At 69.0% G+C, this 57,671-nt stretch carries 45 protein-coding genes, 5 tRNA genes and 1 pseudogene (2 of these 51 running past the window's edge); 7 read left to right on the top strand and 44 right to left on the bottom strand.

The genetic code is table 11. The annotated features are described in order from the left end of the window. The 9 genes from KGD87_RS04675 to KGD87_RS04635 all read right to left on the bottom strand — a co-directional run. Positions 1-148, bottom strand: partial view of a TadA family conjugal transfer-associated ATPase gene (locus KGD87_RS04675; protein WP_176410659.1) — the beginning only. 1,634 nt of this gene lie to the left of the window's left edge; 148 of the gene's 1,782 nt are visible here — the first part of the coding sequence; its start codon is at positions 146-148; its stop codon lies off the left edge, out of view. A gap of 164 nt (positions 149-312) precedes the next feature. Beyond that, positions 313-1,761, bottom strand: coding sequence for a type II and III secretion system protein family protein (locus KGD87_RS04670; protein WP_163785805.1), 1,449 nt, complete (start codon positions 1,759-1,761; stop codon positions 313-315). 35 nt (positions 1,762-1,796) lie between these two features. Further along, the gene (locus tag KGD87_RS04665) at positions 1,797-2,333 is read right to left on the bottom strand and encodes an A24 family peptidase (RefSeq protein WP_284666327.1); all 537 of its coding nucleotides are present in this window, start codon (positions 2,331-2,333) and stop codon (positions 1,797-1,799) included. A 109-nt stretch (positions 2,334-2,442) separates the two neighbouring features. After that, positions 2,443-3,312, bottom strand: coding sequence for an FHA domain-containing protein (locus tag KGD87_RS04660; RefSeq protein ID WP_284666326.1), 870 nt, complete (start codon positions 3,310-3,312; stop codon positions 2,443-2,445). A 63-nt stretch (positions 3,313-3,375) separates the two neighbouring features. Then, on the bottom strand, positions 3,376-5,445 hold the full coding sequence (locus KGD87_RS04655; protein ID WP_284666325.1) for a hypothetical protein: 2,070 nt from the start codon (positions 5,443-5,445) through the stop codon (positions 3,376-3,378). Then, a complete protein-coding gene (locus KGD87_RS04650) occupies positions 5,442-6,920 on the bottom strand; it encodes a YncE family protein (RefSeq protein ID WP_284666324.1) in 1,479 nt (492 codons plus the stop codon). Before KGD87_RS04650 ends, KGD87_RS04655 begins: the two co-directional genes overlap by 4 nt. A gap of 137 nt (positions 6,921-7,057) precedes the next feature. Beyond that, complete coding sequence (gene glyS, locus KGD87_RS04645) at positions 7,058-9,169, bottom strand: glycine--tRNA ligase subunit beta (RefSeq protein WP_284666323.1); 2,112 nt, start codon at positions 9,167-9,169, stop codon at positions 7,058-7,060. Next, complete coding sequence (gene glyQ, locus KGD87_RS04640) at positions 9,159-10,151, bottom strand: glycine--tRNA ligase subunit alpha (protein ID WP_284666322.1); 993 nt, start codon at positions 10,149-10,151, stop codon at positions 9,159-9,161. Before glyQ ends, glyS begins: the two co-directional genes overlap by 11 nt. A gap of 47 nt (positions 10,152-10,198) precedes the next feature. Beyond that, positions 10,199-12,487 carry a serine/threonine-protein kinase gene (locus tag KGD87_RS04635; RefSeq protein WP_284668581.1) on the bottom strand — a complete coding sequence of 763 codons (2,289 nt, stop codon included), beginning with the start codon at positions 12,485-12,487 and terminating at the stop codon, positions 10,199-10,201. A 160-nt stretch (positions 12,488-12,647) separates the two neighbouring features. Here KGD87_RS04635 and KGD87_RS04630 point away from each other — a divergent pair, with 160 nt between their 5' ends. Next, positions 12,648-13,820, top strand: a complete 1,173-nt coding sequence (locus KGD87_RS04630; protein ID WP_284666321.1) for a PAS domain-containing sensor histidine kinase — start codon at positions 12,648-12,650, stop codon at positions 13,818-13,820. Positions 13,821-13,837: 17 nt separating this feature from the next. Here the strand turns inward: KGD87_RS04630 and KGD87_RS04625 are convergent, their stop codons facing one another. Further along, a complete protein-coding gene (locus KGD87_RS04625) occupies positions 13,838-15,037 on the bottom strand; it encodes a cyclic nucleotide-binding domain-containing protein (RefSeq protein WP_284666320.1) in 1,200 nt (399 codons plus the stop codon). Positions 15,038-15,711: 674 nt separating this feature from the next. Between KGD87_RS04625 and KGD87_RS04620 the strand changes: the two genes are divergently transcribed. Then, on the top strand, positions 15,712-17,061 hold the full coding sequence (locus KGD87_RS04620; protein ID WP_176410666.1) for an FHA and sigma-54 interaction domain-containing protein: 1,350 nt from the start codon (positions 15,712-15,714) through the stop codon (positions 17,059-17,061). A 3-nt stretch (positions 17,062-17,064) separates the two neighbouring features. Here the strand turns inward: KGD87_RS04620 and KGD87_RS04615 are convergent, their stop codons facing one another. The 33 genes and pseudogenes from KGD87_RS04615 to KGD87_RS04450 all read right to left on the bottom strand — a co-directional run bounded on the left by KGD87_RS04615 (position 17,065) and on the right by KGD87_RS04450 (position 51,181). After that, positions 17,065-18,438: a serine/threonine-protein kinase gene (locus KGD87_RS04615; RefSeq protein ID WP_284666319.1), complete on the bottom strand. Its 1,374-nt coding sequence runs from the start codon at positions 18,436-18,438 to the stop codon at positions 17,065-17,067. A gap of 12 nt (positions 18,439-18,450) precedes the next feature. After that, complete coding sequence (locus KGD87_RS04610) at positions 18,451-19,989, bottom strand: hypothetical protein (RefSeq protein WP_284666318.1); 1,539 nt, start codon at positions 19,987-19,989, stop codon at positions 18,451-18,453. A 161-nt stretch (positions 19,990-20,150) separates the two neighbouring features. Continuing rightward, on the bottom strand, positions 20,151-23,975 hold the full coding sequence (locus KGD87_RS04605; protein ID WP_284666317.1) for a serine/threonine-protein kinase: 3,825 nt from the start codon (positions 23,973-23,975) through the stop codon (positions 20,151-20,153). Positions 23,976-23,990: 15 nt separating this feature from the next. Beyond that, positions 23,991-25,847, bottom strand: coding sequence for an OPT family oligopeptide transporter (locus KGD87_RS04600; RefSeq protein WP_284666316.1), 1,857 nt, complete (start codon positions 25,845-25,847; stop codon positions 23,991-23,993). Between the two features lie 55 nt (positions 25,848-25,902). Beyond that, positions 25,903-26,901 carry a carbohydrate kinase family protein gene (locus KGD87_RS04595; protein WP_284666315.1) on the bottom strand — a complete coding sequence of 333 codons (999 nt, stop codon included), beginning with the start codon at positions 26,899-26,901 and terminating at the stop codon, positions 25,903-25,905. A gap of 23 nt (positions 26,902-26,924) precedes the next feature. Next, positions 26,925-27,658 (bottom strand): annotated as a pseudogene (gene recO / locus KGD87_RS04585) (DNA repair protein RecO). A gap of 9 nt (positions 27,659-27,667) precedes the next feature. Then, positions 27,668-28,054 (bottom strand): helix-turn-helix domain-containing protein, encoded by a 387-nt coding sequence (locus KGD87_RS04580; RefSeq protein ID WP_011553135.1) that lies wholly within the window; start codon positions 28,052-28,054, stop codon positions 27,668-27,670. Positions 28,055-28,076: 22 nt separating this feature from the next. Then, the gene (gene tgl / locus KGD87_RS04575; RefSeq protein ID WP_284666313.1) at positions 28,077-28,838 is read right to left on the bottom strand and encodes a social motility TPR repeat lipoprotein Tgl; all 762 of its coding nucleotides are present in this window, start codon (positions 28,836-28,838) and stop codon (positions 28,077-28,079) included. A gap of 38 nt (positions 28,839-28,876) precedes the next feature. Beyond that, the gene (locus KGD87_RS04570; protein WP_284666312.1) at positions 28,877-29,344 is read right to left on the bottom strand and encodes a social motility and stimulation tgl protein; all 468 of its coding nucleotides are present in this window, start codon (positions 29,342-29,344) and stop codon (positions 28,877-28,879) included. A gap of 32 nt (positions 29,345-29,376) precedes the next feature. Then, entirely contained in the window at positions 29,377-30,066 is a 690-nt protein-coding gene (locus KGD87_RS04565; RefSeq protein WP_284666311.1) for a hypothetical protein, read from the bottom strand. 131 nt (positions 30,067-30,197) lie between these two features. Further along, positions 30,198-30,938: a lytic transglycosylase domain-containing protein gene (locus tag KGD87_RS04560; protein ID WP_163783658.1), complete on the bottom strand. Its 741-nt coding sequence runs from the start codon at positions 30,936-30,938 to the stop codon at positions 30,198-30,200. Beyond that, positions 30,935-31,285, bottom strand: coding sequence for a phasin family protein (locus KGD87_RS04555; protein WP_163783659.1), 351 nt, complete (start codon positions 31,283-31,285; stop codon positions 30,935-30,937). The genes KGD87_RS04560 and KGD87_RS04555 overlap by 4 nt, the downstream gene beginning before the upstream one ends. A gap of 172 nt (positions 31,286-31,457) precedes the next feature. Continuing rightward, complete coding sequence (locus tag KGD87_RS04550; RefSeq protein WP_284666310.1) at positions 31,458-31,985, bottom strand: GumC domain-containing protein; 528 nt, start codon at positions 31,983-31,985, stop codon at positions 31,458-31,460. Between the two features lie 210 nt (positions 31,986-32,195). After that, the gene (gene rpoC / locus KGD87_RS04545; RefSeq protein ID WP_284666309.1) at positions 32,196-36,407 is read right to left on the bottom strand and encodes a DNA-directed RNA polymerase subunit beta'; all 4,212 of its coding nucleotides are present in this window, start codon (positions 36,405-36,407) and stop codon (positions 32,196-32,198) included. A 134-nt stretch (positions 36,408-36,541) separates the two neighbouring features. After that, the gene (rpoB, locus tag KGD87_RS04540) at positions 36,542-40,768 is read right to left on the bottom strand and encodes a DNA-directed RNA polymerase subunit beta (RefSeq protein ID WP_284666308.1); all 4,227 of its coding nucleotides are present in this window, start codon (positions 40,766-40,768) and stop codon (positions 36,542-36,544) included. 177 nt (positions 40,769-40,945) lie between these two features. Next, positions 40,946-41,314, bottom strand: a complete 369-nt coding sequence (gene rplL, locus KGD87_RS04535) for a 50S ribosomal protein L7/L12 (protein ID WP_284666307.1) — start codon at positions 41,312-41,314, stop codon at positions 40,946-40,948. A gap of 100 nt (positions 41,315-41,414) precedes the next feature. Beyond that, positions 41,415-41,936, bottom strand: a complete 522-nt coding sequence (gene rplJ, locus KGD87_RS04530; RefSeq protein WP_163783664.1) for a 50S ribosomal protein L10 — start codon at positions 41,934-41,936, stop codon at positions 41,415-41,417. A gap of 397 nt (positions 41,937-42,333) precedes the next feature. After that, positions 42,334-43,047 (bottom strand): 50S ribosomal protein L1, encoded by a 714-nt coding sequence (gene rplA, locus KGD87_RS04525; RefSeq protein ID WP_284666306.1) that lies wholly within the window; start codon positions 43,045-43,047, stop codon positions 42,334-42,336. Between the two features lie 36 nt (positions 43,048-43,083). After that, positions 43,084-43,530 (bottom strand): 50S ribosomal protein L11, encoded by a 447-nt coding sequence (gene rplK, locus KGD87_RS04520; RefSeq protein WP_163783666.1) that lies wholly within the window; start codon positions 43,528-43,530, stop codon positions 43,084-43,086. Positions 43,531-43,676: 146 nt separating this feature from the next. After that, entirely contained in the window at positions 43,677-44,219 is a 543-nt protein-coding gene (gene nusG, locus KGD87_RS04515; protein WP_090494984.1) for a transcription termination/antitermination protein NusG, read from the bottom strand. Further along, positions 44,219-44,662 (bottom strand): preprotein translocase subunit SecE, encoded by a 444-nt coding sequence (gene secE / locus KGD87_RS04510; RefSeq protein ID WP_284666305.1) that lies wholly within the window; start codon positions 44,660-44,662, stop codon positions 44,219-44,221. Before secE ends, nusG begins: the two co-directional genes overlap by 1 nt. Positions 44,663-44,762: 100 nt before the next feature. After that, positions 44,763-44,838, bottom strand: a tRNA-Trp gene (locus KGD87_RS04505). A 23-nt stretch (positions 44,839-44,861) separates the two neighbouring features. Beyond that, positions 44,862-45,026: a 50S ribosomal protein L33 gene (rpmG, locus tag KGD87_RS04500; protein ID WP_011553120.1), complete on the bottom strand. Its 165-nt coding sequence runs from the start codon at positions 45,024-45,026 to the stop codon at positions 44,862-44,864. A 99-nt stretch (positions 45,027-45,125) separates the two neighbouring features. Further along, complete coding sequence (tuf, locus tag KGD87_RS04495) at positions 45,126-46,316, bottom strand: elongation factor Tu (RefSeq protein ID WP_284666304.1); 1,191 nt, start codon at positions 46,314-46,316, stop codon at positions 45,126-45,128. Between the two features lie 19 nt (positions 46,317-46,335). Continuing rightward, positions 46,336-46,411 (bottom strand) — tRNA-Thr (locus KGD87_RS04490). 25 nt (positions 46,412-46,436) lie between these two features. Further along, positions 46,437-46,512, bottom strand: a tRNA-Gly gene (locus KGD87_RS04485). 10 nt (positions 46,513-46,522) lie between these two features. Then, positions 46,523-46,606: transfer RNA gene (locus tag KGD87_RS04480), tRNA-Tyr, on the bottom strand. 59 nt (positions 46,607-46,665) lie between these two features. Further along, a tRNA-Thr gene (locus KGD87_RS04475) sits at positions 46,666-46,738 on the bottom strand. Positions 46,739-46,870: 132 nt separating this feature from the next. After that, positions 46,871-47,716 carry a 23S rRNA (guanosine(2251)-2'-O)-methyltransferase RlmB gene (rlmB, locus tag KGD87_RS04470; RefSeq protein ID WP_284666303.1) on the bottom strand — a complete coding sequence of 282 codons (846 nt, stop codon included), beginning with the start codon at positions 47,714-47,716 and terminating at the stop codon, positions 46,871-46,873. Positions 47,717-47,722: 6 nt separating this feature from the next. Further along, positions 47,723-48,172 carry a hypothetical protein gene (locus tag KGD87_RS04465; RefSeq protein ID WP_284666302.1) on the bottom strand — a complete coding sequence of 150 codons (450 nt, stop codon included), beginning with the start codon at positions 48,170-48,172 and terminating at the stop codon, positions 47,723-47,725. Positions 48,173-48,234: 62 nt separating this feature from the next. Continuing rightward, entirely contained in the window at positions 48,235-49,236 is a 1,002-nt protein-coding gene (locus tag KGD87_RS04460) for an ATP-grasp domain-containing protein (protein WP_284666301.1), read from the bottom strand. Positions 49,237-49,317: 81 nt separating this feature from the next. Next, positions 49,318-50,568, bottom strand: a complete 1,251-nt coding sequence (gene cglB / locus KGD87_RS04455) for an adventurous gliding motility lipoprotein CglB (protein ID WP_284666300.1) — start codon at positions 50,566-50,568, stop codon at positions 49,318-49,320. A 220-nt stretch (positions 50,569-50,788) separates the two neighbouring features. After that, the gene (locus KGD87_RS04450; protein ID WP_284666299.1) at positions 50,789-51,181 is read right to left on the bottom strand and encodes a hypothetical protein; all 393 of its coding nucleotides are present in this window, start codon (positions 51,179-51,181) and stop codon (positions 50,789-50,791) included. 89 nt (positions 51,182-51,270) lie between these two features. On the opposite strand from KGD87_RS04450, the gene KGD87_RS04445 reads away from it, so the two are divergent. From KGD87_RS04445 to hrpB, 4 genes are all read left to right on the top strand, one after another. Next, positions 51,271-51,924 (top strand): HEAT repeat domain-containing protein, encoded by a 654-nt coding sequence (locus tag KGD87_RS04445; protein ID WP_284666298.1) that lies wholly within the window; start codon positions 51,271-51,273, stop codon positions 51,922-51,924. Positions 51,925-51,977: 53 nt separating this feature from the next. Continuing rightward, the gene (locus KGD87_RS04440) at positions 51,978-52,682 is read left to right on the top strand and encodes an HAD family hydrolase (RefSeq protein WP_284666297.1); all 705 of its coding nucleotides are present in this window, start codon (positions 51,978-51,980) and stop codon (positions 52,680-52,682) included. Between the two features lie 72 nt (positions 52,683-52,754). After that, positions 52,755-54,128, top strand: coding sequence for a hypothetical protein (locus KGD87_RS04435; protein ID WP_284666296.1), 1,374 nt, complete (start codon positions 52,755-52,757; stop codon positions 54,126-54,128). A gap of 13 nt (positions 54,129-54,141) precedes the next feature. Further along, positions 54,142-56,706 carry an ATP-dependent helicase HrpB gene (hrpB, locus tag KGD87_RS04430; RefSeq protein WP_284666295.1) on the top strand — a complete coding sequence of 855 codons (2,565 nt, stop codon included), beginning with the start codon at positions 54,142-54,144 and terminating at the stop codon, positions 56,704-56,706. Positions 56,707-56,713: 7 nt separating this feature from the next. Here the strand turns inward: hrpB and KGD87_RS04425 are convergent, their stop codons facing one another. Beyond that, on the bottom strand, positions 56,714-57,190 hold the full coding sequence (locus KGD87_RS04425; RefSeq protein WP_284666294.1) for a GNAT family N-acetyltransferase: 477 nt from the start codon (positions 57,188-57,190) through the stop codon (positions 56,714-56,716). Between the two features lie 147 nt (positions 57,191-57,337). Here KGD87_RS04425 and KGD87_RS04420 point away from each other — a divergent pair, with 147 nt between their 5' ends. Then, on the top strand, positions 57,338-57,671 hold the 5' portion of the coding sequence (locus tag KGD87_RS04420; RefSeq protein WP_284666293.1) for a hypothetical protein. It continues 716 nt past the right edge of the window; 334 of the gene's 1,050 nt are visible here — the first part of the coding sequence; its start codon is at positions 57,338-57,340; the stop codon falls past the right edge of the window.

Raw genomic sequence — 57,671 nt, 5'->3', positions numbered from 1 at the left:
TGGCAACGATTCGCGAGTGGTACTTGGAGACGTTGCCCTTCGCGAGGATGATGTCATTGCCCGGCAGACGGCCGATGGTGACTTCATTCTTGTGATACTCGCGCTGCTCGGTCCCGCCGCCCTTTTCCGCGAGGGTGATGAGAAACATGGGGACGGATGCTAGCAAGCCCCCCCCTCGTCCTCAAAGCGTGAGAACCGGGTTGCATGCTTGCCCGCAAGGCGACGGGCCGGCGACCGCCCCCGGAAGGGAAGTAGCCGGCCCGTGCCGTGGGCCTCCAAGGCCCGTCTCAGGCGGCGCCCGGGGCGCCCACCTCAGTCGAAGATGTTGAAGTTCACCTCGGACCGGGCCTGCTTGTAGCGGCTCTTCACGTCCTCGATGATGGTCCGGACCTTGTCGGAGTCCGGGTTGACGATGCGCGGGGTGACGAAGATGACCAGCTCGCGCTTGGTGGAGTCGAAGCCGCGGCTCTTGAAGAGCTCACCGATAATCGGGATGTGACCCAGGCCGGGGAGCTTCGACACGGACTTCTGCTCGTCGTGGCTGAACACGCCGGACAGGACGATGGTCTCCCCGTGGCGCACGGTGACGTTCGTCTTCACCTTGCGCGTCCGGAAGCCGGGGATGGAGGCCGAACCACCGAAGGACACCGCCACGGAGGTGTCGATTTCGGAGGCCTCCGCTTCAATCTCCGTCTGGATGTTGCCGTTGCGGTCCGCGGTGGGGCGCAGGTTCAGGATGACGCCGTACTTCTTGAACTCCACCGTGAACTGGTTGTTCGTGATGAGCGGGATGGGGACCTCGCCGCCGGCGAGGAACTCCGCCTTCTCACCGCTGGCGCACACCAGCTTGGGCTGCGCGAGCAGGCGGCCGTAACCGTCGTTGCCCTGGAAGCCGAAGGAGAAGTCCGCGCCCGCGTTGAGCGCGAGCGTCGAAACGCCCGAGCCGAAGGTGCCCGGGAAGAGCTCCTGGGAGATGTTGGCGATGGCCGTCGCCGTACCGGTGATGTCGGTCGGGTAGCGGATGCCGTACCGGTCGCGGCTGTTGCGGCGGATCTCGACGAACTGGACCTCGGAGAGGATCATCCGCTTGATGCCGACGACGAGGAGGTTCTCCACCTTCTCACCAATGGCCTTGGTGATGAGCTCCGCCTTCTGGAGGTCCTGCTGGCTCTCCACGGAGCCCTCCAGGAAGATGGTGGCGCCCACCACGTTGGCCTGGACGTTCTTCAGGCCCGCCTTCTGGAAGGCCGCGTTGAGGTTCTGGGCCACCAGCTTCTTGGCGTTGGGGGCGATCTTCACGAACGACTTCACGTTCGGGTAGAGGCCCACCACCTGCTCGATGCGGTCGGCGTCCTGCGTGGTGTAGGCCTGACCGTCCAGGTAGATGCGATCACCCACCATGCGGACGGAGACGCCTTCAATCTCCCCCAGCAGGCGCCGGATCTCGGAGATGACCTCGTTGGGGTCCTGCTTGCGCACCGCCACCAGGTAGCTCACGCGCTGGCCCGAGGACTTCCAGACGAGCAGCGTCGTCTTGCCTTCCGCCTGACCGGTGATGAGCAGCTGGCCGGAGCCGAGCGTCTTCACCTCGGCGACGCTCGGATCACCGAGCGCCACGCGGCTGAGGCCCGGAATGGTGATCACCTTCTGGGAACCCACGCCGAGGCTGACGGTGGTGCCATCCTGCGCCAGGGCGCTGCCGCCCGCCACCAGTGCGATGAGGGCGCCTAGCGCCGCGGCATGCGTGATGCGTGTGAACATCGTCCGTGTCCCCTCTTCTCTTCCAGAAGTCCGAGCTAACCCAACGTTCCGTGCTGCCACCACAGCGCCCAAACGGTGCCGAGCGCGATGGCTACTCCATAGGGGATGTGGCGCTGGGGCGCCGGCTGCGCGTCCGCGCTGGCCAAACGCACCCGCACCGCCCACCGGCGCACCACTGCCGCCAGCGTGTCCCAAACCGCGCCTTGCCAGAGCAGTGTCACCACCGCCTGAAGCGCTCCCACCAGTGAGATGAAGGCCGCGGCCGCGAGCACCGCCGGGAAGCCCAGCACGGCTCCGACCCCTCCCATCAACTTCACGTCGCCCCACCCCATCCGCCCACGAAGCGCCGCTGGCAGCAGCATCAACGCGAGCCCTACCCCCGATACCACACCACTGAGGAGCCCATGCTCCAGGTCCCCCACCCCTTCGGTGGCCAGGCGCACGCCCAGGCCCACCGCCATCAGCGGGTAGGTGACCGCGTCGAGGATCTCGCGGCGAAGCACATCCGTCACCACGGAGATCACGAGGGCCACTCCAAGAACCGTCCACAACACGATTTGAACAGGCGTCATCAGCGCCTGTCCTCTTCGCGGCAGGCGTCCGGTATCAAACCAGGGACGCCTGGAGCCCGTCAATTGGCGAACAACCAGAAGCCCCGCGGGACGGGGCCTGGGTCACCAATTATCGGACCAGGAGACGGATTTTCTCGCTGCAGATGAAATACTCGTCCCCGTCTTCAACCTTGCGGCGCTTGATGCGCTGCTTGTTGAACCAGGTGCCGTTGGACGAGCCCAGGTCTTCGATGATCCAGTCGTCCCCCTCGTGGGAGATGACGGCGTGCTCACGGGAGACCTTGCCGGAGTTGATGACGAAGTCGCAGTGCTTGCCGCGGCCGATGACGAAGCGCTCCTTGACGATCTGCTCCTGATCACCGGACTCGGTCACCAGGTACAGCGCGCCGGCCTCCTCCTCCTCGGCGAGGTCGTCAGCGGGCTCTTCGTCGGCCTCCTCGGGAAGCGGCTCCTCGTCCAGGAGGCCTGGATCCTCGGCCTCGGGGAGCGGCTCCTCGTCCTCCTCCACCAGGTCGTCGGCGGGCGGAGGCGGCTCGCTGTTCTTGCCCTTGATGAGGCGCTCCAGCTCCGCGGCGGTCTCCAGGACGCGCTCGGCCACCTCGCGGCGCACCGGGTCATTGTCCAGGCCGTTGGCGGAGGCCCGCTCTTCCGGCGTGGCGCGCACGGGGGGCCGCGCGGGCGCGGGCGTGGACTCCGGACGGGGCGCGGGCGCCAGCACCGGCGGCGCGGACGGACGCGGAGGCGCGGAGGCAGCGGCCTGAACGGGCTTCACCGGCGCAGCGGCGGCCGCGGGTGCCACGGCGGCCTCGGAGCGGGACTGCACCTCGAGGAAGCCGTTCAGGCGCGCGAACATGAAGAGCGCCTGGTTGATCAGGGCATCGCGATCCGAGCCCATCTGCTGGGCCATGTCTTCGAACGTCTCCCACAGGTGGTCGGCGATGCCAACCTTGCGGGCAGGACGGGAGTTCTGATCGATCATCGGTCTTGACTCGCGTGAACCAGGAAGCCCCGGACGATAGCAGAGGCCTCCCCGTCCGCCCAGTTACTCGAAGGGGACCAGCGCCAATGACTGCGCCCGGTTGTCGGTTAGGGCCTGAAAGCCAACCTGGAGGATGCCGTCCGCCGACGGGTAGGCGATGTAGGCCATGTTCGTGTTGCGGTTCTGGGCAGCGACCACCGGCCCAGGCAGCGTGTAGAAAGCCAGGCCCGTCCCCGCCGTGACATCCGGAGTGAAGATGTAGTTACGGATGCCGGAAATCACCGTCACCGTGTACCGGTCGCCGCGACGCACCTCCCGGCCCACGGCCGCCACCCGGATGCGCACCGGCGGCGGCGGCTGGGGGAACCTGGACAGGTTCGGCACCGGGGGAGTCTGGGGGTTGGAGTCGTCGTCGAAGTAGAAGCCCTCCGGGTGGAAGAAGTATTCCGTGGGGATGCTGTAGCTCGAGGCCCCCGTCACATCGCGAGACAGGAAGGTCCCCGCCTCGTTGAAGAGGACGAAGGGCTGGTCTCCACCCGCACGTACGGTGAACCGCGTCAGGCTGGCGCAGTCCGTCGGAATCTCCTGCGAGTCCGAGATGGCGAAGCGCACCCGGGACGTCCCCGCCACGGGCTCCACCGACGTGATGAGCAGGTCGACGGCGCACAGGACATCCGTGCCCTCCAGGACGATGAGGTCCCCTGCCCGCGCCGAAGCGGCCACGGCGGCCTCGGCCTCGAAGGTCCGTGGGGCCTCGAGGTCCCGAGGCAGGCTGCTCAGCCCTGGCAATCCCCCCTGGTAGATGATCCGGTAGAAGCCGTTCGGAACGGAGCCCTCGTAGAGCACCGTCGACTGGAGCGTCGGGTCCTGGGTCACCGTCACCAGGTCCGCCGTCTCGATGACGATGGGCAGCTCGTTGCTGTCCAGCAGCGCCACCGTAGCGCGCGCGACCGCCCCCGACAGGTCGAACTGGCGCAAATCGCCGGCCGAGAAGAGCGTGATGTAGCCGTTGGATGACGGCATCACCCCCAGCAGCGGCACCCGGACGTCGTTGAGCACCGAGCCGTCGTCCAGGACGATGCGAAGCGGCGCGTCCGGAACCAGGGCCAGGCCGGTCGGCAAGCCGCCCGCGGGGAAGATGGGGAGCATCGGCGCCCCGCTGAGGTCCCGCGCCGTCTGCCCGGGGGGGGACGACTCGGTGTCCACAGCGAGCACTCCAGAGCACTCGCGCGCGGCGGAGCACGCGGCTTCGTCCCGGACGCCGAAGATGTAGCGGCCCGCGTTGATGGGCTCGACGTCGGGGATGGCGATGCGGGGGTGGCTCACCAGGAGCCGCACCGGCACGTTGCCGAAGCCCTCGGACAGATCCACCGTGGGCGCGGAAGGCTGGAGGCAGTCCGCGACCGGGCCCGAATCGGTGACGAGCAGCGTGCGGCCCGACCGGCCCGACGCCTGCCGCGTGGCCACCGCGAACTGGCCCTCGCCGGCCAGCATCGTCATGGCCAGGATGGACTCACCGGGCTGGAGACAGAACACCGTCACCGGTTCGGGAATCGCCGCGGGCTCCGCGGCCTGCAGTGCATCGGGCCCCGGGAGCTCCTGCCGCATCACCCGGGCTCCGCCGGTGTCCGCGCCGAAGAGGCCGTCGGGGTCCTGAATGGCGTAGTACAGCGTGCTGGGGCCGCCGCTGCCCTCGGCGGGCGAGCGCGCCGCGAAGGCCGTGACGATGCTCGCCGCCTGGAGCCGGACGACCTGCCGGAGCTGGTCGCGCGCCGACGCCACCACCGAGACCTCCGACGAGCCCGAGCTGCGCGCGTAGATATACGGCCCCGGGACGTCGTTGCCTTCCGCGTTGTAGGCCACGTCGCGCGTGAGCGCGTCCGGCCGGTCCAGCACGGGGATGGACAGCGCCTCCAGCGGGTTGGGCGCCGGGACGAAGGTGCGGGGGTTCGAGTCCAGGTCGAGCACGCGCAGCTCGTCCCGGTCCGACGACGTCACGAAGACGAGGTCGTTGGCCAGCGTCACGTCGAAGGTGCCGGACAGGCCGGCGAAGCCCGTCGTCACGTTGGTTGATGAGCAACTGCCGGACAGGCCGGCGCTCGCGAGGAGCAGAGCAAGGGTACCGCGCTTCACGGGGAGGTCTCCTGGCACAGGCTGGTGCCCTGGCGCGGGTCTCTTCCCTGCCGGGCGCCGAGCCGCGCCACCAACCGGGCGTTCTGCGGCCGGTCGAGATCGGGAATGTCGATGATGGCCACGCGGCCGTCACCAAAGGTGCTGGTGAAGATGCGAGCGCTGTTGCCGCGCACGTCCGCGGCCAGGCCAAAGGGCTGGCTGGGCTGGTTCGGGTCGTTGTTGCCCACCTGCACCTGGGCGACGAGCTGCCCCACTTCTTCGTCGAAGATGGCCACGGCTTCGTCGCCGCTGCCCGTCACCGCCACCAGGTTGCCGCGGCCAGGGCCGCGCGGAATGACTTCCAATTCGCTGGCGCCCGCGGGCACCGGCAGCGCCGACACGATGCGCACGCTGGGGGCCGTCCCCGCGTCGGGCGCCGTGCCCGCCGCGTTCAGGACGTCCAGGATGAGCAACGTGTCCGGACCGCGCGCCAGCAGGTAGACGCGCTCGTCCACGATGGTGAGCTCGGGTGACGCCGGGTCGGGCACGCGCGTGGCAGCCGGGACGACCGCCACGCCGCGCGCCTCACGCACCGAATACGACAGCTCCAGGTCGGTCTCCAACACGCGGCCCGCGACGGTCCGGTCCACCAGCCGCAGGATGAAGCGCGCCGGCAGCGCCCCCAACTGCGTGGAGGAAGAGTTGCGCCCCGAGGCGTACACATACCGGCTGCCAATCGCCGTCGCGTGGGCGACGCCGGAGAGCCGGTCATTGGTCCCCAGCGTCACGAACTCGCTGGTGCTCAGCGCGTCGCGCGTGGGGTTCGCCGCGGGGAGGTGCAGCACGTAGCCCGCCAGGTCCGCTTCGGCGAAGGTCGTCGGCGGCCCGGCCAGCTCCGTGTGCGTCACCCAGACGCGAGCGTCCTCGCCGTTGCCGGCCACGCTGACACCCAGCGGCCCCGGCGCCGAAGGCAACCCGTTGGAGGCCCCTGGGACATCCAGCAGCGACAGCGCGTTGACGCGGCAGTCGCGCTCGCCGCCCTGCACGCAGCTCAGGCTGAGGCCGTCATCGCCCACGTCAATGGCGTGAAGCAGACTGCCCTCCGCCCGCGCCGGGACGAACAGCCGCGGCGGACGGCCCGGGGGGCTCCACATGGCCATCTCCCCGGCGAAGCTTTGAATCTGCACGTAGGACTGGGCGCCAACCCCCAGCGACGTGACGTCGTTGGGCAGCGACTCCTCGGGGCTGAAGTCCGTCCCGAAGGGCCGCACCCCCACGGCGTCCAAATCCAGCGCGATGACCGAGCCGGAGTCGTAGCACTTGTCGAAGTTGGCGCTCGCCACGTAGAGGTATCCGTTGGTGGACGGACCCGCTTCGGGGCGCCAGAAGGCAAGACCGCTCGGGTACACGAGCCGAGTGGACGGGGGGGGCTTGCTCTCGGTGCCGACGGCGCAGGACACGAGGAGCAGCGCGGAGGTAAGAAGGTAGGCGCGCATCAGAGGGGGGCGGAGTGTAGGAAGGGGCCTCCCCCCGGGCAACCGGAAACGCGGCGCGCCATTCCCATGCGCCTTGCGCCCGACGCCGCCGTGCCCCCCGGGGTGCTTCTTCCCCCGGAGGGCAGGCAGGCCACGCCTCAGGCCGCGGCGGCCGTTTCGGCCTGGATCTTCGAGAAGTCGGCCACCTGGTTGAACAGGGCGCCAATCTCCACGAGCAGGCGGATGCGGTTTTCCCGCAGGGCCTTGTCCTCGGCCATGACCATCACCTTGTCGAAGAAGGTGTCCACGGCGGGCTTCAGGCCCGTGATTTCCCGGAGAGCACCGGAGAAGTCATCCGCGCGCACCAACCCCGACACCGTGCTCCGAGCCTGGGTGAAGGCGGTGTGGAGGTCCCGCTCCGGCTCGTCCACCAGCTTCTGGGGGTTGGTCTCCCCCCCCTGCACGTCGCGGCCCTGCTTCTCCACGATGTTGACCACGCGCTTGAAGGCCGCGGCCAGGGGTTGGAAGTCCGCCCGGCCCACGAGGTGGCTCAGGGCCTCCAGGCGCTTCTGCGCGGCCACCAGGTCGTCGAAGCCGGCGGACAGCACCGCCTCCACGACGTCGGTGCGGTGCTGCTCGCCCCACAGCGCCTTGAGGCGGCCGCGGAAGAACTCCAGCACCTGCTCACGCGGCGCGGGCTCGCCGGCCTTGCGCTTGGCGTTGGCGATCTTCGGGGCCAGCAACCGGAGCGACTCGTCCACCGCGGCCGACAGGCTGAAGCGGTAGCCCCGCCCCAGCACCAGCCGGATGATGGCGATGCACGCGCGGCGCAGGGCGAACGGGTCCGCCGCGCCCGTGGGCGCCTTGCCGATGGCGAAGATGCCGCACAGCGAGTCCAGCCGGTCCGCGATGCCGATGAGCGCGCCCGCGTCCTGCGTGGGCAGCGCGTCCTCGGCGCCGCGCGGCAGGTAGTGCTCCGCGATGGCCAGGGCCACCGCGTCCGTCTCCCCCCCCGCGCGGGCGTACTCGCGGCCCATGACGCCCTGGAGTTCGGGGAACTCGCCCACCATGCCGGTGACGAGGTCCGCCTTGGCCAGGGTGGCGGCGCGCTCGATGGTGGCCGCCTCCTCTGTCCGCCCCGTCTGCTGGCCCAGCCACACCGCCAGCGTGCGGAAGCGCTCCACCTTCTCCAGGTAGCTCCCCAGCTGCCCCTGCCACACCACGCGGCCCAGCTTCTCCACGCGGTCGATGAGCGGCGTCTTCCGGTCCTCGTCGAAGAAGAACCGGCCGTCCGCCAGTCGCGCGCGCAGCACGCGCTGGTAGCCGCGCAGGCTGAGCTGCTCGTCGCGCACCGGCGTGTTGGACACGGCGATGAACTTCGGCTGCAGCTTGCCCGCGCCGTCCACCAGCGAGAAGTAGCGCTGGTGGCTCTTCATCTCCTGCACCAGCACCTCCGGAGGCAGGTCCAGGTGGCGCTCCTCGAAGGTGCCCACCACCGGGCTGGGCAGCTCGACCAGGTTCGTCACCTGGTCCACCAGCCCCTCGTCCTCCAACAACTGGGCGCCGGCCTTGCTCGCGGCGGCCTTCACCTTCTCCACCAGCTGCGCGCGGCGCTTCGTGATGTCCGCCACCACGTGCGCCTTCTCCAGCGCCGCCTCGTAGTCCGCCGGAGCCTTCAGCTCGATGGCGCCTGGCGACAGGAAGCGGTGGCCCCGCGTGGTCCGGCCGCTCGTCACGTCACCGAACACCACGGGCAGCACGTCGCCGCCCAGCAGCGCCACCAGCCACTGCACCGGGCGCGCGAAGGACGTGTCCACGTCTCCCCAGCGCATGGACTTGCGGAAGTTGATGCCTCGCACCGCCGCGTGCAGCGTGTCCTTCAGGATGTCCGCCGCCGGGCGGCCCTTCTCCTCCACGCGCGCGGACAGGTACTCGCCCTTGGCGGTGGTGGCGCGGCCCAGCTGGTCCACCGTGAGCTTGAGGCCCTCGGCGAACTTCTCCGCCGCCTTGGTGGGCTTGCCCTGCGCGTCGAAGGCCGCCTTGGCGCTGGGGCCCAGGACCTCCTTGGTGATGTCCTCGCCCGCGTCCGCGACGTCCCTCACCCACACCGCGAGCCGCCGCGGCGTGCCGAAGGTCCGCACCTCGCCGTGCTTCAGGCGGGCGTCGGCCATGCGCTCGGTGATGACGCGCTTCAGGTCGTCCAGCGCGGGGCCGATGAATGACGCCGGAATCTCTTCCGCGCCCACTTCCAGGAGCAGATCACGCGCCATGGGGCACCTCCGCCTTCGGCTTCTTCTCCACGGGCTTGTTGAGGACCACCGTCTTCCAGTAGTCGCTGGCCGGCTTGCCCTCCAGCACCGGGGGCTGCTCACCCACCGTCCACGGCGACTTGAGCAGCGGGTAGCCCAGCCGCTCACGCATCTGGAGGTAGCCCTCCGCGCACAGCCGGGCGTTGTCGCGCACGCGCTTGATGAAGTTGGCGCGCTCCGTGACGGAGATGGCGCCGCGCGCGTCCAGCAGGTTGAACGCGTGCGAGCACTTCAGCGCGAAGTCGTACGCGGGCAGCGGCAACTGGCGCTCGATGAGGCGCTTGCACTCCTTCTCGTACGCGTCGAAGAGCGCGAAGAGCATCTGCGCGTCCGACTCCTGGAGCGCGTACTTGCTCATCTCCACCTCGTTGGGGTGGAACACCTCGCGGTACTTCACGCCCTTGACCCATTCGATGTCGAAGACGTTCTCCACGTTCTGCAGGTACATGCAGATGCGCTCCAACCCGTAGGTGAGCTCCGCTGACACGGGCTTGCAGTCGAAGCCACCGCACTGCTGGAAGTAGGTGAACTGCGTCACCTCCATTCCGTCACACCACACTTCCCAGCCCAGGCCCCAGGCCCCCAGCGTGGGCGACTCCCAGTCGTCCTCGACGAACCGGATGTCGTGCGCCAACGGGTCGATGCCAATCTTCCGCAGCGACTCCAGGTACAGCTCCTGGACGTTCTTCGGCGCCGGCTTGAGGATGACCTGGAACTGGTGGTGCTGGAACAGGCGGTTGGGATTCTCTCCGAACCGGCCGTCCGCGGGGCGCCGCGAGGGCTGCACGTACGCCACGTTCCAGGGCTCCGGGCCCAGGGCACGCAGGAAGGTGTACGGGGCCATCGTGCCCGCGCCGACCTCGACATCATAGGGCTGCGTGTTGATGCACCCCTGGTCGGCCCAGTGCTTCTGGAGCGTGAAGATAAGGTCCTGAAAATACATAGCGCGCGGACCCTAGTGACGGGGGTCAGGAGCGTCAAGGACGGTGCTCACTCCTTGTACGGTGGGAGATCCGCCAGCCGGATTTGAAGCTTCGTCTCCTCGCCCGGCTTGATGGGGGCCGACAGGAGCCGGCTCTCCGCAGCCACCTCCGTCGGGTCCACCACGCGCAGGCGGTAGACGCCCACGGGCAGTGGGAATCGCTTCAGGGGCGTGGTTCCCAACTGGGTGGTGCCGTCGAACACGGCCGCGCGCGGCACCGTGTAGAGCGTAATCCACCCCAGTCCCGCCTTCGCGGCCCCCTGCGCCGTGCGGGTATCCAGGACCTCCGCCATTCCCTCGGGGTCCTGCGTCACCGTGGTGACGGGCTCAGTCGCCGGAGGGGCCTCCGCCACGCGAGGCGCTGGCTCGCGAGGAGGCGGGCTGGCCCGCGCGACCTTGGGACTGGCCGGTTCGGGCTCGGCCTTGGGAGCGGCCGCCCACCGCGCCGGCGAAGAGGCGCCTTCCTTTGCCTTCCGCACGGGAGGGTCCTTCGCCAGAGCCTTGGCTCCGGGTGCGTCCTCCACCGCCTCTTCGTCCAAGGCGGCCTGCTCGGCCTGGGAGGGCTCGGGACGTGCTGGTGCCGGCTCGGCCCGACGGAAGCCCGGCGGCGGGCCCGCCTGCCGCGGTGGCCAGGGCTGGTTCGCGGGGTCTTCCGGCGGTGGCGAATTCAGCTCCGCGCTCACCCACGCCTTGGCGGCTTCGAAGCCCGGCTGGAGCTGCGCACGCACGGCGGGCAGCGTCGCCACCCAGCCGAGGCCTCCCAGCAGGAGGAGCAGGAACAGCCAACGGGCCCAGCGCCGCGGCGGACGGGCGGCGGGCGTCTCCACCGGCGTGTCCGAGGCCCGGGACGAACCAGGGCGCGCCGGCCGTCCGGAGGCCCGAGCACCGTCCGCGCCGGGCCGCTGGGGTCTGGAACGGAAACGCTGCGTCTGGAGCTCACTCGGCTCGTCGAAGGACTCGGCCGGGGCCTCCGGCAGGGCAGTGGAACGCGGCCGTGGCGTCCGCGCGGCCGGCGCGCTGTCCTGGCCTCCGCGCGGCGTGCGCGAAGCCGAAGGGGCCGCCTCACTGGCGCGCCGCTGAGGGACGGGCTTGGGCGCGCTCCCGTTGCCGGCGCCCGACGGTCCACGCGAGGCCACGCCGCCCTCCGCCGGACGGCGCTGGGGCACGGGCCTGGGTGCGCTCGCGGGCCGGGCCGGGGGCGAACCGGGCCGGGCGCGTGGGGCGGGCATCTGCGACGTGGGGGCGGCGTCCGAGCCGTCCTCCTGCTGGAGGGCACCCGCCGCCTCGCTGACGCGGGCATCCTCCGCGCGGCTGGCCAGCTCCAACAGCGTGCGCGTCTTCTGGCGCTTGTCGGCGAAGAGGTCGCCCATGACGGCGGTCATGCCGTCCTCGTCGAAAAGCTCCGAGCCGAGCGCCGCTTCAATGGCGCGCGCCATCTCCCGGCAGTTGGTGAAGCGCTGGGACACGTCCCGTGCGAGCGCTCGCGTCACCACGGCTTCCAAGGCTTCGGGGAGGTCCGGGTTGATGCCGCGCAGCGGAGGCACGTCAGCCTCGGCGATCTGCATCATCACCGCCGCTTCGTGTGGCCCGCTGAACAACCGCTGGCCGCTCAGCAGTTCGTGCAGCATGACGCCCACGGAGAACAAGTCACTGCGGCCGTCCAGGGTGGCCGCGCCCCGCACCTGCTCCGGGGACATGTAGCCGCTGGTCCCCTTCACCGTCCCCACCTGCGTGCGGCCCAGGCGTCCGCGCGCCTTGGCGATGCCGAAGTCAATCACCTTCACGACGCCGTCGTAGGTGAGCATCACGTTCTTCGGCGACACGTCGCGGTGCACCACCACCGCGGGCCGGCCCGACGGGGCCGTGAAGTGGTGCGCGTAGTGCAGGCCCAGGCAGGTATCGCGAATCGCCCGCCCGACGAAGCCAAGCGGCAGCGGGTAGCCCTGGCGCGCGGAGGCCTTCACCACCTGCTCCAGGTTCTGCCCGGGCAGGAACTCCATGGCGAGGTACAGCTCCCCGCCTTCCTCGCCCAGGTCGAACACCTGACCGATGTTCGCGTGTGAGAAGGCCGCGGTGATGCGCGCCTCGTCCAGGAACATCTGGACGAATTGCTCGTCCTTCTTGATGTCCGGGAGAATCTGCTTCACCGCGACGAACTTGCGAAATCCCCCGGGCCCGGAGGTGTAGGCCAGGAACAGCTCCGCCATTCCTCCTATCGAGAGGCGCGTGAGGATTTCGTATTTCCCGATGCGCCGCCCCCGATCGGGATCGTCACCGGAGCCACCCTGCATGGACATTCGGCGCGGCATGTTATCGCCCGCCTGGGTGCGCGTCGACCTTCGTGACGACCCCTTGCTCGACAGGTCGGAGTGTCTGCTGGCCGATGGCCACGTCACGCGATTCCCCGTGACGAAAGGGGGCGTGTTCTCATACCAGCAAGTCAGGAGCAGGAGGCCCATGGAAGACACCAACGGCTGCCCCGGAAGTACCAAGCGCGTCGCATACTCCGGGCAAGGCGAAGCCAAGCAGGACACCGCGGACCAGCTCCGGCTGTTGATTGAGAGCGTCACCGACCACGCCATCCTGACGCTCGACCTGGACGGGTACGTCGCGAGCTGGAACCCGGGCGCCGAGCGAATCAAGGGCTACCGGGCGGACGAAATCCTGGGGCAGCACTTCAGCCGCTTCTATCCACCCGAAGCCGTGGCGCGGGACCGGCCGCGGTACGGGCTCGACGTGGCGACGCGTGAAGGCCGCTTCGAGGAGGACGGCTGGCGCGTCCGCAAGGACGGCCGCCGCTTCTGGGCCAACGTCGTCATCACCGCGCTGTACGACGAGTCGGGGCAGCTGCGTGGCTTCGGCAAGGTGACGCGCGACTTCACCGCCCGCTACCAGGCCCAGGAGCAACGGGAGATGGAACGCCTGCGGGAGGCGCTTCGCATCCGTGACGACTTCCTGTCCGTGGCGTCCCACGAGCTGCGCACCCCGCTCACCCCGCTTCAACTGAAGCTGACGGCCATGCGCCGAGCCGTCGACAACGCCTCGGGAGGCATGCTGCCGAACGCGCGTGTGGAACGCGACCTCGACGTCGCCGTCCGCCAGGTGCGCAAGCTGGTGGATTTGGTGGACGACCTGCTCGATGTGTCACGCATCAGCGTGGGCCAGCTGACCCTGGAGCGCGTACCCGCGGACCTCACCGCGCTGCTCCGGGAGGTCATCGCCCGCTACCTGCCACAAGCCACCCAGCTCGGAAGCACCGTGAAGCTGGACGCGGCAGGGCCCGTGCAGGGCGAATGGGACACGCGCCGGGTGGAGCAGGTGATGACCAACCTCCTCTCCAATGCAATCAAGTACGGAGCGGGCAAGCCGGTTCACGTCAGCCTGCGCGCGGAAGGTGGCATGGCGCTGCTGAACATCCGCGACGAAGGCATCGGCATCGCGCCGGAGGCACTGCCCCACGTCTTCGACCGGTTCATGCGGGCCGTGTCCGGCCACAACTACAGTGGGTTGGGGCTCGGCCTCTTCATCGCCCACCAGGTCGTCACGGCGCACGGAGGCGACATCCAGGTGTCCAGCGTGGTGGGGCAAGGGAGCACGTTCAGCGTCCGGCTCCCGCTCGGCCCCACGTAGGCCCTGGGCCGTCGCCGTCAGGTGCTCAGCGCGCGCACCCGGCCCGCGAGGTTCTGGGTGAAGAGGCGGAAGATGCGCAGCGCCGCCGCCTCGTGCGTATCCACGAAGCGTTCGAAGTCCGCGCGGCTGATGCGCAGCGCCCGCACGGAGGTCCGCGCACGGACGTGGGCGGACACGGGCCCGTCCTGCACCAGGGAGATTTCCCCCAGGTACGCCCCTGGCCCCAACGTGTTGAGGTGCCGGGCGTCCTCTTCGGGTCCGCTGAAGACGTCCACGGAGCCGTCCATCAGGACGAAGAGCCCCACGCCGGGCGCGCCCTTCTCCAGCAACACCGCGCCGGGCGCGATGACGACCTGACGCGCCAGCCGGTAGAGGTCCTTCATGTCCTCCAGGGACAGCTCGCCGAAGATGGGGATGGCCTTGAGGAACCGGTACCCGTTCGCCGCGGGCGCCGACGCGCCTCCGGAACGGCGGATGAGCATGGCCTCCGCCTCCGCCTCCATCCCCATGCGGCGCAGCAGCCGGGCCTTCTCCGTCACCAGCGCCGGGTCTCCGCGCGCTTCCTCCGAGCTGCTCACCGCGTCCGCGAGCACCGCCAGCGCCCGGTGCGTGAAGCCCTCCGCGTCCAGCAACTGGCAGATGCGCAGCACCGCCTCCACGAAGCGCGGGTCCTCCGCGCGCACGCCCCCGAGCGCCTCCACCTCCGCGTGCGCCTGCCCCAGCTCCCGGTAGAGCGTGGCCGCCTCGAAGGGACGGTCCAGGCGCACCAGGCACTGCGCCATGGCTTCACGCGCGCCCAGCTCTTGATAGACGGCCAGCGCGCGCTCCAGCGCCCCGCCTCGCTCGAAGGCGGCGGCGGCGCGCTCGGCCTCCCCCGCGCGGAGGTAGCTCTCCGCGGCGGCCATGTACTGGCCGCTCTGGAAATAGAGGTCCCCGGTGGTGGCGTCCTCACCCTGGCCATCCATCAGCCGGGCCGCGCCCAGGAAGTCCCGCGCGCGCCGCAGCACCTCGACGAAGCCCCGGCGCTCCTTCGCCGGCCCCTGCTCGGCTTCGTGGCGGATGCGCTCGCGCTGCGCATCGCCCAGCTCCTCGTAGAGCTGCGCCGCCCGGTCCGTGTCCTCCAGCTCGACCAGGGAGCGCACCGCGCGGAGGGCCCCCTCCACGGGCGTGCGCAGCCGCCCGCTCCCCTCGCCCTGGCCACCTGCTGACTCTGACATGTTGAGTCTCCCGTTCCGGTGAGACCGGCCAGCAGGGGCGCTGCCAACGCGTTGCGCCCCCTCCCGGCCTGCCCCCCTCTTCTCCCAGAGACTCGCATTGAATGCCGGGCCTGCCAACGCCCGCCGCGAAAACGCTGGCGTCCGGCCGCGCCCCGCGCCCGCTCCACCGCCACGCGTCCTCCAACCGCTCGCGGACCCGCGCCGGACGCGCCGCGGCAACGCGCACGCGCGGGGACGCGGGGCACCTGCGCGTCATGTCCGGTGATGGAGCAACCGTCCGGCGCGGCCCGCGTCAATGACAGACATGAAGCCCCCCGCCGCGAATGTAACGCCGCGCGGCACCCGCGGTGCCCTGTCTGTGATTTCACCGATGCGACCGCCCGCGTCGACTTGTGGGGTCCGTGACACTCCGAGTCCGCTGTGACACAGCGCTTCTCAGGCGAGGAGGTCCAGACAGCCTCGACTAGCGGAAATCCCGGAGACGCCGCGCCTTCCGTGCGGGCCCTGCCTTGCTCCCAGAGCGGGCGGCCAATACCCACCCCGCAATAAAAATGAGCCCGGGAGAGAAGCGTTCGGATGTCGGCCCCCGTGATATCTTGACTTCCATGTCTGCACTGGATCGGGCTCGGGCCGCACCCTCCTCGCCGGACGTGAAGGGCGAATCGCAATGGAGGATGGAAGTCGAAGGTGGGGGTGAGACGCCGCTGCACGTCACGCTGCCCTACGAGCACGCACGCCGGGGCTATGACGCCTCCACGGTGCGCCGGTTCCGGCTCACGGTGGCGGAAGGTCCGAACATGGGGACGACGTGGGAGTCCACGGGCGACACGTGCTCGGTGGGCTCACACCCGCTGAACGACTTCGCCGTGGAGGACTCCACGGTGTCCCGGTTCCACTGCGAGGTGCGCATCGGGCCTCGGGGCCCCCAGGTGAAGGACCTGGACAGCCTCAACGGCGTCATCGTCGACGGGGTGCAGGTGGTGGAGGGCGTGCTGCGCAGCGGCAGCCTGCTGCGCCTGGGCCGCGTGGTGCTGCGCTTCGACTTCAGCGCGGAGAACAACCGCCTGCCGCTGTCGGAGAGCACGCGCTTCGGCACGCTGGTAGGCGCCTCCGTGGCCATGCGCGGCTGCTTCGCGATGATGGAGCGCGCGGCGGGCCGCGACGTGACGGTGCTGCTCGAAGGTGAGACGGGCACCGGCAAGAGCCAGGCCGCGCTGGCCATCCACCAGGCCAGTCCCCGGCGAGACGCCCCCTTCCTCATCGTGGACTGCGGCGCCATCCCCGAGCACCTGCTGGAGAGCGAGCTGTTCGGCCACGAGAAGGGCGCGTTCACCGGCGCCGTCCAGCGCCGCGCGGGCGTCTTCGAGGAAGCCGACGGAGGCACCGTCTTCCTGGACGAGATTGGCGAGCTGCCCCCGGAGCTGCAGCCCAAGCTGCTGCGCGTGCTGGAGAACCGCGAGATTCGTCGCGTGGGCAGCAACACCTATCAACCGGTGAACGTGCGCCTCCTCGCCGCCACGCACCGGGACCTGCGCGCGGAGGTCAACGCGGGCCGGTTCCGCTCCGACCTCTTCTTCCGGCTCGCGGTGCTGCGCTTGCTCCTCCCACCGCTGCGTCAGCGCCCGGAGGACCTGCCCATGCTGGTGGAGGGCATCCTCGACCTGCTCGGCGCGGACCGCGAGCGCACGGGCGCGCTGCGCACGCAGGACTTCCTGGCCAGGCTGCGGCACGCGGCGTGGCCCGGCAACGTGCGCGAGCTGCGCAACTACCTGGAGCGCTGCCTCGTCTTCGAGGAGGCCGTGGAGCTCTCCGAGGAAGAGGCCCGCCGCTCCGGCCCGCCCGAGGTGGACCCCTCGCAGCCGTACGCCGACCAGCGCCGGCACGTCGTCGACGACTTCGAGCGCCGCTACCTGCGCGCGCTGCTGGAGAAGCACCAGGGCAAGGTGGCCCAGGCCGCCGTCACCGCCGGCATGGACCGCGTCCACCTCTACCGCCTGCTGCGACGCCACGGCATCAAGCCATGAGCCTCAGCGCGGGCGGCTGACGCGCCAGCACCCCAGCCCCGCGGCGGACACGGGCGTCGCCAGGAAGCCCGTCTCCAGGCCCTCGAGCGCACGCGAGGTCGCCACCAGGTCCGTCCCTGGTGGCTCCGCGACCCAGCCCGGCAGGTGCAGCAGACCGCCGCCCCCATCCTCGCCAGGCAGCTCCGCGACGTGAACGGTGATGGCCAGGTCCACCGGGCGCGGCGCCTCGCTCGCCGCCACGAACTCCACCAGGGCCAGCGCGGCGTGAAGGACGCGTGCTCGTGCGGCCTGCTCCGCCCCCGCGTCCGGAGGCAGCGGCGCGAAGGCCAGCAGGCAGCCGCTCCCCTCCAGGCGCACATCCAGCCCCGCGGCGCGCGCGGTTCCCCCCACGCGCTCCAGCAACGCATCCAGCCGCTCCAGGGAGGAGTCCTCCACCGCGCCGTGGAGCCGGGCTTCCGCGTACAGCGCCACGGCGAGCGAGGGCTGGTCCTTCGTGGGACTGCCCTTCACCGCGCGCCGGAGCGCGTCGAGCCAGGCATCGACGTCCGGGTAGCGGTCCTCCCGCCGCTTTCCCAGGCTGCGCAGCACCACGGCATCCAGCGCGGCCGGCACCGGGGCGCGCTCACTGGGCCGAGGCGGCGGCGCATTCAGGTGCAGGTCCTCCACCTCGTGCCGGGTGGCCCCCTGGAACGGCGGCTGTCCGGTGACGAGTTGGAAGAGCAGCACGCCCATCGCGTACAGGTCCGTGCGGGCGTCGGGCGGCTCGCCGCGAATCTGCTCGGGCGCCATGGACAGCGGCGTGCCCAGGGAGACGCCCGTCAGCGTGAGCGTGGACGCGCCCGGCGCATCCGGCGTCAGCCCCTTCGCCACGCCGAAGTCCACCAGCTTCACGCGCGGCGCGCCTTCGCCCAGGCTCAAGCGCACCACGTTCTGGGCCTTCAAGTCGCGGTGCACGACGCCAGCCTGGTGCGCGGCGCGCAGCGCGCCCCCCACCTGCTCCAGCACCTCCAGCGCCTCTCCCGGCGACAGCGGTCCGCGTGAGGCCAGCTCCGCGGCGAGGTCCCGCCCCTCCAGCCACTCCATCGCGATGAAGGGCCGCCCGTCCGCGAGCGTGCCGTAGCCGAGCACATCGACGATGTGCGGATGGCTCAACCGCTGGAGTGTCTCCGCCTCCCGGCGGAAGCGGCGCAGCGCGACATCCGAGGGCTGCGGGAGCAGGACCTTCAGCGCCGCGGGCCCGCCCGTGCGGACATGACGGGCGCGGTAGAGCGTGGAGGCAGGTCCCCGGTAATGGACCTGCTCCACCAGCCAGTCCGACACCAGGGCACCAGCGCCCAGCTCCTCGCCATAGAGGGCCTCTTCGTCACCCGGCGCCATGCGGCAGGTGGCCTACTTCTTCCGGGGAAAGGGCAGCTCCCCCACCGGAGGCAGCGGCTCGACGGGCACCGCCGCGCGCACGCAGGACTGGGCGCGCTGCTCCTTCGTCACCGTGTCACACGGGGCATGGAGGTAGGTGGTCACCGACTCCGTCCACAGCACGTTGGCATGGTCGCGGCACAGCTCGTAGTCGCCGTCCCCTGGCGTAAGGGGCCCGTCCTGGACCAGGCACTTGCCGGCCACCGGCGGATTGAGGGACGTGAAGCAGGCCCCCGTCACGCGCGCGGCGCAGTTGGAGCCCGACGTGGGCAGCGCGCAGACGCGGTTCGCCGCGTACGCCGCCCCGCTGGACCAGGCCGGGTCGTAGCAGGAGAACATCTTCCGGTAGATGGAGCCACGCACGATGACGTCGGCGCCCACCACCACGTACTGCCGCTTGTCCCCCTCGCCCATCGCCACGACCTCCACCTCCGCCCCCAGCTCGTCCGGCAGGAAGATGTTTCCGTAGAACGCGCCCTCGCGCACGGCATAGACCTGCTGCTCGGAGAGAGCATAGGTGGACGCGGAGTCCGGATGAGACTCGACGTTCGCCACCAGTCCCACGGTCGTGCTCGAAGCCGGCGCGGTCATCACGCTGTAGTAGCCTCCGGCCGGGCAGGTGAAGACGACCACCGGCTTGGCGGGGGCGGCCCCGCACGTCCCGGTCGCCTCGCCCAGGTTGCGCCCGTCCAAATGGTCGCACCCCGCGATGCCCTGGCACACCCGCAGGGCGGCGGGCCCATTCACGCTGGAGCCCAGCGTGGGAGACGGCCCCGCGCAGGACAGCGGGCCGCCAGCGCCCACCACGACAGTCGAAGAGGGCGTGCAGCTGCCGATGCCATCCGGCGTCCACCCGCAGTCACGCTGCGCGCCTGACTCGCCCAGGACGCAGTCCTCGAAGCTGGCCAGCGGATTGCCCGTAATGGGAACGTGCCGGGCCGGGAGCGTCTTCGCATCCAGCGTGTAGATGTTGGGGCCCGACGCGTGGAACTGGTGCTCGCCGCGCATGGACAGCTCCACGCGCCGTCCCTCCGCGTTGTTGCGCGCCAGCACGCACGCGGAGACGCGCTCCAGGCACTCCTCGGACGGCGCGGCGGTGGCCCAATCAGGGCAGAGCCCCGCCTGTCCAACCCACTTCCGGATGCCGGGGCTGGGCAGCCGCGGGTCGTAATAGGCGACCTCCTGTCCGGCCGTCAGCGCACAGCCCACCAGGTACTCCATGAACCGCTGCGCATTGGGGTCATGCAGCCGCCGGCGCGTGTTCGCGTCGCCCAGCGTGGGGTGGAACAGCTGAAGCAGGGCCGAGGTTCCCAGCAGCGCGTTGGACTCGGCGTTGGTGGAGATGGCGTTGAGCACCAGCGCCTGCGTCGTGAGCGCGTTGGCGATGCGAATCTCCGACGCCTGCGTCCCTACCGTGGGCGTCTCCTCTTCGTGAGGCCCGGTTCCGCAACCCGACAGGGCGAGCAACAAAAGCGAGGCAACCGCCAACCGGCGAGGCGAACCAAGGGCCATGAGACGTCCTCCAGGAACGACGGAAGGAAGGAGTGCTTCCCCCCAGCAAGCATGTGCCGAGCCAGCCTGGGAGGTTGTGTGCGGTGACATGAGAGCAGATCTGCGGGCAGCATTCGCGTAGCGCTTCACGTCACACCGCCGCAAGACAGTGACATTTCTCGTTACACGTTGAAAAGGGCGGCCCGCAGGGACTCCAGGCGGGCTCGCCACAGGGGAGCGCCCTCCTCCACCGCGCGCTCGGCGCGAATCACCCAGGTGCGCGCCTCGTCGGCACGTCTCGCCTGAAGCGCGCCCTGGGCCGCCTGGAGGAGAATCTCCGCCTTCTCATCCGCCGAAGCCAGGGTGTCCGCGTCGTCCGCCAGGGCCAGCCACGCCTCCCGCGCCGAGCCACCGCCCCGTGCGTCCTGGACCTGCAGCTCCACCAGCCTTCGCATGACGGCGGTGGGGGGCAGCGATTCGGGCGGGCAGTGGGCGTCAATCCACCGGAGCTGCCGCGTCGCCTCCTCCAGGTCGCCCAGCGCGGCGGCCAGGCGCGCGAGCAGCAACGCATCCACCGGGACGGGATGCTCACGGAAGAAGCGCACGCCCAGCTCGTGAACACGCCGGGCCAGCGGCAGCGCCTCCTCCAGGCGGCCTTGCATGTAGAGCACCTCGGCGAGGTTGAAGGTGGACCAGCGCTCCACCTGCGCGTGGCCCAGCTCCCGGCCGAGCGCCATCGCGCGGCGCAGGTCCTCTTCCAGGCGAGCCACGTCCCCCAGGCGCAACCACAGCAGCACGCGGTTGATGAACGTGGCGGCCCGGTGCAGTGCGTCCCCGGCCTGCTCACAGCGCAGCAGCGCCAGGTCGAAGTGGGACGCGGCGTCGTCGGTCCGGTCCAGGAACGTGAGCGCCGAGCCCAGCAGCGCCAGCGACACCACGAGCGTCTCGTGGTCATGCGCCCGCTCCGCGCCCTCCACCACGCCAGTGAGGACGCGCACGGCGGCGCCCCACTCGCCCAGCCGCACGTGGAGCCGGCCCCGGGCCAGCGAGCAGCGCAGGGACAGGCGAGGCTCATCCAGCCGCTCGATGCGCGCCAAGGCCTCACGCGTACAAGCCGAGGAGCCCTCCACGTCCTCCATCCAGTCGCGCGCCGTGGCTTCCTCCAGGAGCAGCTCCACCTGCTGGGCCTCGTCACCACGAGCCACGGCCAGCGCCCGCGCCGCGCCCAGGTCCGCCAGCCCCTCCCGGAAGCGCTGGAGCCGGTGACGGACGCGCCCACGCCCCGACAGCGCCAGGGCCCGGCGCTCCACTTCGCCCTCCGGCAACAACGCGAGCGCGCGCGTGTAGTGCTGCTCCGCCTCGACGGACAGGTGCGCGCGGCGCGCGGACTCCGCGAGCGCGAGGAACGCGGTGGTGGCCTCCGCGTGAGCGCCACAGGCCGCGGCATGGTGGGCCCAGCGGCGGCGCTCGGCCATCCCGTCCCGGGGCGTGGCGCGCAGCGCCGCGGCGTGGAGGACGCGACGCGAGGACGCCGGCAGCAAGGCCTCCAGCGCCTCGCGCAGCAAGGGGTGTCGGAAGGCGAAGTGGCCCGGCGCCGTGGGCCGCAACAGCCCCGAGCGCGCCAGCCGCTGGAGCCCGGCCCCCGCGTCGAGCGACGTCACGCGCGCCAGCTCCTCGCTCGGCTCCAGGTGTCGCAGGGCGGCATCCACCCGGGACACCTCCACTTCCGTGCCCAGCACCGCGCACAGCCGCGCGAGGACCCGGTGTGCCGCGGGGAGTCCGGCCAGCTCCCGCGCGGCGAGCCGCTCGAAGAGCGGCGTCACGGAGACGTCCAGCAACGCGTCCGGCGCGATGTACCACCCGCCCCCAGGGGACGCCCGCAGGGCCCCCGCGGCCCGCAGCGCACCCGCGAGCTCCACCAACGACAAGGGGACGCCCTGCGCCAGCTGTTCCAGCCGCGCCAGCACCGGCTCTGGGACGTGCTCCGCGGGGCGCAGCAGCTGCAGCAACAGGGACCGGCTCGCCTCGGGCGTCAGCGGCGGCAGCGCGATTCGCGCGACGCGGGCGCTGCGCTCACCCAGGTGCGGCCTCAACCCGAGCAACGCGGGCCGCGCGGCGACACAGACCCAGAGCGGTGCACGCACGCCAGCCAGGGTGGCGACTTCCAGTGCATCCAGGCTGGTGGGGTCCGCCAGGTGCGCGTCGTCGACGAGCAGCACACGGGGAGCTTCGTGGGCCTGGCGCTGGAGCCCCTCGGCGAGCGCGCGCGCGGCGGCGTGTCGCTCATCCACGAGCGGAAGGCCCGGCGCCTGGACGACGCGCGGTGGCTCGGCGGCGGCCCTCAGCGCGTCCAGCAGCGACTCCGAGGACGCGGCGTCCGGAGCGGGCGCGCGGAGCCGCACCACGAGACACCGCCCCGCGGCCTCCAGCCGGGTGGCCAGCGCCTCCAGGACACGGGACGTGCCGTGCCCCACGTCGCCCGTGAGGACGCACAGGCCCGGGACCCCCTCCTCGATGCAGCGTGAGGCTTCGGCCTCCAGCGCCGCCAGGACGGCGTCGCGGCCCGACAGGGACGGCGCATCCGCGGAGGACGTGGCCGCCCCCCCGTCGTGCAGTCGCAGGCGCGCGCCATCGGACGAAGGCTCCGTGGCGCCCGGCCCCAACCGCGCCGCGGCGGAGGCAGTGACGCGCGCTTCTCCCAGGGCGAGGTCTTCCGGCCACCAGTCCCCCACGGCCTCCAGCGCGGGCCCCGCGACGCGCGTGGTCGTGGCGCCTGGATGAACCCGCAGTCGCGCCAGGTGCAGGACGGTGGCGGCCTTCCCCTGCTCCATCAGCTTGCGCGCCACCAGTGCGCCTGCGCGAAGGTTGGCTTCGGCGGACAGGGACTCGGAGAACCCGACCAGATAGCCCCGTGTGCGGGCGCGCGCGAGCGTGCCGCCCTGAGGCTCGAAGGTCAGCCGGAGCGCATCGACCGGCAGGTCCGCGCGGACGCCCAGCAGCGCGACCCACCGCTCGCCGGCCCCCGGCCCGGACGACGTGAGCACCGCAGCGGGCGCGCCCTCCGGCGGAGCCATGGACAGGGACTGGCTGCAGGCGGCATCAAACGCGGCGAGCACGTCCGAAGCGCGCGTGAAGCGTTCGGCGGGCGCCTTCGCCAGACACCGCGACAGCACCGCGTCGAGCGCCGTCGGCACGGGCGCGCGCGCCGACACCCGGGCTGGGCGAAGGCTGACGTGCCCGTGGCGAATCTCCTCGGCCCCGCCGAGGAAGGGCGGCGCGCCGGTGAGCAGCTCGTACAGGAGGACGCCCAGCGCGTAGATATCCGCGGCGGCGCCGGCCTCGCGGGCGTCCAGGCACTGCTCAGGTGCCATGTAGTAAGGCGTCCCCAGCCGCTGCCCCACGAGCGTCAGGCCCGCAGCCTCCGGACGCGCTTCGTCGTCAGGCGTGTCCAGGAACCGCGCGAGTCCCAGGTCCAGCAGGCTGAGCGCCCCCCCCTCACGCAGGAAGATGTTCTCCGGCTTGAGGTCACGGTGGGCCACGCCCGCGGCATGGACGCGCTCCAGGGCGGCGCAGAGGCCACTGAGCAGCTCGCGCACGCGGGGCACGGACGCCGCGCCCGAGCCCGGCAACGCCGCCATCCACGCGGCGAGCGTCTGGCCATGCAGCCGCTCCATGACGAGGAACGGCCGCCCTCGAACCACCCCCGACTGGTGGAGCGCGGGCGTCGTCGGCGCGCCGACGCGGTGGAGCGCGGCGGCCTCGCGGGCGAAGCGGTCGCGGTGAGGCGGCCGTCCCACCTTGAGCGCGACCTCACGGCCGTCCTCCTCACGGTACGCGGTGAAGACGTGTGAGAAGCCGCCCGAGCCCAGCAAGGCCGCGGGGCGCAAGCCTGGCACGTCCGGGAGCGGAAGGGGCTCCGCGTCAGGGCCAGGCGACGAAGCGCGCTGGCCATGCACAGGACACACCGCGCCGGTGGCGAGACGGCGGTGGCAGACCGGACAGCGCATGGGGTGAGACGAAGGTTACCAGAGCGCCTGGCTCAGGACGATGACAACCCCCACCAGCCCTTCACCCGCGATGAGGCCGGCGGCCAGCGTCACCACCCGCCCCTCCTGCGCCCCGGGCTGCGCCCTGCGGGCCAACGCCGCCGCCACCCCGCCCAGGAAGAACCCCAGCGCGGTGGACGCCGGCAACAGGCAGGCCAGGCCCATGCCCAGGGGCGAAGGCACCCAGTGTCGCACCCGCGCGGGCAGCAGCCGCTCCGCCAGGGTGAGGGCGGCGGCGGCCAGCGCGGCCCAGCCGAGCGCCGCACGCGTGCCCGGCTCCAACCCCGAGAGGCCCGAAGCCAGCACCTGGGCGATGCTGGCGGTGACCGTGGCGGCGGGTGCGGGGAAGCGCTCGCCTCCCAGCGCCGAGCGGTCCGGCACCAGCAGGAAGAACAGCGGCACCACCGCGGCGGCCCCCACCGCGCAGCCCATGAGCTGCGCCAAGAACACGCGCCGGGGATGGGCACCCAGCAGGTGTCCTGTCTTCGCGTCACTGAGGAGGTCCGCCGCGGACGACGCCGCGTTGACGGTGATGCCCGCGGTGGCGAGGTTCGCCTCCACATTGCGCGGCAGCAGCACGCCGTAGGTCATCTGCGTCACCTGCCCCAGCGCGCCCACGGGCGTGACGTCCGTCTCCCCCGTGACGCGGCAGGCGATGAGACACAACACGAATGACAACGCCACCGCGAGCGCGGCGTGTGGCAGGGGAACACCAAAGCCCACCTTGGCCACGGCGAGCGTGGCGGGCGTCAACACGACGAGGCCCGCCAGCAGCCAGCGTCCCGGCACCTGCAGCGCATCCACCGGATGGGGTGGCACCGCGCGACGTTTGAAGAGTCCCTTCAACGCGCGCCCCAATACGCGCCCCTCCAGCGCGAAGTGCAACAGCGACGCGGTGGTGAGCGCCGCCGTTCCCGGCCAGAGACTCCAGGCGAGGAAGTCCCCATCCGGAGGCAGCAGCCCCGAAGTGAATACGCGCGGCGCCACGACACCATGGATGAGCAGCGCCCCCAGGAGCCAGGACGCGGTGAGCCGCAGCCCCAGCAGCGCGCCCGCGCCCAGCGGAAGCAGGCTCGTCTCGAAGCCGAAACCCAGGCGCTCCAGCGACACCCCGCTCAGCGTCCCGGGAAACGGAAACACGTAGGGAAGGCGGCCCAGCCCATCCCGCATCAGGGTGACGAGCGCGGCGATACCACCGCCCAGGCCCAGCATCGACAGCCGCGGACGGGACGAATTGCCCGTGGCGTGAAGCGCGCGGATGGTCGCCGCCGCGGCCGTGCCCGTGGCGAACGGAAGCTGTTCGTGGTCCACCAGCCTGCGCTTGAGGGGCACCGCGAAGAGCACGCCCAGCGCGGACAGGAGGAAGGTCCACGCGAGCAGCGCCCACCCGGGAGGATGACTGCCCGTCGTGAGCAACCAGGCGCCCTGGACAGACACCAGGGCGCCGCCCGTCGCGTAGCCCGCGGACGACGCCACGGCCTGCGCGGAGCACGTCTCCAGCGGAGAGAGCGGCGCACCCGCGACGCCAGGCGCCACGCGCCGCATCGCGCCGTGTGCCGTATGCGCGAGCAACGCGGCGGTGATGGCCACGGGAAAGGCCACGGCCATCTTCAGGCCCGCGTAGAGGTTGGTCGCGCAGGTGATGGCCCCCATGCCACTGCCGAGCAGCACCGCCCGCAGGGTGAGCTGTGGCACCCGGTCCCCCTGGAAGACCTCGCGCAGCCAGAAGGTGTCCAGGGCCTCCGGGGAATCCCCCGGGATTCGCAGCAGCGTCAGCGGGGCCTGCGTCGGTGCCGCTTCCTCGGAGGCATCTTGGGGGACGGGCTGAGACATGGGCCGTTCCATCTTTTCATTCCAAGGCCCTCGGGGACGAGCCCCCCTTGCACGACTACGCGCGCGAGCTCGCCGGACGCGACGGCATCGCGTGAGCCAGCGCTTCCGCCCGGGGAAGCCCCTCGACCGCGCCGAGCTTCTCCACCACGCGGGCACCCACCTGGCACGCGAACGAGCCCAGCGCCGCCAGCTCCGCGCCCGTTGCGTCGCGCAGCAGCCCCTCGGCCCCTCCGTACCAGCGCACCAGCCCATGCAACAGGCCCGCGACGAAACCATCACCAGCACCGGTGGTGTCGACGACGCGCGTCCTCGGCGCCGCGACGTGGAGGCGCGCCCCCTTCCACAGCAGCAGCGCGCCTCGCTCGCCCAGCGTCACCACGGGCAGTGGCACGCCCATCGCGGCCAGTCGTGTCAGCGCTTCGTCGGGCACCTCCGTCCCGGTGACGAAGCCAATCTCCTCCTCGGAGAGCTTCACCACGGTGCACAGCGGCAGCATCCGGGCCAGCAGGCCCTTCAGCAGAGACGTGTCCTCCCATGCATGCAGCCGCAGATTGGGGTCACAGCTCACGATGAGCCCCGCGTCGCGCGCCAGGCCCAGCATCCGCACCGCGGCCTCCTGCGCCTCCGGCCACTGGAGCGAGTTGGAACCACAGTGCACCGCCTTCGCCCCCGACAGGAACGCCGCGTCGACATCCGCCTGCCCCAACAGGAACTCAGCGGAGCGTGTCCGGAAGAAGGTGAAGCTGCGCTCGCCCTTCCCATCCAGGGAGATGAACACCAATCCGGTGCGCGCTTCCGCCGTCTGACGCAGGTGGCTCACCTCCACGCCCTCCGCCGCCAGGCGCTCGCGAAGGAAGTGACCGAACTCGTCCGCGCCCACCACGCCCAGCATGGCCGGACGCAGCCCCAGCCGGGCCAACCCCACCGCGACATTCGCCGGCGAGCCACCGGGACACGGATGCCACGCGGGCACGTCGCGCACCCGGTGCCCCGGAGCCGCCGGGAGGAAGTCCACCAACGTCTCGCCAAAGCACACGACATCCAGCGGCGGCATGAGCCCCTCGCTTCCGAACTCCGTCAGTCCAGGCCCACCTGGGCCATGAAGTCCACGCTCTTGAGGCGGCGCCCCAGGTGATGGGCGATGAAGACGTTGAGCAGGCCGCGAGCACGCGCGCGCAGGTCCGGCGGCAGCGGCGTGCGCGCCCCTCCTGGAGCGCGCGCAACCCCGAGAGCAGCGCCACCGGCACCGCCACGGACTCTCGCGCACGGGCGCCACACGGCTCACACACCGCGCCGCCATGGGCCTGGTCGAAGCGAGGCCGCTCCCCCGGCGCGCCGCCACACAGCGAGCACGAGTCGAAGCGAGGCATCAACCCCGCGTGCGCCAGCGCGAACAGCTCGAAGGCCAGGAGCGACGTGGGCCCGGCCTCCTTCGCATCCAGCCGCGCCAGGTAGGACTCCAGCAGGGCGAACAGCTCCTGCTGCGGCTCATGGTCTTTCGTCAGCTCGCGGCACAGCTCCACCGCGTACAGGGCCCGGGCAATCAGGGACAGGTCCTCGCGCGCCGCATAGAAGCCCGCGACGATGTCCGTCCCGTCCAGCCGCACCGTGCTGCCGCGCGTCTCGACGATGTGCACGCGCAGCCGCATGAACGGCTCCAGCGCGCCGGCGAAGCGCCGCTTGCTCTTGCGTGCGCCCGCCGCGAAGGCCGTCAGCTTCCCGTGCTCGCGCGTCAGCAAGGTGACGAGCCGGTCGGACTCGCCATAGTCCACCGAGGACAGCACGAGCGCGTCGTCGTCGTATCGCTCCATGGAGAGGCTTCAACGCGCGAGCGGATTGGGAAGCTTTCCGCTCAGCACCAGGAACAGATACACCCCCAGGAGCAGGGCCGCCAGCAGCACGGACAGCCCCACATAGGCCCGCTTGCGCCGCTCCTGCTCCAACTGCACGGGAGATGGCGCCGGGACGGACTTGTCCACCTCCTCGTAGCGCAGCACGGCCTCTTCCGGAGACATGCCGATGACCTGCGCGTACGCGCGGATGTAGTTCACCACGAAGATGCGCGAGGGCAGCCGTTCCACCTGCCCTGCCTCCAGCGCGGTGATGAGCGTGGGAGGAATCTTGGTCTCCCGCGCGACGTCGTCACGCGAGAGTCCTCGGAGCTCTCGCTGCTGGCTCAGATATTTGCCGAAGTCGACGTGGTCCACGGGTCCCCAGATACCCAACACGCTAGAGCTTTTCCAGCAGCCTCCGGCAATCGTCCTTCATCACCTGTTCACCAGCTTTCGCCTTGGTCTCACAGGTGGCGAAGGCCTCCTTCGCCGCATCGACCTGACCCAGCTTCGCCTGGCAGACGCCCTCACGCATGTACGCCTCCGCCACGTCCGGGCAATTCTCGCGGTAGTGCGTGAACTGGCGGCACGCCTCGGAGGTGCGCCCCGTCTCGTCGTAGATGAGCCCCAGGTTCTTGTAGCCCAAACAAAAGCTGGGGTTGGTCGTCACCGCGGCCTTGATGCTCTCCACCGCGCGCTCCGACTCGCCCTTCTTGTAGTACGCCCAGCCCAGGTTTCCCTGGGCGATGAAGGGCGTCGGGTAGAGCATGTCGTTGAGGACCAGCTCATAGAGCTTGATGGCGTCGTCGTAGCGGCCCTGGTCCAGGTGCACGTTGGCCAGGTTGGTGCGCGCCTCGGAGAACTCGGGGCGAACCTCCAGCGCCTTGGTGTAGTGCTTGACGGCCTCGTCGGGACGGCGGAACGCCAGGTGCAGCAGGATGCCCATGGCGTTGTTCGCGTCGGGATAGTCCGGGTCGTTCTTCAGGGACAGCTGCAGCTCGCGCAGCGCCTCCTGGAGCTCGCCGGCCTGCTGGGCCTGCAGCGCCAGGTCGTAGTGAATCTCGGCGCTCCGCTTCTCCTTCTCCGTGGGCGTGTGGGAGCAACCGGAAGACACCAGCAGGAGCGCGAGCGAACAGGACGCGGGGGAAAGGCGGAGCATGGGGAGCGGCTCTCGACGAGGGTGAGGGGGGCGGAGACTCAGAAGGCGGCCAGGAAGCGGCCCAGGGTGGTGGTGACGTTCTTCTTCTCCTCGGCGCGCGCCACCACGGCGGGCACGAGCGTCGGGTCCTTGAAGAACACCGGCAACGTCTTGAGCTGCTCGTCCTGCTGCTCGGGGGCCAGCGCGCGCCAGTTGGCGTCATCCATCATGAACCCGAGCGACTCCACGAACGCCAGCGCGTCTCCCTCGTCGTCGCGGTACTCATCCGCCGACGCGTTGCGCCGGCCTGACAGGTACACCGCGCAGTCCGCCGCCTCCGCCAGGTACAGGTAGACGAAGACCGCCGCGGTCCCCTGCCCTCCCCGGAGGCCCACGACGAAGGCCTGCGCCGGCCCCGCCTGCTTGCCCGGAATGGCCACGTGCGGCGTGTTGAGGGAGGTGTGCAGCGCCAGGATTTGTTCCCGCGTGGCGGGCAGCCCGCGGTAGCGCTCGTCGAGGTTGAACACGGTTGTCTCCGTTACCCGAAGCCCCGCCCCTGTCAGCGCGTGGTGAGGGTGAACTCCTGCGTCGCATCCTGCGTGTCCGCCGCGGTCTTCTGGAAGCGGAGGAGGGGGTTGTCGATCATCACGTTCCCGCCGCCCTCGTTCCCCTCGCCAATGATGACCCGAAACACGTGGGCAGGCGAACTGCTGCGCGCGTCCCCGGGGTTCCCCTTCCGGGCGATGAACGTCACCTTGTTCGCCCCCGGCCGCAGGTTGCGGGTGATGTCCACCACCACCTGGTCCTCGTTGCCGCGCAGCTTGCGCAGCCACGTGGAGTTGATGAACACGTCGATGTCGTACCCCGTCATCCCCGGCACCGTCTGCTCCGTCACCAGCCAGTAGCGCTGGGTGATGCGCCCGGGGGCCGTGGGTGCGCCGGGCGCCTGCTGCGCCGCGGGAGGCGTCTTCGCGGCGGGGGCGGCCGCCCCAGAGGGAGCGGTGCCAGGCACCGGTGCCGACGCGGCGGGGGCCGCGGGCGTCACCGTCGACACCCGGGCCGCGTAGCCCGGCGCGTCGATGTGCACGTTGCCGGCCTCGTCGATGCGGACGGTGGCCTTCTCGAACTTCTGGTCGGTGACGCCGTCAATCTTGACGCCGTTGAGGAAGACGGAGCCGGCGTGAGCCCCGAACGGGGCCAGGGTCAGGGCGGCGGCCAGCGCGGCGCTGGGGAACAGGGGGTTCTTCATGCGGGTCACTCCTGAGAATCTCCAACAGTCCCGGGCACTTGGAAGGCTTAGCGCACCCGGCGGGACGGAACAAGGCGCGCGTGCACCCCGTTGGAGCGTCCCTGGTGCCCGGAGATTCACCCAGGCCCACTTCAGGGCATGGGCTCGGGAGGCACCTCGCGCTGCGCCAGGGCCCAGTCTCCACCCAGCCCGTGGCCCTCACGGAAGCGCCGGAAGTCCCGGCGGACCGCCCGTGGATAGCGCCGGAAGCGCTCCAGCTCGCCCTGCTTGATGGCGTTGCGGATGCGCGTGGGGCCGGCGTTGTAGGCCATCAAGGCCAGGTCCAGGTCCCCACCGAAGCGCTCCTGCAGCGAGCGCAGGTAACGGATGCCCAGCCGCACGCAGAGCGCGGTGTCCGCCGTCACTTCCTCGCGGGACAGGCGCAGGCCTTCCTTCTCCGCCAGGAAGTGCAGCGTGCTGGGTTTGATCTGCATCAACCCACGCGCGCCCTTCACGGACACGGCGTCTTCCGTGAAGTCCGACTCCACGTCGATGATGGCCAGGATCAGCAGCGGATCATACGCGAGCCGCCCGGCCTCCTCGGCGATGGCCTGGATGAGCTGCCGGCGCAGCGTCAGGCCCAGGTCCGGGGCCCGGCGCGCCAGCACCGCGTCAATCAGCGACGCGTCGGGGGAGATGACCTCCGCCGCCACGACGCCCGGGACGACGGGCTGCACCGGCCGCTCTTCCAGCAGCGGCACCAGCCGCGCGGACACGACGAGCGCCGCGCCCGCGAGCAGCGGGAGCCGGGAACAACCCGAGCTGAAGGCGTGGAGACGTTCGAAGAGCCGCGTACCGAAGGACCTCCCGCCCGAGGGGGCGGGGGCTTTCACTTCCGGTGCTCCAGGGCCTGGATGCGCTCGGCGAGCTTGTCCAGCCGGGTCCCAAAGGCCGCCAACTCCTCGCGGCGGGGCAGCTTCATCTTCGTCAGGGCCTGGCGCACGCGCTCTTCCACGTTGTGCTCCAGGTCCCTGCGGTGGCCCACCAGCCGCTCACTGAACTCCCGAGCCTGGCGCTTCACCTCGTCCTGACTCCAACCCGCCACCGAGGCCACGCGATGCACGGCCCGCGAGGCTTCTTCCTCGGCCGTGTTCACCGCCAGCAGGGCCTGGCTCCAGAGACGCTCGAACGTCTCCGTCACGGGGTTCTTCTCTCGGGGGGCCTCGGGCTTGTTGTCCATGGGGTCTCTCCGGGAGGTGTACGGGCCGGACGTTCAGGCCCGAACCGGTCGGGGAACGGCCGAAATAAGCACACCCCCGACGTGAAGGGAACGACGGCGATGTGCCTCCCCCTTCCCTTTCGCACTCCGAGAAAGGGAGAGGCCACACTGCTTGTCGTGATTTGACGAAACTTCAGGCGCGCGGCGAGGACGCGGGGCTGCCCGCGGGCTTCGCGCCATTCACCCGGCGCACCGGCTTCAGCAGCGAGTCCACCTTGCGGGACAGCTTCGCCAGCTCCTTGTTGAGGTCCTTCAGCTGCGCCTGGCTGGCCACGCCCACGGCCTCGACGACGCGCGTCTGGATGCCGTCAATGCGCTTGCGCAGCTCGGTGCCCGCGGCGTCCACGCGCCGGCCCAGCTCGGTGCTGGCCTCGTTGGCGCGCTTGCTCAGCTCCTGCACGCGCGGATCCGTCAGCAGCTCACCCGCCTGGAACTTCGTCCACAGCGTCTGGGCTTCCTTGGCGGCCTCCTGCCCACGGGACTCCAAGCGCTTCACCACCTTGCCCGCTTCGCCTTCCAGTTCCTCAATGCGCTTCTGCGCCTGAGACAGCTGGGCCTTCAGGAAGCTCTCCACGTTCTGCGCCAGTCCGCTCTTCGCGGCGGCCTCGGAGCTCTGAACTTCGTTCTGCGTCGCCTCGGTCTCGGTCTTCATCGTGGCCATACCGTCCTCCCCTATCCCGGCTTTCGCCGAGCGGTAACCAGGTGCGTCACTGCAATGTCCAACAGCTAACGCAGCGCGCCATGAGCGTCAAGCCATCGACGAACCCATAACGCGATTAGCCATGAACAAAGGAAAACCGCCGCCCCGGAGGAAGCTCCGGGAGCGGCGGTTGTCTTCAAGCGAACGCTTTGAGGACGGCTGGCGCGCGGACTAGGCCGCGCCGGTCGTCTGAGTGCCTACCGGGCGGGAAGGCTCGCCCAGGGGGCCGGTGTCGCCGTGAGTGGCGGCCAGGGCGGCCTCCATCTCGTTGACCTCGTCGGTGGGGCTCTCCACCGCGATGTCCAGGTGCTTGTAGTTGGGCAGACCCGTGCCGGCGGGGATGAGCCGGCCCATGATGACGTTCTCCTTGAGGCCGCGCAGGTAGTCCACCTTGCCGTTGATGGCGGCCTCGGTGAGCACCTTGGTGGTCTCCTGGAAGGACGACGCGGAGATGAAGGACTCGGTGGAGAGCGAGGCCTTGGTGATGCCGAGCAGCAGCGGCTCGCCGACGGCGGGACGCTTGCTTTCCGACATGACCTTCTCGTTCTCCTCCTCGAACACCCACTTCTCGACCTGCTCGTCGACCAGGAAGTTGGTGTCGCCCACATCGGTGACGCGCACGCGGCGGAGCATCTGCCGGACGATGGTCTCGATGTGCTTGTCGTTGATCTTCACGCCCTGCAGTCGGTAGACCTCCTGCACTTCGTCCACCAGGTAGCGCGCGAGTTCCTTCTCGCCCAGCACCTTGAGGATGTCGTGCGGGTTGGCCGAGCCGTCCATCATCGCCTCGCCGGCCTTCACGCGGTCGCCAGAGTGGACGCTGATGTTCTTGCCCTTGGAGATCAGGTACTCCTTGGCCAGGTCCGTGCGCTGCTCGCCATTCACCTCGGGGGTGATGATGAGCTTGCGCTTGCCCTTGGTGTCCTTGCCGAACGACACCACGCCGTCGATTTCGGCGATCGCCGCCGCGTCCTTCGGCTTGCGCGCCTCGAAGAGCTCGGCCACGCGGGGCAGACCGCCCGTGATGTCCTTGGTCTTCGTCGTCTCGCGCGGCACCTTGGCGATGACCTCGCCCGGGTGGATCTCATCGCCGTCGTTGACGGTGATGATGGAGCCCTGCGGCAGGAAGTAGCTCGCCGGGTTGCGGGAGCTCGGCAGGTCCTTCACGTTGCCGTTGGCATCGCGGATGGTGACGCGCGGACGCGCCTCCGGGTCCTTGGACTCGATGACCGTCTTGCGCGAAAGGCCCGTCACCTCGTCCAGCGCCTCGGACATCGTCACGCCTTCGATGATGTCCTCGTAGCGCACGACACCGCCGACCTCGGTCAGCAGCGGAATCGCGAACGGGTCCCACTCCGCCATGAGGACGCCCGGCTCGATGCGCTGGCCTTCCTTCACGAGGATGCGGGCGCCGTAGATGACCTGGTAGCGCTCGCGCTCGCGGCCCGAGTCGTCCACGACGACGAGTTCGCCGTTGCGGTTCATGGCCACCAGCGTGCCGTCCGTCTTCTGCACGGTGGTGAGGCCCGCGAACTTCACGCTACCCGCGTAGCGGTTCTCCAGGCTGGACTGCTCCGCGCGCCGCGTCGCCGCACCACCGATGTGGAAGGTGCGCATCGTGAGCTGGGTACCCGGCTCACCGATGGACTGCGCCGCGATGACGCCGACCGCCTCACCCACGGACACCTTGCGACCGCGGGCCAGGTCACGGCCGTAGCACTCCACGCAGATGCCGCGCTTGGCCTGGCAGGTGAGCACCGAGCGGATCTTCACCTTGTCCATGCCGCTGTTCTCGATGCGGCGGACGCGCTCCTCGTCGATCTCCTCGTTGGCGCGCACCAGCACCTCGCCCGTGACGGGGTCGAGGATGTCATCCAGGGCCACGCGGCCCAGGATGCGCTCGCCGAGCGGCTCGATGATCTCGCCGCCCTCCACCAGGGCGCCGATGAACAGGCCGTCCATGGTGCCGCAGTCGTACTCGTTGATGATGGCGTCCTGCGCCACGTCCACGAGACGGCGGGTGAGGTAACCGGAGTTGGCCGTCTTGAGCGCCGTGTCCGCCAGACCCTTGCGGGCGCCGTGCGTGGAGATGAAGTACTGCAGCACGGAGAGACCTTCACGGAAGTTGGCCGTGATGGGCGTCTCGATGATTTCGCCGGAGGGCTTCGCCATCAGGCCACGCATACCCGCCAGCTGACGGATCTGCTGGGCGCTACCACGCGCGCCCGAGTCAGCCATGATGTAGATGGGGTTGAAGGACGGCTGCTTGCGCGTCTCGCGCTTGCCGTCGCGGTCCCCGGACGTCTCCTCCTGGGAGATCTGCTGCATCATCTCCTGGGCGACCTTCTCGGTGATCTCCGCCCAGATATCGATGACCTTGTTGTAGCGCTCGCCGTCGGTGATGAGACCCTCGAGGTACTGGTTCTCGATCTCCGACACTTCCTTGCGCGCGAAGTCCAGGAACTCCTGCTTCTTCGCGGGGATGATCATGTCCTTGAGCGCGATGGAGATGCCGGCGCGGGTGGCGTTGTAGTAGCCGAGGCTGCGCACGCGGTCCGCGAGCAGCACCGTCTCCTTCTCACCCGTGAGGCGGTAGCAGAGGTCGATGAGGCCGCCGAGCGACTTCTTGTCGAGCACCTTGTTGATGGCGTCGAAGCCCACCGCGCGCGGGACGACCTCCCACAGGAGGACGCGGCCGACGGTGGTCTCCTTGCGCTTGCCGTCGATGCGGCAGACGACCTTCGCCTGGAGGTGCACTTCGCCGTGGTCGTACGCGGCACGCACCTCGTCCGGCGAGGCGAACACGCGGCCCTCGCCGTTGGCGAACTCGCGGGCGCGGGTCATGTAGTAGATGCCGAGCACCATGTCCTGCGTCGGGACGATGATGGGCTTGCCGTTCGCGGGGCTGAGGATGTTGTTCGTCGACATCATCAGCACGCGGGCTTCCATCTGCGCCTCGATGGAGAGCGGCACGTGCACGGCCATCTGGTCGCCGTCGAAGTCGGCGTTGAAGGCGGCGCACACCAGCGGGTGCAGCTGGATGGCCTTGCCTTCAATCAGCACGGGCTCGAAGGCCTGCATGCCCAGACGGTGCAGCGTGGGGGCGCGGTTGAGGAGCACCGGGTGCTCGCGGATGACGTCCTCGAGGATGTCCCAGACCTCGGGGCGCTCCTTCTCCACCATCTTCTTCGCGGACTTGATGGTGGTGACGTAACCCTTCTCTTCGAGCTTGTTGTAGATGAACGGCTTGAAGAGCTCGAGCGCCATGATCTTCGGCAGGCCGCACTGGTGCAGGCGCAGCTCGGGGCCCACGACGATGACGGAGCGGCCCGAGTAGTCCACGCGCTTGCCGAGCAGGTTCTGGCGGAACCGGCCCTGCTTGCCCTTGAGCATGTCGGACAGCGACTTCAGCGGGCGCTTGTTGGGGCCCGTGATCGTCTTGCCGCGGCGGCCGTTGTCGAACAGCGCGTCCACGGCCTCCTGCAGCATCCGCTTCTCGTTGCGGATGATGATGTCCGGAGCGTTCAGCTCCTGGAGGCGCTTCAGACGGTTGTTGCGGTTGATGACGCGGCGGTACAGGTCGTTCAGGTCGGAGGTCGCGAAGCGGCCACCGTCCAGGGGAACGAGCGGGCGCAGGTCCGGCGGAATCACCGGAATCACGTCCAGCATCATCCACTCCGGCTTGTTGCCGGAGACGCGGAACGCCTCGGCCACCTTCAGGCGCTTGGCGTACTTCTTCCGCTTCGCCTCGCTGGTCGTCTCCCGCATGTCCTTGCGCAGCTCTTCGGACAGCTTCTCCACGTTCAGCGACTTGAGCATCTCCCGGACGGCCTCGCCGCCCATGCCCGTGGTGAAGGAGTCCTCACCGTGCTCCTGGTAGAGCCGGTGCATCTTGTCCTCGCTGATGAGCTCGCCCTTCTGCAGCGGCGTCGCCTTCGGATCGAGGACGATGTAGCTCTCGCAGTAGAGGACCTTCTCCAGCTCCTTCAGCGTGATGTCGAGCAGGTTGCCGATGCGGCTCGGCAGCGACTTGAGGAACCAGATGTGGGCCACCGGCGTGGCCAGGGTGATGTGGCCCAGGCGCTCACGGCGCACCTTGGACTGGATGACCTCCACGCCGCACTTCTCACACACCACGCCGCGGTGCTTCATGCGCTTGTACTTGCCGCAGTTGCACTCGTAGTCCTTCACCGGCCCGAAGATGCGGGCGCAGAAGAGCCCGTCCCGCTCCGGCTTGAAGGTGCGGTAGTTGATGGTCTCCGGCTTCTTCACCTCGCCATGGGACCACTGGCGAATCTTGTCGGGCGACGCCAGCGCAATGCGGATGGCGTTGAACGACAGCGGGTCCTTCGGCTTCTCGAAGAAGTTGAAAATGTCCTTCACGTTGCCTCCGAAATCTCGTTGGGCGCCCCCCTCTTCCAAGGGGGCCGCCAGCTGATTCGGGCCCCCGCCCCGTTCCGGCCGCGCCCGCCCCTTTCGGGACGGCGGGCGGCCGGTCAGGCGGGCGCTCCGTGCAATCAGGCCTCGGTTCCCGTCTTGCGCTCCTCGCCGTCACCACCGCCGAGGAAGTCGCCTCCGAAGCTGCGCTGCCGCTCCGGTGGGGCGCTCTCCAGCAGCTCCACGTCGAGCGCGAGCGACTGGAGTTCCTTGAGGAGCACGTTGAACGATTCGGGCAGGCCGCTCTCCAGGACGTTGTCGCCCTTGACGATGGCCTCGTACATGCGCGTGCGGCCCACCACGTCGTCCGACTTGACGGTGAGGAACTCCTGCAGCGTGTACGCCGCGCCGTAGGCCTCCATCGCCCAGACTTCCATCTCGCCCAGACGCTGACCGCCGAACTGCGCCTTGCCGCCCAGGGGCTGCTGCGTGACGAGCGAGTAGGGCCCGATGGAGCGGGCGTGGATCTTCTCGTCCACCAGGTGGTGCAGCTTCAGCATGTACATGACGCCCACGGTGACGTTCTGGTCGAACGGCTCACCGGTGCGCCCGTCGAAGAGCACCATCTGTCCCGAGCGGGGCAGCTGGCCCTCGTCCAGCAGGGCGTGGATCTCCGTCTCCTCCGCGCCGTCGAAGACGGGCGTGGCGACGTGGATGCCCCGCTTGGAGCGGCGGCACAGCTGCTTGATCTCCTCGTCGTCGAGCTTGTCGAGGAACTCGCCGAACGCCGGGTCGCTGTAGATGACCTTGAGGCGCTCCTTGATGGCGTCCGAGCTCCAGTTGGACTCGACGTAGCGCTGCAGCGCTTCGCCGGTGCCCTTGGCGGCCCAGCCCAGGTGCGTCTCGAGGATCTGCCCGATGTTCATGCGCGAGGGCACGCCCAGCGGGTTGAGGACGATGTCCACCGGACGCCCGTCCTCCAGGTACGGCATGTCCTCCTCGGGGAGGATGCGGGACACGACGCCCTTGTTTCCGTGGCGGCCGGCCATCTTGTCGCCCACGGCCAGCTTGCGCTTGATGGCGACGTACACCTTCACCATCTTGATGACGCCCGGCGGCAGCTCGTCGCCCTTCTTGATGCGGGCGATCTTCTCGCCGAAGGCCAGCTTCACGGCCTCCTTCGTCTCCTCCAGGTGGCGGAGGATGTCGCGCAGGCGCGAGTCCAGCGGATCGCCGACGGAGATCTCACCCCAGTACTTGTAGGGCACCGTGGACAGCAGCTCGTCGTCGAGGATGTCCCCCTTCTTCAGGAGGATCTTCCCCTTGTCGTCCACGAGCTTGCCCTGGACCTCCTTGGTGCGCACCAGGCCGCGGATGCGGCCGAACGCGCTGTCCTGGAGGACCTTGATCTCGTCGTTCTGGTCCTTGAGGAGCTTCGCCTCCTCCATGGACTCGATCTGCTTGGCGCGCTCGTCCTTCTCCACGCCCTTGCGGCTGAACACCTTGGCGTTGATGACGGTGCCCACCACGCCCGGCGGGACGCGCAGCGAGCTGTCACGCACGTCGCCGGCCTTCTCACCGAAGATGGCGCGCAGCAGCTTCTCTTCGGGAGACAGCTGCGTCTCGCCCTTCGGGGTGATCTTGCCCACCAGCACGTCGCCGGGCTTCACCTCGGCGCCGATGCGGATGATGCCGCTCTCGTCGAGGTCCTTGAGGGCTTCCTCACCCACGTTCGGGATGTCGCGGGTGATCTCCTCCTTGCCCAGCTTGGTGTCGCACGCGATGCACTCGAACTCCTCGATGTGGATCGACGTGTAGACGTCGTCCTTGAGGATGCGCTCGCTGATGAGGATGGAGTCCTCGAAGTTGTAGCCCTGCCACGGCATGAACGCGACGACCACGTTCTGCCCCAGCGCCAGCTCGCCCGTCTCCGTCGCCGGACCGTCGGCGATGACGTCACCCTTCTTCACCCGGTCGCCCTTGCTGATGATGGGCTTCTGGTTGAGGCAGGTGTTCTGGTTGGAGCGCTGGTACTTGAGCAGGTTGTAGATGTCGACCTCGCTCGTGACGTCGCTCAGCGAGGCCGGCACGTCCGCCTTCACCACGATGCGGCCGGCGTCCACGCTCTCCACGATGCCGTCGCGCCGGGCCACGCAGGTGACGCCGGAGTCGCGGGCGACAATGGACTCGATGCCCGTGCCCACCAGCGGCGCAGCGGTGCGCAGCAGCGGAACGGCCTGGCGCTGCATGTTGGAGCCCATGAGCGCGCGGTTGGCGTCGTCGTTCTCCAGGAACGGGATGAGCGACGCGGCCACCGACACCAGCTGCTTCGGGGACACGTCCATCAGGTCCACGTCCTCGGCGCGAGCCTGGACGAACTCACCACCACGGCGGCTGGACACCAGCGCGTTGGCGAACTTGCCCTTCTTGTCCGTCTCCGCGTTCGCCTGGGCGATGGTGTGCTTCTCCTCCTCAAGGGCGGAGTAGAAGGCCACGTCGGTCGTCACCACGCCCCCCTCGACCTTGCGGTACGGCGTCTCCACGAAGCCGAACTCGTTGACGCGCGCGTAGGTGGACAGCGACGCGATGAGGCCGATGTTCGGACCTTCCGGCGTCTCGATGGGGCAGATGCGGCCGTAGTGCGTCGGGTGCACGTCGCGCACCTCGAAGCCCGCGCGCTCGCGGGTCAGGCCACCGGGCCCGAGCGCCGACAGGCGCCGCTTGTGCGTGACCTCGGACAGGGGGTTCGTCTGGTCCATGAACTGCGACAGCTGGCTGGACCCGAAGAACTCCTTGATGACCGCCGTGACGGGCTTGGCGTTGATGAGGTCGTGCGGCATGAGCGTCTCGATCTCCTGGAGGCTCATGCGCTCCTTGATCGCCCGCTCCATGCGCACCAGGCCGATGCGGTACTGATTCTCCAGCAGCTCGCCCACCGCGCGGACGCGGCGGTTGCCCAGGTGGTCGATGTCGTCGATGGTCCCCTTGCCGTTCTTCAGATCGATCAGGTAGCGGATCACCTCGAGGATGTCCCGCTTGGTGAGGATCTGCCCGTCGAGCGGCTCCTCGAGGCCGAACTTGAAGTTCAGCTTGAGGCGGCCGACCTTGGAGAGGTCGTAGCGCTCCGGGTTGAAGAACAGGTTGGTGAACAGGTTGATGGCCGTCTCTGGCGTCGGCGGATCGCCAGGGCGCAGGCGGCGGTAGATCTCCATGATGGACTGCTCGGGGGTCTCGAGCTTGTCCAGCATCAACGTCTCACGCAGGTACGGGCCCACGTTGAGGTTGTCGATGAAGAGGACCTTGAACTCCTTGATGCCGTGCTTGAGGAGCTCGTCCACCTTCTCCTGGGTGACCTCCTCGTTGCACTCGAGGAGCACCACGCCGTTGGTCTCTTCGACGACGTCGTAGGCGGACACCTTGGTGAAGAGCTCGTCCGCATCGATCGGGAGCGTCTTCATCTTCGCCGCTTCGAGCTTCTTGATGGCGGCGCGGGTGAACTTGCGGTTCTTCTTGACGATCAGATCGCCCGTCTTCGTCTTGATGTCGCGCGTCGCGCGCTGACCGGGCAGCAGCTCGAGCTCGACGCTCTTCTCGAACTCCTCCGCGCTGTGGAGGTAGATCGTCTCCGTCGCGTAGTAGTAGTTGAGGATCTCCTCGGTGGAGCCCTTGAACTCCAGCGGGTTCTTCTTCGCGGTGTCCGGGACGGCGCCGAGCGCGCGGATGAGCACCGTGGCCGGCAGCTTGCGGCGGCGGTCGATGCGCACGTACAGCAGGTCCTTGTGGTCGAACTCGAAGTCGATCCACGAACCGCGGTAGGGAATGATGCGGGCGTTGTAGAGCAGCTTGCCAGACGAGTGGCTCTTGCCCTTGTCATGGTCGAAGAAGGCGCCCGGGCTGCGATGCAGCTGGCTGACGACGACGCGCTCGGTACCGTTGATGATGAAGGTACCGTTCTGGGTCATCAGCGGGATTTCGCCGAAATAGACCTCCTGCTCCTTCACGTCACGGATGGACTGGGCGCCGGTCTCCTCGTCCTTGTCCCATACGACCAGGCGCACGACGACCTTGATGGGCGCCGAATACGTCATGCCACGCTGGTGGCACTCATCCACGTCGTACTTCGGGCGCTCCAGGTGGTAGCTCACGAACTCCAGCGAGGAGGTCTCGTTGAAGTCGCGGATGGGGAACACCGACTTGAAGACGCCCTGAAGACCGAGGTCCTCGCGCTTGTCGGCGGCAATGTCCGCCTGGAGGAACTTCTCGTAGGACTGCTTCTGGATGTTGATAAGATTGGGAATGTCGATGATCTTCGCGATCTTCGCGAAGGTCTTCCGCACGCGGAAATTGTTCTGGATCTGCGTCGGCATTCTGGCTCCGGGGACTACTGCTCGGGCGGGCAAACTTCAGTAACGCGCGGCGGCGCCGGGAAATTTGCAACGGTCAAATGGGCAAAGCCGGCGCCCCCACTCAGGGAGCGCCGGCCTGCACATCCGGTCAGGAGGCTGCCCGAAATTTCCCGGAAAACCGGGCAGCCCCTGTAGAAATTACTTGACTTCGACGGTGGCGCCAGCCGCGGTGAGCTGGTCCTTGATCTTCTTGGCGTCGTCCTTGTTGACGCCTTCCTTGACGTTCTTCGGAGCGCCCTCGACCAGGTCCTTGGCCTCCTTCAGGCCCAGGCCGGTGATCGCGCGGATCTCCTTGATGACGTTGATCTTGTTGGCGCCGGCGTTGGCCAGCACCACCGTGAACTCCGTCTGCTCCTCGACAGGAGCGGCGGCGGTCGTCGGGCCCGCGGCAACGGCCACGGCGGCGGCGGAGACGCCCCACTTGCTCTCGAGCTGCTTCACGAGCTCGGCCGCCTCGAGGACGGTCAGGGAGGAGAGCTGGTCAACAATCGTGTTCAGGTCAGCCATTGAAATGTGTCCTTCTGGTTTCGACTAACGGCCCACTCCCCTTTGGAGAGTTTCGGCCGGAGAGGTTGCGGTAGAAAACTTCTCGAACAGATGAGGGAAACTACCCCTGCGCCTTGTCCGCGTGGGCCTGGACGACTCGGGCGAGCTGCGAACCCGGAGCCGCGATGGTCCGAACCAGCTTGCTCGCGGGCTGGCTGATGACGCCCAGCAGCTGCGCGCGAAGCTCGGGCAGACCCGGCAGCTTCGCCAGGGCCTTCACGCCGGCGACGTCGACCTTGCGGCCTTCGACGACGGCAGTGCGGATCTTGATCTTGTCCTCGAGGTCCTTCGTGAACTCGACCAGGATCTTCGCGGGAGCCACCACGTCGCCGTAGCTGATGCACAGGGCCACGGGGCCCGTGAAGTCATCAGCGATGACCGACACGGACGTGCCCTGCGCGGCACGGCGCGCCAGCGTGTTCTTGATGACCTTGTACTCGACATTGCCCTCGCGGAACTTCTTGCGGAGCTTGGTCACCGTCTCCACGTCCACCTTGGTGAACTCAGCAACGACGGCGGAGGTCGTCCTCGAGAACTTCTCGTGGAGCTCCTTGATCATCTCTTCCTTCTCGCTCTTCAGCACTTTGACTCACCTCCTTACTGGGCCCGCCTTTTCAGGACGGGCGTGATGCCTGGGCCAAAGTGGCAGAGCGAGAGGAGCCTCCGAGAGGCACCACACCGCACCTCCAGTCTCGGCAGGGCTGACCTTGCGGTCGTTTGAACCTGGGGTCGAAGATGCCGTCCGACCGGTTGCCCGGCTGCCAACGGAACATGCATCTTCTCCACCCAGGTCCCTGCTGTCATGAACCAGGTGTCGGGGCGCCGCGCCTCACGACGTGGCGTCCCAATTGCAAAAGCCGGGGGCCTATACCCCCGGCTTCAGCAAAGATCCAGAACTTTCGAACCTGTGACGTCAGACAGGTGACAACCCTGACCCAAAGTCAGGGCTGCAGCTCCCTGTCCGTGCGGCCTGGCGGCGATTAGCCGTGGCGCGCCTTGACCTCGGTGGTGTCGAGCTTGATGCCCGGCCCCATGGAGGTCGAAATGGCGATCCCCTGGAGGTACACGCCCTTCGCGGCGGCCGGCTTCAGCTTCATCACCAGATCCACCAGCGCGTTGAAGTTGGCCTCGAGCTTCTCGACCTCGAAGGAGGACTTGCCCAGCTTCGCGTGGACGATACCGGCCTTCTCGGCGCGGAAGTCGACCTTGCCGCCCTTGGCGTCGCGGATGGCCTTCGCGACATCCATGGTCACCGTGCCGACCTTCGGGTTCGGCATCAGGCCGCGGGGACCGAGCACCTTACCGAGGCGACCGACGACACCCATCATGTCCGGGGTGGCGATGACGGTGTCGAAGTCGAGGAAGCCCTCCTCGATGCGCTTCTGGAGGTCCTCGGCGCCGACCACGTCCGCGCCGGCGTTGGCCGCGTCGGAGGCCTTCTCACCCTTGGCGAACACGGCCACGCGCACGGTGGCGCCGGTGCCATGCGGGAGCACCACGGCGCCACGGACCATCTGGTCCGCGTGCTTCGGGTCCACGCCCAGGTTGATGGAGACGTCAACCGTCTGGTCGTACTTGGTGGAGCGAGCCTCCACCGTCTTCTTCAGGAGCTGAAAGCCCTCGCCGATGGCGTAGCGCTTATCACGGTCAACCAGAGCGGTGGCCGCACGGAACTTCTTCCCAGTCTTAGCCATGACAGAAATCCTTGTCGTGAGTGGGTGCGCGGCGGCCTAGCCGACGACGTCGATGCCCATGGAGCGTGCGGTGCCGGCAATGGTGTTCATGCAGGCCTCGAGCGACGCGGCGGTGGTGTCCTGGATCTTCTTCTTCGCGATGTCCTCGAGCTGAGCGCGGGTGATCTGCCCGACCTTCTCCTTGCCCGGCTTCTTCGCGCCCGAACCCTTCTTCTTCTCCGTGTGGAGACCCGCGGCCTTCTTGATGAGGACGGCGGCGGGAGGGGTCTTCAGGATGAAGGTGAAGGAGCGGTCCGCATACACGGTGATGACCACCGGGATGATGAGCGCTTCCTTGGCTTCCGCCTGGGTCTTCGCGTTGAACTGCTTGCAGAACTCCATGATGTTCACGCCCTGCTGACCGAGCGCGGGGCCGATCGGCGGAGCGGGGTTCGCCTTACCGGCGGGAATCTGCAGCTTGACCTGACCTGTGATCTTCTTCATCGAACGACAACTGCCTTTCGAGTGGGTGGTGCGAGCGGGCTACCAGACGGGGAAGCCCTCCCACCCATGAGTCCGGCCCCGATACGGGCACCGGAAATGCGAACGCCGCGCACCCCATACAGGGGCGCACGGCGCGGCATCAACTGCTAGCCGGTGGTCTTCTCCACCTGCATGAAGTCCAGTTCCACCGGGGTGGCGCGGCCGAAGATGCTGACCAGCACCTTCACCCTGCCCTTCTCGGCGTTGACCTCTTCCACGGTGCCATTGAAGTTGGCGAATGGACCGTCGATGACGCGCACTGTGTCGCCGTCGTCGAACTGAACCTTGGGCTTCGGCTTGAGCGTGCCTTCGGAGATCTGGGACGTCAGGCGCGCCACCTCCTGGTCGGAGATGGGCAGCGGATTCTGATGCTGCGCCGTTCCCGGGAAGCCGGTGATCTTCGGCGTATTTTTCACCAGGTGGAGCGTCCGGTCGTTCAGCTCCATCTGCACGAAGATGTAGCCAGGGAAGAACTTGCGACGAGACGTCTTCTTCTCGCCCTTCACCATTTCGACGACCTGTTCCATCGGAATCAGGATTTCACCGAACTGGTCCTGAAGGCCCTCCAGACGGACCTTCTCTTCCAGGCTCTTCTTCGCCTGGTTCTCGAAGTTCGAGTAGGTGTGGACCACGTACCATTTCATCGCCATTACAGCTTCCCCCACACGGCCGGCAGCCACTCCACCATCAGGTTGTAGGCGGCGGTATCGATGCAGAAGAGGATGACGGCGGCCACCAAGGACGCCACGACGACGGCCATGGTCGACGCCTTGGTCTCCGTCCAGGTGGGCCAGGTGACCTTCATCAACTCCGAAGCCACGTCAATGGACAGCGCATGGGTGCGCGGGTGGAAGTACGCGCCCACGGCCAATCCCACGGCCAGTAGGTAGCCCACCAGGGTGGAGACCTTCCAGTCCAAGCCCTCGATGAGGACCGGGTCGCTCCAGCTGAGCCGCGCCCACAGCAACCCGAGCAGGCGCTCCAGGAAGAGGGCCAGGACGATGCCGGCGAGAAGATAGAAGATGACCACGAGCCGCTTCGGATCCATCGCCGAGCGGTTAGCCTGCTGGCTGGCCTCTGATGCCGTCGCCATGGTGCCTCACGAGGTACTGCGGATGCGAATTCGCGGGACTGCGAAAACACAGGAACCCCCGGCACCTCCAGGTACCGGGGGCCCCGCGACTACTGAGAGTTGGCAGGCCAGGAGGGATTCGAACCCCCAACACGCGGATTTGGAGACCGCTGCTCTACCGTTGGAGCTACTGGCCTAGAACCTTCCCTGAACTACCGACCTAGACCTTACCTTCCTTATGGTCCTGGTGCTTCCGGCAGCGAGGACAGAACTTGCTCAGTTCAAGCTTGTCCTGGCTCTTCCGCTTGTTCTTCGTGGTCGTGTAGTTCCGCTCTTTGCACACAGTGCACTCGAGCGAAATGATGGAACGATTGCCCTTCGGCATGACCTACCTCACCAGATACGAGAAGGGAAGGCTACCACAACGCAGCCCTCCCTTCGGAGTCGGGACAGTGAGCCCGGCGGCCTTACGGCCGACCCGGCATTACTCGATGACTTCCGCCACGACGCCGGCGCCCACCGTGCGGCCGCCCTCGCGAACCGCGAAGCGCAGCTCCTTCTCCATGGCCACCGGGGTGATGAGCTCCACCTCGATGGCGATGTTGTCGCCCGGCATCACCATTTCGACGTTCTCCGGCAGCTTCACCGAGCCCGTCACGTCCGTGGTGCGGAAGTAGAACTGCGGACGGTACCCCTTGAAGAACGGGGTGTGACGGCCGCCCTCTTCCTTCGAGAGCACGTAGATCTGCGCCTTGAACTTGGTGTGCGGAGTGATGCTGCCCGGCTTGGCCAGCACCTGGCCGCGCTCCATGTCCTCGCGCTTCAGGCCACGCACCAGCGCGCCGATGTTGTCGCCCGCCATGCCCTGGTCCAGCAGCTTGCGGAACATCTCCACGCCCGTGACGACCGTCTTCTGCGTCGGACGCAGACCGACGACTTCCACTTCCTCGCCGACCTTGATGATACCGCGCTCGACGCGGCCGGTGGCCACCGTACCGCGGCCGGAGATGGAGAACACGTCCTCCACCGGCATCAGGAAGGGCTTGTCCGTCGCGCGCTGCGGCGTCGGGATGTAGCTGTCCACCGCCTCCATCAGCTTCAGCACGGCCGGCTCGCCGATGTCGCTGGTGTCACCCTCCAGCGCCTTGAGCGCGGAGCCCGGGACGATGGGGATGTCGTCGCCAGGGAACTCGTACTTCTTCAGCAGGTCGCGGACTTCCATCTCCACGAGCTCGCGCAGCTCGGGGTCGTCCAGCATGTCCACCTTGTTCAGGAAGACCACGATGTACGGAACGCCGACCTGGCGCGCCAGCAGGATGTGCTCACGCGTCTGCGGCATCGGCCCGTCCGCCGCCGACACCACCAGGATGGCGCCGTCCATCTGCGCCGCGCCCGTAATCATGTTCTTCACGTAGTCGGCGTGACCCGGGCAGTCGACGTGGGCGTAGTGCCGGTTCGCCGTCTGGTACTCGACGTGCGCGGTGGAGATGGTGATGCCGCGCTCACGCTCCTCCGGCGCCTTGTCAATCTGGTCGTACGCCAGGAACGTGGCGCCGCCCGTCTTCGCCAGCACCTTGGTGATGGCGGCCGTCAGCGACGTCTTGCCGTGGTCCACGTGTCCGATCGTGCCGATGTTCACGTGGGGCTTGTTACGCTCGAACTTCTCCTTGGCCATGACACTCCTCAAAAATAAATGGAGCCCTGAACCAGGATTGAACTGGTGACCTCATCCTTACCAAGGATGCGCTCTGCCAACTGAGCTATCAGGGCTTGGCGATGCTGTGACTACAACATTTGGAGCGGGAAATGGGACTCGAACCCACGACATTCAGCTTGGAAGGCTGACGCTCTACCAACTGAGCTATTCCCGCAATTGCCGAGTGGAGGGAGATGGATTCGAACCATCGAAGGCGTAGAGCCGGCAGATTTACAGTCTGCTCCCTTTGGCCGCTTGGGTATCCCTCCAGATATTCACTTGTCCTACTACCACATCCCGGGCCCTCATCCGCGGCCCCGTCCTACCTGGCCGGCGGCGGGATTTGAACCCGCGACCTACTGATTACAAATCAGTTGCTCTACCAGCTGAGCTACACCGGCACTCATCCGGTACTGCGACTGCCGCCCTACCCCGCCCCAGCGACTCCGTCAACCGCCCGTCACCGCCCTGAGAGGGGCGCCCTTCTAGAATTCCCGTCCGCCCAAGTCAAGGAGATTGATCCTGAACTTCGACTACCGGCCGGAGACGGTGCCCCGCTGGCGGGCGACCTCGTATAACAGAATGCCGGCCGAAACGGACGCATTCAATGAACCGACCTGGCCCGCCATCGGAATCCGGAGGCGGAAGTCGCAGTGCTTGAGCACCCCGTCCCGGACGCCTGCCCCCTCGGCCCCCACGACAAGCGCCAGCGGCCCATCCAACCGGGCACTCCACATGGGCTCCTTGGCGTCGACGTCCGCCGCGGCAACCCACAGGCCAACTTCCTTCAGTTCCTCCAGGGCCCGGGAGATGTTCACCACCCGCGCGATGCGGCTGTGCTCCACCGCCCCCGCCGACGCCTTGGACACGGTGCCCGTCACCTGCACCGCCCGGTCCTTGGCAATCACCACGCCGTGGGCGCCCAGAGCATCCGCGGAGCGGATGATGGCCCCCAGGTTGTGCGGGTCCTGGATTCCGTCCAGCACGACCACCAGGGGAGGCTGGCCCTGCGCCTTGGCGGCCTCCAGTAGGTCCTCCAGCTCCGCGTACTTGAAGCCGCGCAGCTCCACCACCACGCCCTGGTGAACGCCGCCCTCCGACAGAGCCCCCAGGCGCTCGCGCGACACCTTCTCCACGCGAACGCCGAACTCGCGAGCCCGGCTGAGCAGCTCTCCCGCCGCTCGGGCGCCGAGCTGCCCCTCCACCAGGAACAAGCGCTCCACCTCGTCTGGCCGGGCTCGAAGGGCCGCCAGGACTGGATTCACCCCGTAGACGAAGCGGGAGGCTTCGCCGCCGCCACGCTCGCCCCGGCTGGCACGCTGGGGAGACTCTTCGCTCCCGCGCTCACCTCGGCCGCCCTTGGAAGAACGCTCACGCATGGGGACTCAAAGGACCTCGACAGGAAGGGAGAACGTCTTTTGCTGACGTGCGCAGAGCTTCTCCGTGCAGATGAAGAAGACGAGCTTCGCGTCCACGGTGCCCTTGCCCGCGGCGGCCGTCGTGAAGGGGACCTCGAAACGAGGGTCCGCGAAGTCCTGCCCATCCGCCTTCTTCGCCACGGAGTCCGCCAGGACCAGCTTCTCCTTGGCAGGGGTCACCTGGCTCCCCTTCACCTCGAGCTTCAACGGCGCCTCGTCGGAGACATGGGCACCCGCCTTCGTCTTGATGGCGAGGACGAAAGTCCCCTTCTCCCCTGCCTTGACCTGGGCCGAGGTCCCCTCGGTGGAGACCTCATACAGCGAGGCCGGATCCACATCCGCGGCCAGGACGGGCGCGCAGCAGGTCACTGCCGCCAGCATGGCGGCGAGGGAGGAAAGGCGTCGGCGGCGAAGCATGGGCGTCTCCTGGAAGCGGGGGGTGCGTATCACGCTTGAGACGGCGGGGGCCGTCTTTCTCTTCACGCGCCGCCTTCGCCGGTCCTGGCGCGGCGACCCGAGCCCTTCCGGTCCACGGGGAGCTGGGCGGGCTCAGATGACGCGGGCATGGCCAACGGAGGCGACAGGTCTGGCACGGACACGGGCGTTGCCCCCGCCACGAGCGCTTCCGCGCGAATGATGATGAGTGAGGCCAGGTCCACGCCCGTCACCGCCTCCATTTCAGGAAGCGCGGGGGAGCTGTTCACCTCGAAGACCTTGGGTTGTCCCTGCACGTCGAGCAGGTCCACCGCCGCCACTTCGAGCCCGATGAGCCGGGTGGCCTTCTCCGCGGTGGCTCGCTGGGCAGGTGACAGCTCGTGCGCCTCCAGCCGAGCCCCCTTGATGAGGGTATGCGCCAGGCGCCCGGGGCGCGGGCGGCGACGAACCGCGGCCACCGCCTGCCCTCCCACGACGAGCACTCGGACGTCGATGCCCGTGCTCTTTACATACTCCTGCATCACCAGGTTGTGCCCCAGCCCCAGGACGGCCTCGAGCGCGGCCTCCAGCGACTGGAGGCTCTCGCACACCATGACGCCGTGCTTCTCCTGCCCCTGCAACAGCTTGACGAGGACGGGCACGCCGCCCAGCAAGCCCACCATCTCCTTGAGGTGGGCCGCGTCACGGGCCATCACCGTCGAAGGGATGTCGATGCCGTGCGCCGAGAGCAACTGCAGCGAACGCATCTTGTTGCGCGACTGCGCAATGGCCTGCGCGTGGTTGACGAGCGGGACCCGCGCCAGGCCGAACTGGTTCACCACGGCCAGGCCGTAGGTGTTGATGGACTGGGCGATGCGAGGGAGGACGACGTCCGTGGGCGCCAGCTTCTTGCGGCCGTAATAGAGCGTGGCGCTGCGCCCATCGAGGTGCATCTGCACTCGGAGCGGGTTGAGGACCCGCACCCGGTGTCCTCTGGCGCGCGCCACCTCGACAAGTCGCCGGGTGGACGGGATGGAAGCGGAGCGCGAGAGGATGGTGGCTTTCATGAGCAGGGCGGCCGTTCCAGGGAGGGAGGGACCTATAATCCCCGCCCCTCGCCGGGTAAAGCCGCCCCGCGAACCGCTGGACTAACGCTGACGGATGGCCCGCACTTCAATCCGCACGGGCGCCTCCGGGGTGGAGTTGAGGATGCGCTCGCAGGTCTGCCCCTTGAAGACCACGCCGTCCTCCTCCAGCGTCCACGTGCTGTCGCTGGACGGCGTGCGCTCGCCTTCCACGTAGACCACGAGCAGCTTGGGGTCGGACGGGCGCTGGGGACCATCCAGTTTGATCAGGCAAGGGTCCTCCAGGACGACTGCCTTGCTGATCTCCTCCAGAGCACTTGCAAGCTCAGCCTGGTTGCCGGCCTGGAAAAAGGAGCGGTTGCACAGGCCCGTCGTCGGGTTGCAGGTGTCGCCCTCGCCACACGGGCGCTCCGCGTTGCACGTACGCTCGAAGCCTCCCGCCTGGGCCATGGCTTCCAGCACCGCCGGCCCATCCCCCACCGCCGTCTCCGCGCCGAATCCAATGACGATGGTCTGAATGCCCTTCTCGCGAAGATCACGTACAGCCGTCACGGAGGCATCGGAGTCCAGGCATCCACGGTGGAGGTAGCCACTTTGGCACTGGTTGTTCTCGATGGTGCACTTGCACAGCGCCGTGTCGGCACCGCTGTTTGGGTTCGCAGCGTTACAGTTCGGCAAACCGTCCGTCAGGAGGATGACGAAGTTCTGCCGGCTGGGGTCCTGGAGTCCTTCAAGTCCCCCCACGAAGTTCAGACTTCCGCTGGTCGGCGTGCCTCCGAGAGGCCGCCCCTCACCACCATTGGGGATACCCTGGAGCAGGGTGTTGATCTCATTGGCATGCGCCAGCAGTGAATCGTCATCCTCCTGCTCCGGCAGCGTCTTGAGCAGGGAGCCAGCAGTGGAGGCACGGCACAGGTCCGGAATCGACGTCCCTCCCTGTGTTTCGGGATACGTCGTCAGCGCGAAACGAACGAAACGACCGCTGTTCTCCAGGAACTGAGGAACGACCGACTGCAGTGCGGTCCACCGCGTGGGGCAGACATCCACATTGCATGTCGCCTCACCACCACAAGGGACAATGCTTCCCTCGAACTCCACGTCGCAGGCAGGCGACGGATTCACCGGCAACGTCATCGACCCGGAGGTGTCCACCATCAACATGATGTTGGGCTTGCTTCGACGGGCGTTGATGACCTCCTCCACCGTCGTCTGCGCGATGGCAAGCGGTTCCACCGGCTCGAAGTCGTACGTCTGACAGGCCAGGACGACGGCGCCGACGGAGAGTGCACTCAGGAGGGGCAGCTTGGAGCGCATAGGCAATGAATTCCTTCTGCTACTGGGGGACGCGGGGCTTCCCGCGCGGCCGGGTTCTCCAAAGGGGGGTACGGCGTGGCCACAGGTTATCGCGTCATTCCCGTCGGGCGCTACAGCATCGACGGACTGATTCCTGGCCGTTTGGATGCCACTGCGACGTTACAGCCAGAGCGATGCCCAAGAGGCCAAGAGCGGCATACGTGGGCCCTCAGCCCACCGACTACAGGGTGAGCACCCGTGCGCCCGCCGTCAGTCGCCACAGGGAGGCCATGCCCATCACCTCGTCCAAGGTGCCCTCTAGCGCCTCCGGTACGTAGCCGCAGATACGCACCGTGGTGTCGCAGGCGATCAGCCTCGCCCCCAGCGTGCGCGCTTCCGCCAGCATCCGCGGTGGCGCCAACACCCCGAGTGACTCCGCGCGTGTGAGCTCCTCGTGCTCACGCTCGCTCGAAGGCTGACCATAGGCACCACCCACGAGCTGGCGCAGCGCATCGAAGGCGAAGACGAAGTACACCTCGTCCCCCATGGCCGCGGCGGTGATTCCCATGGTGGCGGCCTGAAATGCCGGCTCGTACGTGGCGTGCTGAAGGAAGAAGAGGACCCGTCCGGCCATGACGCGCCGACCATAACGGCCTTCACATCCCGCCGCGGCACCAATGACGTATAAAATGGAGACGTCCCCTTCTGTCCGGGAAGCTCCCCATGACGACCACCCTCCCCCCGCGTCCTGGCGCTGTTCCCTCGTGGTCCGTCCGCCGTCTCGCCTGGCGCCCCGTGGTGCTCGGCGGCGTCTTGCTCGCGGGGTCCGGAGGCCTGGCCCGAGTGAGCGCTTCCGCAAGTTCGGAGCCTTTGCTCGCCACCAGCGCGCCCTCGCCAGGCACCGACGTCCATGCCCAGGTGGTCGCGCTCCTCGATGCGACGACGCGGACTGGCGCCCCGTCCGATGACGCATGGAAGCGTCTGGGGCCCGGCGCGGCGCCTGTCCTGTCAGCGCTCGTCGTAGACAAGGGAAGCCCCACCGCGCGGCGAACGCTCGCAGTGTCCTCCCTGGCGCTGGTGGACCCCTCAGGCGGCGCGGTGACCATCCGCGAGGTGCTCGAAGACGCGAAGGCCCCAGCCGAGGTGCGTGCGAGCGCGGCGGACGCCCTGCGCCGGTGTCTGGGGCTGGATGCCATCCCCACGCTCATCACCCGGCTGCGGGACCCGGAATCACAGGTCCGGGAGGCCGTGGCCGTGGCGCTCGGACGCCTGGGTGGGCAGCAGGCCCGTCAGGCGCTGGAGGACCGGCTGCCCGTGGAGGAGCGCGCCCTGGTCCGCGAGGCACTCCAGCGTGGCCTCACGCTCGTGGAGCCCTGAGCGGACGCGGCCCACCTGACTCCGGGCTCGCGTCGGCACGGGGCCTCCATTAAATGGGGGCCATGCGTCCCACCGTCCTCCTCTTCGATATCGATGGAACCCTGGTCACCACTGGCGGCGCGGGGCGCCGCTCCATGGAAGCCGCTTTCGAGAAGCTCCACGGGCGACGGGACGCGTGCGACTCCTTCCCCATGTCCGGCATGACCGACCGGGCCATCGTCCGCAAGGCGATGCACCTCATCGGCGTGGAGGACTCGGCCGCGGCCATCGACGCGGTCATCGACGCCTACGTCGCCCACCTCGCCGAAGAGGTCCACAAGGTGGATGACCAGCGCTACCGCGTCTTCCCCGGCATGCGCGAGGCCGTGAAGGAAGCCCGTTCGCGGTCCGGGTTCGCGGTGGGACTCGGCACGGGCAACGTCCGTGAGGGCGCTCGCGTGAAGCTGGAGCGCGTAAGCATCTACGACCAGTTCGACTTCGGAGGCTTCGGCTGCGACAACGAGGACCGCACCGAGCTGATTCGCTGCGGCGCCAAGGCCGGCGCCGCGAAGCTGGGTGCCCCCATGGAGGAGTGCCGGGTCGTCGTCATCGGCGATACGCCCAAGGACGTCCATGCGGCCCACGGCGTCGGCGCCGAGTGCATCGGCGTGGGGACCGGAACCTTCTCCGTGCAGGCCCTCATCGACGCAGGGGCCACGGTCGCCTTTCCTGACTTCTCGCATCCCCAGGCCCTGGAGATTCTGCTCGGCGGGCGCTGATGCCCCTGCCCGTCCGCTCGGTGCTCGGCGCCGGGTGTGCTATCTCCCGCCGCCCTTCCGAGGAGCCGCCGCATGTCGTCCACGCTCGAATCGTATGAGCTCATCCGCTTCGCCGAAGCCTTCGAGGCTCGCCTCGCCACGGCGGGGGAAATGCTCACCGGCCGACCCGGCCTCGACGCCGAAAAGGGCTGGCTGACCACCGCATTGGAGCTGGTGCGCACCGCGCGCGCGCCTACCGAGGGCGTGCTCGACCGCGTGAAGGACCTCCCTGAGCTGGAAGAGGCTCGCGAGGAGTATGCGTTCCATCAGCAGGGCCTGTGGGTGGACGTGCTGGAGAAGCTGCTCGCCGGCATCACCTTCACCGCCAGCAGCCGCGCGCCCGTCATCGAGGCCCTCTTCCCCCATCTGAAGTTCCCGCAACTGCGGCGCGCCCCCCGCGAAGCCGTCCTTGAGTACGCGACGTCCTACGAGCGGCGCACGAAGAGCGCTTATGTGACGCGCATCTTCGCCCGGGAGGACTTCGCGCTCGTGCGGCCCGTCATGGAGCAGGTGCTGACCGCCCACAACGCGTGGCGCACCAGCCATGAGCCATCGCCCCTGTCACTGGAACAGGAGACCCTCCTTCGCGAGGAGCTGGTGTCGCTGGGCCGGAAGCTCGAGCAGTCCCTTCGCCAAGCGCGACTGCTGGCCGAAGCCGCGCTCGTGCCCGCCCCCACCGTCTATGAGGCCGCCGGGCTGAACCTCAAGCCCAAGCGCCGCGCGGGACGAGGGCTGACGTTCTCCGACGACGCGCTGGCTGGCTTCGATGAGCCGACGGACTCCATGGAGCCCACCGAGGCCGAACTCGCCGAGGTCGCAGCCCTGGATGCAGGTGGCGACGTCGCCAGCCCCGCGCCCGTGGCGCCTTCGGACACGAGCGGCGACACGGCATCCGGGGCTGCCTCTCCTAGGGGCGAAACGTCCGCCAGCGCAGCCAATCCGGAAGCAGGCCAGGACTCGGGCGCCGGGCGCTCGGACACCGGTGGCGACTCGGGTGCTGTCGGTGATGCCTCCCTGAAGGACGGCGGGTCGGCATCCACGACAGAGACCCGCGTGGCCGCCGCGGCTGAGTCGCACGACGGCACTGTTGCCCAGCCGGAGGCGGCTCCTGCGGGCGCGGAACTCGCGGGCAAGGCCGCCGTGGAAGCTCCGGCCCCGGCCGAAAGGGATGCTGCGTCCCCCAAGGTCACGGATGGAGCGGAGACGAGCGACCGCCAGCCCGCGGCCACAGCGCAGGCCCGTGACGAAGCACCCACCACCGCGCCACGCGGCGCGCGACGGGGCCGCAAGAAGGCCGATGCAGCGGAGCCGGCCTCAGCCGAGGCCACCGAGCCTCCGGCCGCGAGTGAGGCACAGGCGCCTCGCGTCCGGAAGAAGAAGGCTTCCTCGCAGGCGGACTCGCCTTAAAGGACACCGGGCCATGGCGGACGTCGCGCTTCCCATTGATCCCCTGTTGCCGGACATCGTCTCCACGCTGCGAGGCGCGCGTTCGCTCGTCCTCGAAGCGCCTCCGGGCGCGGGAAAGACGACGCGCGTGCCTCGCGCGCTCCTGGAGGCCGGGCTCGGGCAGGGGAAGGAAATCATCGTCCTCCAGCCACGCCGGCTTCCCACGCGGCTCGCCGCCCAGCGCGTGTCCGAGGAGTTGGGCGAGCGCGTGGGCGAGTCCGTGGGCTACCAGGTCCGCTTCGAGGACGTGCGCAGCGCGAAGACGCGACTGTCCTTCGTCACCGAGGGCGTCCTCGGCCGCCGGTTGCTCTCCGACCCGAAGCTGCGCGACGTGGGCATCGTCGTGCTCGACGAGTTCCACGAGCGACACCTGTCCGCGGACATCTCCCTGGCCCTGCTGCGGCGCCTCCAGGAGACGGCGCGCCCCGACCTCAAGGTCGTCGTCATGTCCGCGACACTGGAGGCGGAGCCCATCCGGGCGTACCTCGGCGGGTGTCCCTCGCTCCGCTCCGAGGGCCGGCGCTTCGACGTGAGCGTGGAGTATCTGCCCACGCCCGATGATCGCCACCTGGACCACCAGGTGCTCTCCGGCATCAAGCGGCTCTTCACCCAAGGCGTGGATGGCGACGTGCTCGTCTTCCTCCCCGGCGCCGGCGAAATCCGCCGCGCGCGCGACGCATGCGCCGAGTTCGCCGAGCGCCACGGCGCAGACGTGCTCCCCCTCCACGGCGACCTGTCCCCCGCCGAGCAGGACCGCGCCGTGCGGCGCAGCTCGCGGCGGAAGATCATCCTCTCCACCAACGTCGCCGAGACGTCCGTCACCATCGACGGCGTGGCGGTGGTCATCGACTCCGGGCTCGCGCGCGTCGCCTCCCACTCCCCCTGGTCCGGCCTGCCCACCCTCAAGCTGTCCAAGGTCAGCCGCGCCTCCGCCATCCAGCGCGCGGGCCGCGCGGGCCGCACGCGCGCGGGCCACTGTCTGCGCCTCTACACCCAGCACGACTTCGACGGCCGCCCGGAGCAGGACGCACCGGAGGTTCGCCGCACGGACCTGGCCGAAACGGTCCTCTCCCTGCGCGCGTCCGGCGTCACCGACCTGGCAACCTTCCCCTTCTTCGAGCCCCCCCCGGCCGCGTCCCTGGACGCCGCGGAGACGCTGCTCCGCCGGCTGGGCGCGGTCGACCCCGCCGGCACCGTCACGGCGGTGGGCGAGCGGCTCCTGCGCTTCCCCGTCCACCCCCGACAGGCGCGCATCATCGTCGAGGGTGAACGCCGCGGCGTCGGCGCCGAAGCCGCCGTGCTCGCCGCCCTCATGGGCGAACGCGACATCCGCCGCGAGGCCCGCGCCAACCTGGGCCAGGGAGGACGTCCGGCCGCCATCGTCAGCGGGCCGTCCGATTTGCTGGAGCTGCTTGAGCGCTTCCGCGAAGCCGAGCGCGCGAACTTCGCGTCGGGCCGCATGCACGCCCTCTCCCTGGAGGCCGGCGCCGTGCAGTCCGTGGACCGGGTCCAGAAGCAGCTGCGGCGCGCGGTGCGTGGCCAGGGCGCCCGGCCCCAGCGGCCCGAGGACGTGGAGCAGGCGCTGATGCTCAGCGTGCTCGCGGGCTACCCCGACCGCGTCGCCCGGCGGCGCCGGCCCCGTGCGCCCGAGCTGCTGATGTTCGGAGGCGGGACGGCCACGCTGTCAGACGTGAGCGTGGTCCAGGACGCCGACCTCATGGTGGCCGCCGACGCCGAGGAGCGCCCCGGCAAGGGCGCCGTGGTGCGGCTGGCCAGCGCCGTGGAGCCGGAGTGGCTGCTCGACCTCTACCCAGATTCGCTGGAGGACGTGGACACCCTCCAGTGGAACGCCGAGGCCCGGCGCGTGGAGCGGCTCACCCGCCTGTCCTACGGCAACCTCGTCCTGGAGGAGACCCGCACGCCCGCGCCCGCCTCGGAGGCCACCGCGCGCGTACTCGTGGAAGCCGCGCTGGCCGCGGGGCCTGGGAAGTTCGCGGACCCGGAGGCCCTGGAGCAGTGGCGCACCCGCGTGGCCCTGCTGGGCGAGGCCTTCCCCGAGGCGAGGTTCCCCACCGTCGATAGCGCCTTCCTGCGCGATGCGCTGGCGTCGCTGTGCTCGGACGCGCGCAGCTTCAAGGATCTGGAAGGGGTGTCCCTGCTGGACGCGCTCTACGCACGGCTCACCTCCGAGCAGCAGCGGCTGCTGGCCACGCACGCGCCAGAACGGGTGACGCTGCCCGGAGGCCGCGGCGTCAAGGTCCACTACGAGCCGGGCAAGCCGCCCTGGGTCGAGTCGCGACTCCAGGACTTCTTCGGGATGGCGCAGGGGCCCAACGTCTGCGCGGGTCGCGTCCCGCTGGTGCTGCACCTGCTGGCGCCGAACATGCGCGCGGTGCAGGTGACGACCGACCTCGCGGGCTTCTGGGAGCGGCACTACCCCGCGATCCGCAAGGAGCTGTGCCGCAAGTACCCCCGGCACTCATGGCCCGAGGATCCGCGGCATGCCCAGCCGCCAGCCCCCCGGCCACCGCGCCGCTGAGGCGACTTCAGAAGCGCTTGTGCATCTCCAGGTGCTCCATGCCGGCTTCCTCGAAGACGCCGCCGACCGGCTCGTAGCCGTGCTTCTTGTAGAACTCCAGCGCGTAGAGCTGGGCGTGCAGCATGATGCCGTTGACGCCGCGCCGACGCGCCTCTTCCTCGAGGGACGTCAGCAACAGGGAGCCCACGCGCGCCTTGCGGTGCGCCTGGAGCACGGCCATGCGGCCAATCTGCCCCCACCTGCCTTCCTGGTTGGCCGGAGGCTGCGTCAACATCACCAGCCGCCCCGTACCAATGGCGTGGCCGCCCTGGTTGGCGATGACGTGGTAGGCGTTCACGTCCTCGGCGTCGCGCTCGATGCCTTCGGGAACCGCCTGTTCCTCGATGAACACCACCTCGCGGATGGCGAGCGCCTGCATGAGCTCCGCCTCACTCTGGATCTGAGTGATGGTGACGGGCGCGGAAGTATCCGTGGGAGAGGACATGTCGCGGGCAAGGTACACAAAAGCCCGCAAGGTCAACAGGCGGAAAAAGCACCGTGGCACGCGGGGATTCCCCCCGTGCCACGCCTGCCTGCCGCCACGGGCCGGCCGCACAGCGGGTCCGTGCGCCGTGGTAGGCTGCGAGGCGCCATGCGCTTCAACCGACTGCTCGCACTCGCCCTGGCCCTGTCGGCCATGCCCGCCACCGCCCAGCCCGAGCTGTTCTTCGGCAATGGGCAGGCCCCCGTCTTCCGCGAGGAGGACCTGGACAAGCGCTTCGCCCGGTCGAAGCTGAACCAGGGGCTCAAGCAGGGGACCCAGGATGCCAGCTGCGCCCAGGTGCTCGGGGCCATGCTGACCCTGATGGGTGAAACCGGTGTGCTGCTGCACAAGCGTGATGAGAACTTCATGCTGGACCCGGTGCTCGTCAACGCCCTCAACACCCAGCTCGTCAACCCGCGCTTTCCCGGCAACGCCTTCCTCG

Source organism: Myxococcus sp. SDU36, assembly GCF_030168875.1.
GTDB lineage: Bacteria > Myxococcota > Myxococcia > Myxococcales > Myxococcaceae > Myxococcus > Myxococcus vastator.
The sequence above is the reverse complement of the archived record's forward strand: the minus strand, read 5'-3'. Positions and strand labels throughout refer to the sequence as shown.

Excerpts from the sequence above, each read along its gene's own strand:
- KGD87_RS04670 (WP_163785805.1), bottom strand. The coding sequence starts at position 1,761 with ATGTTCACACGCATCACGCATGCCGCGGCGCTAGGCGCCCTCATCGCA.
- KGD87_RS04665 (WP_284666327.1), bottom strand. The coding sequence starts at position 2,333 with ATGACGCCTGTTCAAATCGTGTTGTGGACGGTTCTTGGAGTGGCCCTC.
- KGD87_RS04660 (WP_284666326.1), bottom strand. The coding sequence starts at position 3,312 with ATGATCGATCAGAACTCCCGTCCTGCCCGCAAGGTTGGCATCGCCGAC.
- KGD87_RS04650 (WP_284666324.1), bottom strand. The coding sequence starts at position 6,920 with ATGCGCGCCTACCTTCTTACCTCCGCGCTGCTCCTCGTGTCCTGCGCC.
- glyS (WP_284666323.1), bottom strand. The coding sequence starts at position 9,169 with ATGGCGCGTGATCTGCTCCTGGAAGTGGGCGCGGAAGAGATTCCGGCG.
- glyQ (WP_284666322.1), bottom strand. The coding sequence starts at position 10,151 with ATGTATTTTCAGGACCTTATCTTCACGCTCCAGAAGCACTGGGCCGAC.
- KGD87_RS04635 (WP_284668581.1), bottom strand. The coding sequence starts at position 12,487 with ATGTCCATGCAGGGTGGCTCCGGTGACGATCCCGATCGGGGGCGGCGC.
- KGD87_RS04630 (WP_284666321.1), top strand. The coding sequence starts at position 12,648 with ATGGAAGACACCAACGGCTGCCCCGGAAGTACCAAGCGCGTCGCATAC.
- KGD87_RS04625 (WP_284666320.1), bottom strand. The coding sequence starts at position 15,037 with ATGTCAGAGTCAGCAGGTGGCCAGGGCGAGGGGAGCGGGCGGCTGCGC.
- KGD87_RS04620 (WP_176410666.1), top strand. The coding sequence starts at position 15,712 with ATGGAAGTCGAAGGTGGGGGTGAGACGCCGCTGCACGTCACGCTGCCC.
- KGD87_RS04615 (WP_284666319.1), bottom strand. The coding sequence starts at position 18,438 with ATGGCGCCGGGTGACGAAGAGGCCCTCTATGGCGAGGAGCTGGGCGCT.
- KGD87_RS04610 (WP_284666318.1), bottom strand. The coding sequence starts at position 19,989 with ATGGCCCTTGGTTCGCCTCGCCGGTTGGCGGTTGCCTCGCTTTTGTTG.
- KGD87_RS04605 (WP_284666317.1), bottom strand. The coding sequence starts at position 23,975 with ATGCGCTGTCCGGTCTGCCACCGCCGTCTCGCCACCGGCGCGGTGTGT.
- KGD87_RS04600 (WP_284666316.1), bottom strand. The coding sequence starts at position 25,847 with ATGTCTCAGCCCGTCCCCCAAGATGCCTCCGAGGAAGCGGCACCGACG.
- KGD87_RS04595 (WP_284666315.1), bottom strand. The coding sequence starts at position 26,901 with ATGCCGCCGCTGGATGTCGTGTGCTTTGGCGAGACGTTGGTGGACTTC.
- tgl (WP_284666313.1), bottom strand. The coding sequence starts at position 28,838 with ATGCTCCGCCTTTCCCCCGCGTCCTGTTCGCTCGCGCTCCTGCTGGTG.
- KGD87_RS04565 (WP_284666311.1), bottom strand. The coding sequence starts at position 30,066 with ATGAAGAACCCCCTGTTCCCCAGCGCCGCGCTGGCCGCCGCCCTGACC.
- KGD87_RS04555 (WP_163783659.1), bottom strand. The coding sequence starts at position 31,285 with ATGGACAACAAGCCCGAGGCCCCCCGAGAGAAGAACCCCGTGACGGAG.
- KGD87_RS04550 (WP_284666310.1), bottom strand. The coding sequence starts at position 31,985 with ATGGCCACGATGAAGACCGAGACCGAGGCGACGCAGAACGAAGTTCAG.
- rpoB (WP_284666308.1), bottom strand. The coding sequence starts at position 40,768 with ATGCCGACGCAGATCCAGAACAATTTCCGCGTGCGGAAGACCTTCGCG.
- rplL (WP_284666307.1), bottom strand. The coding sequence starts at position 41,314 with ATGGCTGACCTGAACACGATTGTTGACCAGCTCTCCTCCCTGACCGTC.
- rplA (WP_284666306.1), bottom strand. The coding sequence starts at position 43,047 with ATGGCTAAGACTGGGAAGAAGTTCCGTGCGGCCACCGCTCTGGTTGAC.
- rplK (WP_163783666.1), bottom strand. The coding sequence starts at position 43,530 with ATGAAGAAGATCACAGGTCAGGTCAAGCTGCAGATTCCCGCCGGTAAG.
- nusG (WP_090494984.1), bottom strand. The coding sequence starts at position 44,219 with ATGGCGATGAAATGGTACGTGGTCCACACCTACTCGAACTTCGAGAAC.
- secE (WP_284666305.1), bottom strand. The coding sequence starts at position 44,662 with ATGGCGACGGCATCAGAGGCCAGCCAGCAGGCTAACCGCTCGGCGATG.
- rpmG (WP_011553120.1), bottom strand. The coding sequence starts at position 45,026 with ATGCCGAAGGGCAATCGTTCCATCATTTCGCTCGAGTGCACTGTGTGC.
- tuf (WP_284666304.1), bottom strand. The coding sequence starts at position 46,316 with ATGGCCAAGGAGAAGTTCGAGCGTAACAAGCCCCACGTGAACATCGGC.
- rlmB (WP_284666303.1), bottom strand. The coding sequence starts at position 47,716 with ATGCGTGAGCGTTCTTCCAAGGGCGGCCGAGGTGAGCGCGGGAGCGAA.
- KGD87_RS04465 (WP_284666302.1), bottom strand. The coding sequence starts at position 48,172 with ATGCTTCGCCGCCGACGCCTTTCCTCCCTCGCCGCCATGCTGGCGGCA.
- KGD87_RS04460 (WP_284666301.1), bottom strand. The coding sequence starts at position 49,236 with ATGAAAGCCACCATCCTCTCGCGCTCCGCTTCCATCCCGTCCACCCGG.
- cglB (WP_284666300.1), bottom strand. The coding sequence starts at position 50,568 with ATGCGCTCCAAGCTGCCCCTCCTGAGTGCACTCTCCGTCGGCGCCGTC.
- KGD87_RS04450 (WP_284666299.1), bottom strand. The coding sequence starts at position 51,181 with ATGGCCGGACGGGTCCTCTTCTTCCTTCAGCACGCCACGTACGAGCCG.
- KGD87_RS04445 (WP_284666298.1), top strand. The coding sequence starts at position 51,271 with ATGACGACCACCCTCCCCCCGCGTCCTGGCGCTGTTCCCTCGTGGTCC.
- KGD87_RS04440 (WP_284666297.1), top strand. The coding sequence starts at position 51,978 with ATGGGGGCCATGCGTCCCACCGTCCTCCTCTTCGATATCGATGGAACC.
- KGD87_RS04435 (WP_284666296.1), top strand. The coding sequence starts at position 52,755 with ATGTCGTCCACGCTCGAATCGTATGAGCTCATCCGCTTCGCCGAAGCC.
- hrpB (WP_284666295.1), top strand. The coding sequence starts at position 54,142 with ATGGCGGACGTCGCGCTTCCCATTGATCCCCTGTTGCCGGACATCGTC.
- KGD87_RS04425 (WP_284666294.1), bottom strand. The coding sequence starts at position 57,190 with ATGTCCTCTCCCACGGATACTTCCGCGCCCGTCACCATCACTCAGATC.